We start from the raw sequence: 51632 nt of genomic DNA on the forward strand, positions 1-51632 counted from the left end.
ATTCTAACAAATTTTAAAAAGACTGTCGATAGTCAATTTGTCAACAGTCTGAAGGAACAATCAATTATAGATTGTTCCTTTTGTTCTTTTGCATTTCGCACCCTAAAAACGACATTTCGCGCCAATCATTAAAAATGATTATGGTAGATAGTAAAATAAGAGTGTAATCAGTTTTATGTTTACCAAATAACTTGAAATATAGAGAAAAGAAGAGGGAAAGGAACATGAAAATATATAAAAAACTAATAGCAAGCATACTTACAATGATGATGATTTTTGCTCAAGTGTCTGTAAATGTATTTGCGGATAATGAAGAAGCTAAAATACCATTAGATATTGTACTTGTTTTAGATGTATCCGGGAGCATGGATGATCCTATAGGTAATAGTGGTGTTAAAAGAATTAAGATATTGCAAGATTCAATTAATCAGTTTATTGAAGCCTTTGCAACTAGTAATTCAAACAAAAGTGATAAAAATAAACAAAGTAGAATTTCGATTATTAAATTTGCAGGTAAGAAATGTGATCCAGAAACTAAAGAAGGAAATGATACATACCTTGATGGGGCACATAGATACAATTATACTCAAATTGTAAGTCATTATTTTACAGTAACAAACGAAAATAAAAATCAATTAAAAGATAAAGTAAATGCGATTAGTCCAGCTGGAGCAACACGTAGTGATTATGGTATGGAATTAGCGCAATCATTAATCAATGGTAGTGTTAATGACAATGCAAGAAACAACGCAAAAAGAGTTGTTCTCTTTTTAACAGATGGTAATCCAACAGATTTTAATAGTTTTAATGGCGAGGTTGCCAATGGAGCTATTAAAGCTTCAAAAGAAATAAAAAAATATGCAGAAGTTTATTCAATTGGTATGTTTACTGAAACAAATCCATCAATTACAGGACCTAAAGGTAATGGTAATTGGACAGAAGAAGTGGCATTCAATGCTTATATGCATGGTGTCTCTAGCAATTATCCAGATGCTGTAGACTATAAAACATTAGGAGATAGAGCAAATGATAGCGGTTACTATATGGGTGTTAAAAATTCTAATGATGCGAATGTAGTATTCAGTAATATTATAAAGGGTTTATTTAGCATGAGCTATCCTAAAGCAGATTATTCTAAGGTAGATAATGCGATAGCCAATGTACCAAGTGATTTAAATAATTATACAGAAGAATCAGTAAATGTATTACAAATTGCAGTTGATGCTGTTATTAGAGAGAAAGATATTACTGAACAAGATATTGTTGATAGTTATGCCGAAGCCATTAACAAGGCCATTACTGGTCTGGTGTTAAAAGGAGCGGATTATACAAAAGTAGATGAAGCAATCACAAAAGCCAATGCTCTTAATAAGGATAATTATGTAGACTTTACAAAAGTAACAGAAGCTATCAATGCAGTAAATCGTGATAAAAAGATTACTCAACAATCTGAAGTTGATGCAATGGCAAATGCTATCAATGCTGCTGTTGGAAATTTAGTCTTAAAAGGGGCTGATTATACAGAAGTAAATAATGCGATAGCTAAAGTACCAAGTGATTTAGAAAACTATACAGAGGAAACTGTAAGAGTACTACAAGATGCACTTAAAGCAGTAAAAAAAGGAAAGAACATAACAGAACAAGAAACAGTAAATAATTATGCTGATGCCATCAATGCAGCTATCAATGGATTGAAATTAAAACCAGCGGATTATAGCAAGGTGCAAGAAGCAAAAGAGAAAGTACCAAGTGATTTAAGTATCTATACAGATGAAACAGTAAATGTATTACAAAACGCACTTAAAGCAGTAAAAGAAGGAAAGAACATAACAGAACAAGAAACAGTAAATAATTATGCTGAAGCGATTAACAATGCTATCGCTGGTTTGGTATTAAAAGGAGCAGATTATACAAAGGTAAATGAAGCAATCACAAAAGCCAATGCTCTTAATAAGGATAATTATGTAGACTTTACAAAAGTAACAGAAGCTATCAATGCAGTAAATCGTGATAAAAAGATTACTCAACAATCTGAAGTTGATGCAATGGCAAATGCTATCAATGCAGCTATCGCTGGTTTGGTGTTAAAAGGAGCAGATTATACAAAAGTTGATGAAGCAATTACAAAAGCAAAAATGCTTAACCAAGATGACTATGTTGATTTTACAAAAGTAACTGAAGCTATCAATGCAGTAGATCGTGATAAAAAGATTACTCAACAATCTGAAGTTGATGATATGGCAAAGGTTATCAATGCTGCTATTGATAATTTGATCTTAAAAGGAGCAGATTATACAAAGGTAGATGAAGCAATCGCAAAAGCAAATATGCTTAACAAAGATGATTATGTTGATTTTACAAAAGTAATAGAAGCTATCAATGCAGTAGATCGTAATAAAAACATAACAGAACAGGCAATAGTAGATGATTATGCAAAATCAATTAATAATGCCATTGATGAGCTTGTTAAGAAAAAGAATGATTACAAAATTATAGATGGAGCAAATTCTGTATTTATTAAAAAGAGTGAAAAAATAATAGCACTTAGAATTAATCATGAATTTACAAATAATATAAAAGTGGCTGTAGATGAACAAGAAATAGATAAAGCAAATTATCAAATAACAGAAGGATCAACTATTGTTACTTTTAATGATGAATATTTAAATACATTAACTGTAGGAACGCATGTTGTTAAGATAATATTTATAGATGGAACAGTAACAACTTATTTGACTATAAAAGATAAAGAAACAATAAGTGATGAACAAAAGGATAATAAAACACCAACTGATTCATCAAATAAACAAGAAACAGTTGAAAAGAAAAAAGAAACGAAGAAAGTACAAACTGGTGATAATACTAATAGTATGATGTTTATAAGTTTATTTAGTATAAGCTTGTTAGGAATTTACTGTTTTGTAATGAAAAAATATATTTGTTAAGATAAGGTAAAAAGCAGATTTCATCAATTTGTGAAAATCTGCTTTTGATTTTAAGAATAATTAAGTTAAGATATTATATTTTTATTGATATTTGATTAAAAGAGGTATATATTTTTGATGGTTTTGATGAAAATTGTCAAAATAAAGGTTTAGGTAAATCAAAAGTGTTAAAATAAAGATGTAATGGGGTGGAAGTTATGAAAAGACAAATCGTTTATAGAACTTCATTTAAATCTTATTTAAAAGTAATGATTGTTTTTGTTGCTTTTATTCTTGTTTGTTCTTTTTCGTTTTTCTTTTATGTTCAAAATGATATTAAAGAAAAATCTGTTGACAAAGTGGTAACGAGTACTGAAAAACAAACAGAAAGTTTTAAGTCTTATATTAACGTGCAATATCGTTATTTAGAGGGCATTGGTAATTATATGAGTAGTCAAGATTTATTTTGTGATAATAATCTTAAGTTGCTAAAATCTGTTAAGGAATATACAAAGTTAGAAAATATAGCGATTATTGATCTTAATGGTGAAAGTCATTATGACAATGGTGCAACAAAGAACGTGGCTCATCGTCAATATTTTCAAGAAGCAATTAAAGGAAACAGAGTATTAAGTGATCCTCTTTCTAGTTCTGTTTCTTCTAAGACGCGTGTTATTTTAGCTGTACCTATTTATGATCAACAAAAACAAATTGTTGGTGTTTTAGGTGGTAGCTATGATATAGGAGATCTTAATAAAATCATATTTAAAGAAGTATATGATGGTCAAGGAACAGCTTGTATTATTTCTAAAGATGGTGAATTAATATCTTATGAAGCTATCAATAGCAAAAAATTTATTAACTCATCAAATGTATATGATTATTTTAAACAATATCAAGTTTTATCTTCAAAACAGTTGAGCCGACTTAAGAATAATTTTACTAGTCAAAAAGGTGGCTATGTTGTTATTGAAGGAAATAATAAGAAGAGTTATATGGCTTATTATCCGTTAAAAATAAATGATTGGATGATGTGTTATAGCGTGGATGTGAATAAAGCGAAAGAGCCTTATACATTTATTATTCAAGCAGAATATCAATTGCTAGCAATTGTTATTGTTGCAGTACTGGTATTATTATTTACAATATTTAAACTAAATAATAAGCACCAAAAGAAATTGATTCATATTGCTAAGATGGATGCTTTAACAGGAATAAAAAATAAAGAGACTTTAAAAAGTGAGATATCTACATATTTAATGAGTAATAAAGAAAAAACCAAAGGTGCTTTATTTATGATTGATGTAGATAATTTTAAAACAGTAAACGATTTAAATGGTCATGTTGTTGGTGATGAGGTATTAAAACATTTTGGAACAATTTTAAAAAATTCATTTGATGAACATGATATTGTTGGAAGAGCTGGTGGCGATGAGTTTATTGTCTTTATGAAAAATATAGAAGATGACTCAGTGGTCAAATTAAAGGCAGAAGAACTATGTAATAATATTAGAAGTATTAAAATTCCAAAATTTAAAGGAAATATTTCTTGTAGTATTGGAATTTCACTTTATCCATTGCATGGTTATGATTTTAAAACCCTTTATAGTTTAGCAGATCAAGCATTATATCAAACAAAAGATCATGGCAAAAATGGTTATACATGTTATCAAGAGTAGGGGACATTACGTCCCTTTTATTAATGTGATTTTGAAATTATCATAATTTATGTTAAAATAGACAAATGTAAAAGGAGAAAGATTATGGAACGTGTGTTTTTTATCGGTCAAATTCGTGACGAAGATGAACTGAATAAGTTATCTTTAGCACTTACTGACTTAGAAGAAGTTTCTCATATTAAGGTAGCTAAAAACAGTATTACATTTAATTGTGCACGTCCAGAAAGTGTACAATTACTATTAGATAATTTAAATTATGATTATGTTTTAAAAGAAGAAATTAACTCTAAAAAAAGAAAATATGTTGCACCAGAAAAAAAAGTTGAACAAATCTATATGTTTACTCATCTGGAGACAGAAGAAGAAGCCCAAGAAATTAAAAATGTTTTATCAAAGTATAGTGTTTATGAAAATGTAGAGGTTGATTTTACTAATAAGTTATTAAAATTAACAACAAGCCACAAAAATGCAATTGTTAGAATTAATCGTTTGGTAGAAAAAGTTAATCCTCAAATTAAAGTAGAACAATGGAAAAAACCTTTTAAATCACAAGATTTATTTAATGAAAAATACTTACATAAATATATTCGTATTGCTTTATTAGTAGTAGGAATTGCTTTAGGCGTTGTTGGTAAAACAGATCATGGATTTTTAAGAGGGTTAGGATGGTTAGTTGCTTTAATTGTCATTGGTGAAACAACAATTAAAAGAGCTTTAAAAGATATTAAGAGAAAACGTTATTTAACAGAAAATGTTATTTTAGTCATTGCCTGTTTTGCTGGATGGTTATATCAAGCATATGAAGAAGCTTTATTTGTTGGCGTTTTATACTACGTAGGTAATCAAATTTGTATTCGTGTAATGAATTGGACTATGGATAAGATTGATGATTTGGTTAATACACCGGTGATGGTAAGACGTCGTGACAATAATGAAGATACAATGGTTGATGTAGAAGATATTGATATAGGAGATACGATTGTTGTACGCGTTGGCGAAACTATTCCTCTTGGAGGAACAATTGTTTCAGGTAAAGGAAAGTTAGATGTTTATGCTCTTAATGGAAGTGAGATTCTTCAAGATGTAGAAATAGGACAAGAAGTATTTAGTGGTTCCGTTGTTGAAAAAGGTGAAATCATGGTTAAGGTAGAATATTCATATGAAAGTTCTGCAATGAGCAAAGTTGTTGAAATTGCAACCATGGCTCCACTTACAAAATCACGTACGCACCAGTTAATTGAAAAGGCGTCAGTATTATATACACGTATTTTAGTTGTTCTTGCTCTTATATGCTGTACAATTATTCCATTAATGAATTTACATGATAATATTCATTATTTATATTTAGGAGCGATTATGCTTACTGTCTCAGGAAGTTTTGCATATAAACAAGGAGCTTCATTTAGTGTCCTTGCAGGAATAGGAAAAGCCTTTTCTAAAAAGATCATTATTGAAGAAAATAGTGGGCTTGATGATTTGAATTTATGTCAAACTATTATTTATGATCGATTTGATGGTGTGGAAGTGACACAAGAAGAATTGGATTTATTTGAAAAAATTCAAAATGTGCATAAAAACCTTATTGTTTTTAATGATGGTCCTGTTGACTTGGAAAATAGTCAATATAATATTTACAATAATTTATCTGTAGAAGATAAATTAAAAGTGATGGATGAAGCAAAAGTAATGGGCGAAGTTGCTTATATTGGTGATTGTGATAAAGATATTGCTTTATTACAAAAAGCTTTTGTTGGTATTTCTAGAGGAGGAGTGCATGATAAAAAGGTCATTAAAAATAGTGATATTTTATTAGTTGATTCTACTTTAGAAACAATTATTGATTTATTGAATATTTCTAGAAAACAAAAACATATTATTGTTGAAAATATGATTTTAGGTGTGGTTGTAAGTTTGTTGATTGTAATATGTGGTGTTGTTCAATTTATGCCATGGTGGTTAGCTACAGTCGCTTATGAATTAGAAATCATTCTTATTTTATTGAATACACATCGTCTTATTGAATATTAGAAATCTCTAATGAGATTTCTTTTTTATAAAAAAGGAAATGGAGAAAAGATGAAATATAGAGTAAAAAAAGAAATGGTTTTAATGGATTTTTTGTTAATTCATTATAATCGTAAAAATGTCAAAAACTATTTAAAGTATAAAAATGTATATGTAAATAATCAAAATATAACACAGTTTGATTATTTATTAAAAGTTGATGATACGGTGGAGATAAAAAAAGAGGAATCTTCAGATTTGAAAATATTGTACGAAGATCAAGAATTTGTTGTGATTAATAAACCATCAGGTTTATTAAGTATGTCCGATGGTAAAGAAAAAGAGAAAACAGCGTATCATTTAGTAAGTGAATATGTAAAAAAAGAAAATAAAAAGAATAAGATTTTTATTGTTCATCGTTTGGACCGAGACACTTCAGGTGTATTAATGTTTTGCAAAAATGAAAAGATACGAAATCAATTACAAGAACAATGGAATAAGATTGTTAAAAAAAGAGGATATATAGCTTTAGTTGAGGGTAAATTAAAACAAAAACAAGGTACTATTAAGAATTATTTATCCGAAAGTAAGACCCAGCAAGTTTATATAAGCAGACAAGGTAAACTGGCAATTACTCATTATCGTCAAGTAAAGACAAATGGGAAATATTCATTATTAGAAGTCTTTTTAGATACGGGAAGAAAAAATCAAATTAGAGTGCATCTTTCCTCACTAGGGCATCCTATCGCTGGTGACAAAAAATACGGGGCAACAAGTAATCCAATTAAACGAATGGGACTTCATGCGCATATCTTTTCTTTTCAACATCCAATCAATCACAAGACTTATCAGTTTGAAGCACAAATGCCTGAACAATTCAATCATATTTTTCGTTGATTTTATCATAAAAAACATTGACTTTCATACTATATAGTGATATTATTCATGAGTAAATGAAAAGTAGTGGAAAGAAGAAGTGCCTACTTCTCGCCCGATTGATGATGTCGATGGGCAAATGTCGCTAAGATAACTTATCTTAATGTCAATGTGTGGGTACTTAATGTGCTCACTTTTTATTTAAACTACAAAAAATGGAGGTGGCTATCATTAGCAGATTTGATAACAGAAAACCTAAACAACCTGATGAGTTGGTTAACGAAAAGATTCGTTTCAAAGAGGTTTTAGTCATTGATCAAAACGGAGATCAAGTAGGAGTGAAGTCAAGAAATCAAGCATTAGATATTGCTTATAATGCAAATTTAGATTTAGTATGTGTTGCTCCAGGTGCCAAACCACCGGTTTGTCGTGTTATGGACTTTGGTAAATATCGTTTTGAACAACAAAAGAAAGCAAAAGAAATGAAAAAGAATTCTAAAGTTGTCGCTTTAAAAGAAACACAATTATCAGTAACAATTGATGTTCATGATAAAAATGTTAAATTAAAGAGAACTTTAAAATGGCTAAGTGATGGTAACAAAGTTAAAGTTGCTATTAGATTTAGAGGAAGACAACTTGCACATGTTGATTTAGGTAAAAAGGTTATTGATGACTTTGTTGAAGAATGTGCAGAAGTTGGTCAAATTGAAAAACCAGCTAAATTAGAAGGTCGTACTTTAACAGCTATATTAGCGCCAAAGAAGAAAAAGTAATAGTGGAGGAAATATATTATGCCAAAAATGAAATCACACAGTGGTCTTAAAAAACGTGTAAAAAGAACAGGTAGTGGAAAATTAAAACGTAGCCATGCTTACGTATCTCACTTATCACATAACAAAACTCATAAACAAAAGAAACATTTAGCTAAATCAGGATTAGTAAGTGCTTCAGATTATAAGAGAATTAAATCAAGATTATGTAAATAATCTATCATATAGGAGGAAAATAGAATGGCAAGAGTAAAAGGTGGATATACTACAAGACGTAGAAGAAAAAAAGTATTAAAATTAGCCAAAGGATATTTTGGAGCTAAACATAAATTATACAAAACTGCTCATGAACAAGTAATGCACTCAATGGCATATGCTTACAGAGACAGAAGACAAACTAAAAGAGATATGAGAAAATTATGGATTGCTCGTATCAATGCAGCAGCAAGATTAAATGATATCTCATATTCTAAATTAATGCATGGTTTAAAACTTGCAAATGTTGAAATCAACAGAAAAATGTTATCTGAAATCGCTATTTGTGATCCAAAAGGATTTACACAAATCGTTGAGACAGCAAAAAAAGCTTTAGAAGCTTAAGATAATAAATATATAAATAGGCAATGTATTCAAGGTTAATACATTGCTTTTTTTATTTCATAAATGATTGATAATGTGTAAAATAAAGATAAAGAGGTGAATAAATTGAAATATAAAAGAGTAGATCACACTATTGTTGCTAGAATTGATAAAGGTGAAGAAATTACACAGCAGGTAAAAAATATTGCTTTAAAAGAAAATATTAAGTTTGCTCATGTTTCTGCTTTAGGAGCTGTTAATCAATTTACAGTAGGTGTCTTTAAGACAAATGAAAAACAATATCATGCAAATGAATTTGAAGGTAATTATGAAATTGTTTCACTTACGGGAACAATTAATACTTTTAACGGTGAATACTATAGTCACCTTCATATGGCAGCGGGGGATGAACAAGGAAAAGTATATGGTGGTCATCTTAATCGAGCTGTTGTTTCAGCAACTTGTGAGATGATTATACAAATAGTAGACTGTCAAATTGATCGTTTTTATGATGAAGAAACAGGATTAAATTTATTTGATTTGTAGGAGGGTTTATGAAATATTTTACAATACCAAAAACAGATATAAAGGCTTCACGAATTGCTTTAGGATGCATGCGTATTGCTGATAAATCTGTTGAAGAAGTTGAAAAATTAGTACAATGTGCCTTAAACGAAGGTATTAACTTTTTTGATCATGCTGATATTTATGGTGGTGGTAAGTCAGAAGCAATATTTGGTGAAGTTTTGAAAAAACATCCAGAATATCGTAATAAAATGATTATTCAAACTAAATGTGGAATTGTTCCGGGAAAAAGATATGATTTTTCTAAAGAACATATTTTACAGTGTGTCCATGATTCGCTAGAAAGATTACATACGGATTATATTGATATTTTATTACTTCATCGTCCTGATGCTTTATGTGATCCACGAGTTGTTGCTGAAGTATTTGATCAACTGTATCAAGAGGGGAAAGTACGTTGTTTTGGTGTTTCTAACCACACACCATTACAAATTGAACTATTACAGAAATATTCAAAATATCCAATCATAATTAATCAATTACAATTATCTATTGTTCATTCTGTGATGATTGATTCAGGTTTAAATATGAATATGAAAGAGGCTTTTGCTCAAGATAAAGATGGTGGGGTATTAGATTATTGTCGTTTAAATGAAATTACTATTCAACCATGGAGTTCTTTACAAGCCTCTTGGAGCGAAGGAACGTTTATTGATCACCCGAATTATCAAAAATTAAACGATGTTTTATTTAATCTTGCTGATAAGTATCAAACAACAAAATCGGCTATTGCTATTGCTTGGTTATTAAGGCATCCAGCGGGGATGCAGCCTATTGTTGGAACGACTTCAGTTGATCATCTAAGAGAAATTGTAAAAGCAAGTGATATTCAACTTACAAGACAAGAATGGTATGATTTATATTTAGCAAGCGAAAAACCTCTACCTTAAGTAAACGAATATTTCGTTTACTTTCTTTTTTTTTAAGGCAATGTATGATATAGTTAATTTAATACAGGAGGGGAGAAAAATGATGAAATATCTAGAAAAACTAGCGACAAAGAAGAAAATAGTACTCATTTCTACTATTTATAGTGGATTTGTTACGCTTTGCATTTTAATTGGGAACATAAAGACTTCGGGATCAACTTCAAATTTTAATTTATCTGATACTTCTTCTTTAGTTTCGCTAATTGGTTCAGTAGTGACTGTGATTCAAATTATTTTTTATTTATATTTAGTTTTGGTTATCATTATCACAGTGCTATCTGGTTATTATTTCTTTAAAAAGAATAAAAAGGAATATGTAATTTTAACTGAATTTATTTTGAATGCAATTAATACTTTGTTATTATTATTGTCATTAGAGGGATTTAATGCGGCTATTAAAGTGATTAAAATGGCTATAAATGGGAATTACTCGGGATTATTTTCAGCTTATTCATCACTAGGAGCAATGCAAAGCGCAGGACAATATATTCAATATTTTGGTTATATTTCTATTTTAGTATTTATTATTAATGTTTTTGCTATTTTAATGGCAAAAAAAGTGATTAAGGTTAATTTTGTTGATTTTGATTTTAATGAAACAAAGCTTATCGAAACAACTGATGAACCAACTATTTCTGTAGACAGTGAAAAAGCAAAAGAATTAGCTCAAGCTGGTGCCGATCAGGCTAAAGCTGGATTAGAAAAAGTAAAAGAATTTCTTAAGACAAAAAACGGTAAGATTGTTTTAGGAATTGTTGTTGCTGTTGTTGTTTTGTTTGGTGGTTATAAGGTTTATGATAACTATTTTAATAAGACAGCAATTAATATTATGCCTAAAGTTTCATTAGAATATGGGGGAGAAGATGGAACAGGTTATATTAGTGATGTTAATCCAGGAACGATAGATTATGACCACAATGATTATAATGTTCGTTCTTTCGTTAATTCAATCACTTATGATTATAATACATCACATAAGTTAAAAAATGGTGATAAAGTAAAAGTTCACGCTGTATACGATAAAGAAAAAGCGAAAGATTTAAAACTTGATGTAAAAAATGATACGGTCACAGTAAAAGTTAAAGGATTAACTGAAAATTATGCTAAAGCTAAAGATGTACCAGAAAAGATTTTAAAACAAGCTAAAAAAGATATTGAAGCAGAGATGAAAGATAGTTATGAAAATGATTCGTATAGTCAATATCAATATAGTTTAGAATCAGTTTATTTTGCTGGAAGCAAACTAAGAAGTGATCATATTATTGGTATTTATAAAGTAGATGAAACATCAACATTCTTGGATGAAACAGAAACAGAAACTTATTATGTTGCTTGTTATGTAAGTGGTGTTAATTCTGATTATTTAAAAGATGATGATCCATTTGTTTTTGCTGATACTTTATATGATGATTCATTTGAAAAAATAACTGATCCTGTAAAGGTAGAAGATGCCTTAAAGAATAAATTTAAAAATTATGATTTAACAAAATTTAATTAGAATGATGGAAACATCATTCTTTTTCTTTACAAAGATAAAAATATTTGGTAGGATAATGTTCGTAACCGAACAATAAGGAGTGGAAATCATGTATCGTGATCCCGTAGGACATCGTATAAAAACATTAAATAATCTTATTAAGCGCTCTATTGATAAAGTGCTAGGTGGAAGACCAGATCATGCCACAATGATGCATATGTGGATTATTGGTTTTGTACAGGAAAGGCAGGAACAAGGAATAGATACTTTTCAAAAAGATATAGAAAATGAATTTTCTATTAATCGTTCTACTACATCAGAGATGTTGAAACTGATGTGTAAAAAAGGAATGATTAAAAGAGTTCCTGTTGATTATGATGCAAGATTAAAGAAAATTATACTAACAAAACAAAGTTGTGATTTTAATAAACAGTTAGATCAAACAATGCAAGATATTCATCAAAAACTTGTTATTGGTTTAACAGAAGAGGAAATACAAACATTTATTGAAATTACAGATAAAATTATAGAAAATGTAAAACAATAATCAGGATTATCCTGATTATTGTTTACAACAAATAGTTCGTTAACAAACAGTTTGGTTATTTAGGAGAAAAGAGAGGAGAATAATATGGTTCGAACATTAATAAGACAAATAAAAGAATATAAAAAAGATTCGCTACTTACAATGTTATATGCTGCTTTAGAAGTTGTTTTAGAAATTATTATTCCTTTATTAATGGCAAGTTTAATTGACAAAGGAATTGAAGCACAAAATATAAATCAAGTTATAAAATATGGAATAATGATGTTTGTTATTGCGATTGGAACATTATCTTTAGGATTCCTTGCTGGAAATCATGCAGCCAAAGCTTCAACTGGTTTTGCTGCTAATTTAAGAGATGCAATGTATACCAATATTCAAACATTCTCTTTTTCAAATATTGATAAATACAGTACAGCCGGTTTAGTGACAAGACTAACAACAGATGTAACAAATGTACAAAATGCATACCAAATGATTATTCGTATGTGTATTCGTGCTCCAATGAGTTTAATATGTGCATTAGCGATGGCTATGATGATTAATTTAAAATTAAGTATGATTTTTGTGGTAGCCATTATTTTTCTTGTAACAGTACTTGTTATTATTATGTATCATGCAACAAAATACTTTAATGATGTTTTTCCTAAGTATGATACTTTAAATGAAAGTGTTCAAGAAAATGTTGTAGGTATTCGCGTTGTTAAATCTTTTGTTAGAGAAAAATATGAAAATGAAAAATTTAAAAAAGCTGCTCAAAATATTTATAAGTTATTTGTAAAAGCTGAATCAGTATTATCTTATAACAATCCAGCTATGTTAGTCGCTGTATATGGATCAATACTTATGCTTTCATGGTTAGGTGCTAAAGCTATTGTAGCTGGTAATTTAACAACAGGTGAATTAACAAGTTTATTTAGTTATATTATGAATATCATGATGTCATTAATGATGTTATCAATGGCTTTTGTTATGATTACGATGTCATTGGCTTCAGGAAGACGTATTGTTGAAGTGATTAATGAACAGTCTGACTTAGTCTCACCAAATCATGCTTTAACTGATGTTAAAGATGGTTCTATTGACTTTAATCATGTTGTTTTTTCTTATAAACATGGTAGTGGAGAACCTGTATTGAAAGATGTTGATTTGCATATTAAAAGTGGTGAAACAATAGGTATCATTGGTGGTACAGGTAGTGCTAAAAGTAGTTTAGTTAATCTTATTTCTCGTTTATATGATGTAGATGAGGGAAGTGTAGAAGTCGGTGGACAAGATGTAAGAAATTATGATCTTGAACTCTTAAGAGATGAAGTTGCTGTTGTTTTACAAAAGAATGTTTTATTTAGTGGTACAATCTTACAAAACTTAAGATGGGGTAATGAATCAGCAAGTGAAGAAGAATGTAAAGAGGCATGTCGACTTGCTTGTGCAGATGAATTTATTGAACGATTTGAAGATGGTTATCAGACTTATCTTGAGCAAGGCGGATCAAATGTATCTGGTGGTCAAAAACAAAGATTATGTATTGCCAGAGCGTTATTGAAAAAACCTAAGATTTTAATTTTAGATGATTCAACAAGTGCAGTAGATACCGCTACTGATGCAAGTATTCAAGAATCATTTAATCAACGTATTCCAGATACAACAAAAATTATCATTTCACAACGTATTTCTTCAGTTCAAAATGCAAGTCGTATTATTGTTTTGAATGATGGTGTTGTAGATGGTTTTGATAGTCATGAACAATTATTAAAGACAAACGAAATTTATCGTACGATTTATGAAACACAAATGAAAGGAAAGGAGGAAGAATAATGAAAGAAGGAACAATGAAACGTTTATTAAAAATGTTATGGAGTCAATATAAAATACATTTAATTATTGTCTTTTTATGTATTGTTGGAAATGCTGTATTTAATGTACAAGGAACAATGTTTATGCAAACTTTAATTGATGATTACATTGTCCCATTATTAAAGAGTTCTTCTCCTGATTTTAGTGGATTACTTCATGCTTTAATAAGAGTAGGATGTTTTTATGGATGTGGAGTTATCTGTGCCTTTTCATTTAACCGTATTATGGTTTATGTAACACAAGGTTTTTTAAGAGATTTAAGAATAAATATGTTTGAACATATGGAATCTTTACCTATTCGTTATTTTGACCGTACACCTCATGGTGATACCATGTCAGTTTATACAAATGATATTGATACTTTAAGACAATTAATCTCTCAATCTATCCCTCAACTTGTATCAAGTTGTATGACAATTTTGACAACATTTATTTCAATGATTATCTTAAATATACCTTTAACAGTATTAAGTGTTGTCATGTTGGGTGTTATGCTTGTTGTTTCTCGTAGACTAGGTTCATTATCTGGAAAATTCTTTGTTAAACAACAAAGTGATTTAGGAAAAGTGAATGGTTATATTGAAGAAATGATTTCTGGACAAAAAGTAGTAAAAGTCTTCAATCATGAAGAAAAAGCAATTGAAGATTTTAGACAACTCAATGATGAATTGAGACAAAGTGCTTATAAAGCTAACAAGTATGCTAATATTTTAATGCCAGTAACAGTACAGTTAGGTAATATTTCTTATATTATTTGTGCAATTGTAGGTGCGATTCTTGCCTTAAATGGTCATTTTGCATTAACGATTGGTACTTTGGTTGCCTTTTTAACTTTAAATAAGAGTTTCAATCAACCAATAGGACAAATTTCTCAACAAATTAATGCAGTTGCCATGGCACAAGCTGGAGCAAAACGTATCTTTGATTTATTAGATCAAGAAAGTGAAGATGATCAAGGAATTGTTACTTTATGTCGTGTAGAAATAGTAGATGGTCAAATGGTTGAAACAAATAAAAGAACTGGACATTGGGCATGGCGTCATCCTCGTAACAACGGTGAAGTACAATTAGTAGAAATGAAAGGTGATATTCGTTTAGAAGGTGTAGACTTTGGTTATTTTGATGATCGTATGGTTTTACACAATGTAGATGTTTATGCTAATCCTGGTGAAAAGATTGCCTTTGTTGGGGCAACAGGTGCAGGAAAAACAACAATTACGAATTTAATTAATCGTTTTTATGATATTCAAAATGGTTCGATTACTTATGATGGTATTGATATTAAATTAATCAAAAAAGATGATTTAAGAAGATCTTTAGGTGTTGTTTTACAAGATACGCATTTGTTTACGGGTACTGTCATGGATAATATTCGTTATGGTCGCTTAGATGCTACTGATGAAGAATGTATAGAAGCAGCTAAGTTAGCCAATGCAGATAGTTTTATTAAACACCTACCTGATGGTTATCAAACTTTATTACGTGGCGATGGTGCTAATTTATCACAAGGGCAAAGACAGTTATTGGCGATTGCTCGTGCTGCAGTTGCTAATCCACCAGCATTAATCTTAGATGAAGCAACATCATCAATTGATTCACGTACTGAAAAATTAGTACAAGATGGTATGGATAAATTAATGGAAGGCAGAACAACATTAGTTATTGCCCATCGTTTATCAACAATTAAAAATAGTGACTGTATTATGGTTTTAGAACAAGGACATATTATTGAAAGAGGAAACCATCAATCACTTATTAAAGAAAAAGGAAAATACTACCAATTATATACTGGTAAAATAGAAATGGATTAACATAATGAGACTATAATTTAACATATTATAGTCTTTTTTATTTAGTGTTGATTGCGCTTACAAATGATTATATAATGAAAATATGTGTCAGGAGGAAGATATGGGTACTTTTAAGTTTTCGATGACGATATTGAAAAAAGAATTTAAGAAAAGTATTATATTTGGTTTGACTATGCTTTTTTCAATATCGATGTCATTAGTGTTTTTTGATATTATTAATAATCCTCATCTACAAGATACAGTAAAGGCAAATGGGGGAACAACCTTTGCAACAATGCAACTACCTTTTGCTTCTTCATTATCTTTTGTTATTATTTTGTTTTGTGGATTTATGATTTTCTTTGCAAATAATTTTTATTTATCAAAGAAAACAGGAGAGATTGCTATTTTATCAATGTCAGGATTAAGTAGTTTTCAATCAACTTTATATTTAATTTATCAAACCTTTGCTTTAATTTTAATAGCTTTACCTTTAGGTATACTTTTAGGACAAGGTTTAACGATTATTATGCATTATTGGATATATGATTATTTAAATATTCATGCTTCTCTTTTTTATACACCGGTGATGACTTACATTCAAACAGTTATTTTTGTATTGGTGATGATGTTTTTATTGTGTGTACTAGAAAGTGGTTTTATTTATCGACATGATATACAATCTTTATTAATGGAAAATAAGGAAATGGAGTTTAAAGATCGTCGTATTATTAAATTTCCTTATGTTGTTTATGGGATTTGTTATATAGGTGGAATTGTTATGATGTTTACAGAACCTCACCAATCTACCTCTTATATTGTACCGACATTTTTAGGTATTTATGGTGCGATAGGTTTACTTAGATATGTTTTAGCTAAATTTATTAGAAAGTTGAAAGAAGGTCCATTACTTACTAAAAAATATGCTTTGATTTATACATCTAATTTATGTCAGTCAATTCAACAAGCCTATTTACTTGTTGCTTTATTAGTGGGTTCTATTACGTCTATGATGACTATTATTATGTCATGTAGAAATTCATATCGTGAGTTTGTTGTTGCTATTATGGGATATGTAGTTGTGATTGTACTACTTACGGTAAGCGTCATTTATAAGTTTTTGATGGAAGCACAAATGAGAAAAGGTTTATTTTATAATTTATGGAAAGTAGGTTATACAAAGTGTGAATTAAAAAAGATTGCTAGAAATGAAGTTGTTTATTTTTACTTATCTTTATTTTTAATACCATTTGTTTATATTGTAATTATATTAGGACGTTTTGTTTATTTTGATCATATTTCATTATGGTTTGTTTTGATGATGACGTTATTTTACATGATACCTTTAATCTTATCGACAATATTTACTTATATTCAATATAAAAAATCTGTAATTGATACAATTCAAGGGAGATAAAAAATGAAAAAAGAAATTATACATGCGACACAGGTTACGAAAATATATGGTATAGGGACAAGTCATCCTTATACGGCACTTCATGATGTTTCATTATTAATGTATGAAGGTGAATTTGTTTGTGTCATGGGACCTTCGGGTGCGGGGAAATCAACATTTATTAATAATTTATCAACAATTGATATACCTACTAAAGGAACAGTTTATATTCAAGGAGAAGAAGTAAGACAAATGTCTCCTAAACAAATGGGTGAATTTCGTTATAAGAATTTAGGCTTTATTTTCCAAGAGTTTAACTTATTAGATTCTCTTACAATCTTTGAAAATATTGCTGTACCACTTACTTTAGCTAATATGAATCATGAAGAAATTACTCAAAGAGTTCATGATGTAAGTCGTAAATTAGATATTGAAGCAACTTTACATAAATACCCAAGTGAATGTTCTGGTGGACAACGCCAAAGGGTGGCGATTGCAAGAGCTTTAGTGACACATCCTAAAGTCATTGTAGCTGATGAACCTACAGGTAATCTTGATAGTAAAAATTCTCATGAGATTTTATCTTTGTTCAAGCAATTAAATGAAACAGAAGGTGTTTCTATTTTGATGGTTACTCATGATCCTAAAATTGCTTCTTATTCTTCTAAATTGTTATATATTAAAGATGGGATGATTGATAGTGAAATTAAAAGAGAAGGATTATCACAAAAAGAATACTTTTATAAGATTGTTGATTTAAATTCTAATGAATCACAAGAATTATTTGAATAATAAAAAACCAATTCTACATAAAGAATTGGTTTTTTAATCGAACTTTGATAAAACAATTAAATAAAAGGGATTGTCATCTTGTGGAATGACTTTTAGCCATTTGGTACTTAAATATTGATTGATAAGAGTAATAATATCATCTAACGGATAGTCATTACCCAATTGTTTTAATTCTAAACCACATGAGGCACAACCCCCAATTGTATGAACATTATAATCAATATTGTGTTCTTTTAATAATTCATTAATTTCTACAATCATATTAAAATCAACTACATTCATATTATTACCTGCTTTCATTATAGTATTATATAATTTGTATTATTTTTTAAACAAAGAATGGAACAATGATTTTTTTTCTGGCTTTTTAAAAGGATTACAAACTTCTCTGGTTTTGTAATTATAATAAGTGACTTGTTTACTTTGACTATCGAAGATGCAGTAAGTAGGATAACGATACAAGCCACGAGGAAAAGCTAGACTACCAGGATTAATATAGGTTGTATGTTCATCTTGGTAAAGATAAGGAATATGTGTGTGACCAAAACATACAACATCTATTTGGTGAATAGCTGCATAGTCTTGTAGAAGGTGAATAGATTGGTCAACTTGGTAATGGTGACCATGAGTAATAAAAAAGCGAAGTTGATCAATTTCAATGATTTGTTCTAATGGGGAATAACGGTCGTTATTACCACGGACATGAATGATTTGAGGTAAATCATTTTCTTGATAAGTCATATAAATATCACCGCAATGAATAATATAGTCAACATTTAATTGTTGAAAAAAAGATTCTAACTGTGATTTTGGAATCATGTGACTGTCTGATAAGATACATACTTGCATAGGTCATTTCCTTTCGTGAATTTGCTTTCTATGATATAATATTATCATCTTTTATATATGAAAGCGAGTGATGAGATGGCTCATTTTATATCATTTGAAAATGTAAGAAAAACTTATAAAGTAGGAGATGTTGAGATTCATGCAAGCGATGGTGTTGACTTTTTTCTAGAAAAAGGTGAATTTGTCGTTGTCGTTGGTCCTTCTGGCGCTGGTAAAACAACGATTCTTAATCTTCTTGGAGGAATGGATAAGCCTACCAGTGGGAAAATGATGGTTGATGGTGAAAATGTAGCTTTGTATGATGAAAAGAAATTGACGCAATATCGGCGAGATGATATTGGTTTTGTGTTTCAGTTCTATAATCTGGTTCAAAATTTAACGGCATTAGAAAATGTTGAATTGGCTTCCCAAATATCTAAAGAGCCTTTAGATCCAAAGATGGTTTTAGAGCGCGTTGAACTTGCTCAAAGAATGAATAATTTTCCTTCACAGTTATCCGGTGGAGAACAACAAAGAGTCGCGATAGCGAGAGCAATTGCTAAAAATCCTAAATTATTACTTTGTGATGAACCGACAGGAGCATTAGATTATTTGACAGGTAAAGCTATTTTAAAATTACTGAGAGAAATGTGTGATTCTTATGGTATGACTGTTATTGTTATTACGCACAATAGTGCATTAGCACCGATGGCTGATCGTGTTATTCATTTAAAAAATGGTCGAGTAGATAAAATGTTAGAAAATGATCATCCAGTACCAATTCAGGAAATTGAGTGGTAGATATGAAGAAAAGAGCTTATGTTAAAAATCAAATAAGAATCATTTCTAAGACAAAAGCTAGATTTTTATCTATTTTCTGTATTGTATTTTTAGGTGCTGCATTTTTTGCCGGATTGAGGCAAACGCCTCTTATTATGCAAGAAACCATGAACCATTATTATCGCCAGTATAACTGGAGTGATCTCAATTATATTGGTACATTAGGATTTGACCAAGAAACGATTTCAAAAGTAAAGAATATTAAAGAAGTAAAACAAATTGATTATGGTATGCGGTTTGATGCTTTAATGAAATATCAAGATCAAACTAAAGGAGTTACTGTTTATACAAGTGATCATTTTGATAAAGGTGTTTCTCTTCCTGAATTAACAAAAGGAAGATTGCCAAAAAAAGATAATGAAATATTATTAGATGCTTATCTAGCTAAACAAAAAAATATTTCTTTAAATCAAAAAATGACTTTAGAAAGTCAATATGGTAAAAAGGAATATCGAGTTGTAGGGCTATGTAATGATACGCGTTATACTTGTAACTTTGAAAGAGGAACAAATAGCTTAGGTGATGGTAATAATAGTGGCTTTGTTTTAATGAAAACAGTTGGTAATGAAATGATGGCATTACCACAGTCTTTATATGATTTATATGATGGACAAGTTGTTTATAATGATTTACGAATACAGATCAAAGGGAGCGAACGTTATCGTATATTTACTGATCAGTATGATGATTTTATTAAACAAGTTAATAAAAAGATAAAAAAAGTACTGAATCAGCAATATCGCTCGTTCTATAGTCAACTTGTAAGTGACGCTAATGATCAATTGACAGATGGTAAAAATGCATATGAAAATGTATTAAACCAATATTTACAAGGTGTGAGTCAGTACCAACAAGGAAAAGAACAATATGAACAAGGATTAAAACAATATCAAGATGGTTATCGTCAATATCAAACAGGATATAATCAATATTTAAGTGGTTTGAAACAGTATCAGGATGGTTTTAATTTATTTCAAGAAAAGAAAAAGGAATATCAGAAGGGATATCAAGATTATCAAACGTATAGTAAACAATTAAGTCAGTATGATCAGGCTTTACAAGCCTTAAATAATCAATGTGGAAGTTATCAAAATGTTGTCAATCAAGTTAATCAATTAAAAGAAGCTATCGCTAATCCTAATTTGGATCAACAAACATTACAAATCTATCAAGCACAGTTAAAACAATTAGAAATAGCAATGGCATCATACGAACAATTAGCAAGTCAAAGTCAAAATATAGAAACTTTAAGAGCTAAGTTGCCTACTATAAAGAAAACATTAGATCAAAGTTTACAGACAATTAATCAAACGGAAAAGACTTTTGTAGAAAAAAAACAACAGTTAGAACAAGCCAAAATAAAATTGGACACGAGCAAAAAAACATTAGATGCCTCAAAACAACAATTAGATCAAGCTAAAAAACAATTAGATGAATCTAAAATTGTTCTTGATCAAACAAATGAACAATTAAATAATGCTGAAAAGCAGTTAGATCAAAGCGGTGAGCAAATAAAAGACATCCCTCAAGGAAAAGTTGTAACATTAACTAAAAATGAAAATGCTGCTATATTAAGTTATAAAGCAAATTGTCAATCTATAGAATCTTTATCAATATTATTTCCGATGATTTTCTTTTTAGTAGCTGCTTTAGTTTCACTTACGACCATGACAAGAATGGTAGAAGAACAACGTGTACAAAGTGGAACTCTCAGAGCTTTAGGGTATGATAAAAAAGATGTGATTAATCAATATTTAATTTATGCTTTTCTAGCAACGTTTTTTGCATGTGGTTTAGGGATTGTTTTTGGTACATATTTCTTCCCAGGTATTATTGTTTATTTATATCGTATTATGATGTTTGATGTAGGAGCTTCAACACGTATTATATTTGATGCTTTAACATGTGTTGAAACATTTGCTATTTCTGTTTTGATTACGTTAGTAGCGACGTTTATGGTTTGTATGCAAGAACTTTATGAAGTTCCAGCTCAATTGCTTAGACCTAAAGCACCAAAGAATGGAAAGCGTATTTTATTAGAAAGAATTGGTTTTATTTGGAAAAGATTATCATTTAATCAAAAAGTGACTATGCGTAACATTTTCCGATATAAAAAACGTTTCTTTATGTCAGTAGTAGGGATTGCTGGTTGTAGTGCTTTGATGGTAGTTGGATTTGGTTTAAAACAATCTATTTCTCCACTAGCAAGCGAACAATATCAAAAGATGTGGGTCTATGATGGGGTTGTTAATTATGATAGTCATTTAAATAATGAACAATTACAACAGGCTCAAAGTGATTTTAAACATTTTAAGCATATTAAAGAAACAATGAATATTTTTGATAAAACGGTTTCTGTTGGACAACAATATGCAACCATTGAAATACCACAAAATCCTAAGAGATTTAAAGATTTCATTAAAATGACTAGTTTTGAAACAGGCAAAACTTTAACCTTAAATAATCAAGGTGTGATGATTAACGCTAAATTAGCAGAGTTATTAGATGTAAAAACAGGTGATCAAATGACACTTACTCTTAACAATAAAGAGTATAGCGTTAAAATAGCAGGGGTATATAAACTTTATTTTAGACATTATGTTTATATGACGCCTGAGTATTACAAACAAATAACAGGTGAAGAGGTGACATATAACAGTCAATACTTTACTTTAGATAAAGATACGCATCAAAGTGAAAAGAACTTAACTTATCAAGTTGATCATCATCAAGGCATGACTTCAATTCAATTTGTGAAAGGAATATCAGAATCATTTATTACACAAATGGAAAGTATTAACAGTGTTGTCTTCATTCTTATCGTTTGTGCTGGTGCCCTTGCCTTTATTGTTCTTTATAACTTGACAAATATTAATATTCAAGAAAGGAAAAGTGAAATAGCGACGATTAAGGTTTTAGGATTTTATCCAAAAGAAGTTTATGATTATGTATTTAGAGAAAATACAATCTTATCCTTAATAGGTTCGCTTTTGGGGTTATATTTAGGAAAACTCATTCATAATTATTTAATTAAAACAGTCGAAGTCGATATGGCTATGTTTATCCGTAGTGTTCATTTTACAAGTTATATTTACGCTATGATTTTAACCTTTATTTTTACTTTCTTTATTGATTTTGTCATGAGAAAAGTATTAAAGAATATTGATATGGTTGAATCATTAAAGAGTATTGAATAGTGATGCTGATGCGAGTTGATCTCGTGTCAGCTTTTTTTAAATAATGAAATATAATGATGTTTTGAATATAAAATGATGTAAATAAACAAACATTTTTTATTATTGGTTATATGTAAAATAATTCAAATTTTTAAAGTTTACAGATGCTAAAATTCCACTTTTTTCATGAAAAGTAAGCATAAACTAACAAGAAAATAATATTTAGGGTTTAGTAAAATATAGTTTTGGATATACTAAAATTAAGAAAAAATTACTAAAAATTTCAAAAAATTTTAATTTTCTAAAGAGCTTGCTATGACTGGGTTTTGGCGGATTTACTAGGGCTTGAGGCGGTTGCAAGGGTGGATTTATGGCTTGAAGTGTGGTATATTAGTAAATGGATATATTATTGAAAGGAGGCAACGAATGGATAGAAATATTAAGATGAGACTGAATAAAATTATTCAAGAGAGAGTCATCAAGAGAAAAGCAATGTTTATTCCAATCGCTGGCGTAGCAACATTTATGTTAGTTGGGTATGCTGCAGTTGATAAAGAAAAGCCGGTCATTACATCTGATCAAATCGAAGTACCTTATGGTGAAGTATTTGACGTTGATGCAGTTGACGTAACAGATAATCATGATAGCCGTGATCAAATCACAGTTAAGGCTAACACAGACTCATTAGATGTTAATCAGTTAGGGACATATAATGTAGATGTCACTGCAACTGACCAATATTCTAATGAAACAACAAAAACAGTAAAGGTAAAAGTAGTGGATCAAGTTGGTCCTAAGATTGAAACTCTTGGTTCTAATCAAGGGTATGTCGTATCAGTTCCAGTTAATGGAAGCAAAGATTTAGCAAGTTATGTAAAAGCTACAGATAATGTGGATGGTGATGTTACACCATTTATTGAAGCTGATAAAGAGTTAAATACTTCTGCTTTAGGTACGCAAACAATTACATTAAAAGCAACAGATACTTCTGGTAATGAAACTGAAAAAACTGTAGAGTTTGCAGTTGCAGATACAGAAGCTCCAGTTATTAATTTAACTAATGGAGAAAATGTTACTATTAATTACGGTAGTACATTTGATTTAAATCAATATGTACAAGTTACTGATAACTTTGATACAGTATCTCCTGTAGTTGAAGGATCAGTAGATACAAAAAAATATGATGGTGTGCAAACATTAACAATTACTGCTAAAGATAATTCAGGTAATGAATCTAAAGCACAATTAAATGTCACTGTAAAAGATACAGAAGCACCACAAATTTCATTATCTAAATCATCAGTGACTGTGAATGCTGGAGATTCATTAGATTTAGCTAGTTATTTAGCATCAGCTACTGATAATAAAGATGGTGATTTAAAATCTAAAGTTAATATTCCAACTGTTAAAACTTCAAAAGCAGGAAGTTATACAGCTACTTATACAGTAAGTGATGCAGCAGGAAATCAAGGAAGTGCTTCATTAACGGTTAAAGTTAATGCTGTAAGCAAAGGAATTGCTTTCTCTGGTAATGTATCAAGTAGTAACCGTTATGGTTCAACTGTTGTTGCAGCAGCCTATTCTAGACTTGGATGTCCATATGTTTATGGTGCATCAGGGTCAAATTCATTTGACTGTTCAGGTTTAGTTATGTGGTGCTATGGAAAAGCGGGTAAATCATTACCACACTCTTCAGGTGCACAAAAAGGTTCAGGAAGTGTTATTCCTGTATCACAAGCACAACCGGGAGATATTTTATGGCGACCAGGGCATGTAGCTATCTACATTGGTGGGGGTAAATATATCCATGCTCCTACTACTGGAGATGTTGTAAAAATTGCTTCAGGTGCCAGTGGTTTCAGTTGTGCAATTAGACCAAACTAATATAATAAAAATACTCAGTCATTTATGATTGAGTATTTTTTTGTTTAATTCAAGCAAATTTGCTTTTTTATTTTATTTATGTTACTATGGCCAATGGATATATTATTGAAAGGAGGAAACGAATGGATAGAAATATTAAGAAGAACATAAAAAATTATGTTGAAGAAAAGATTATGAAACGTAAAATGATGTTCTTGCCTATCGTTGCTGTAGCAACTTTTATGTTAGTAGGATATGCTGCAGTGGATCGAAAAAAGCCTGTTATTGTGTCTGATCGAATAAGTATTGCTTATGGTGAAAAGTTTGATACAGATGTCATAGATGTTACTGATAATCATGATTCAAGAGATATGATTCAAGTTACTGCTGATACAAGTTCATTAAATGTTAAGCAGTTAGGAACTTATCAAGTTGAAGTGAATGCAGTAGACCAATTTAATAATCAAGCAACAAAAACTATTGAAGTAGATGTTGTTGATGAAGTCGCTCCAGAATTTGAAGTATTAGGATCTGGAGAGGGATATGTTGTAGAAGTACCAATTAACGGAAGTAATGATGTTACAAGTTATATTCATGCGAGTGATAATGTAGATGGTGATGTTACACCATTTATCGAAACAAATAAAGAATTAGATGCTTCTGTTGCTGGTATGCAAACAATTGATTTAAAAGTAAGTGATACCAGTGAAAATGAAATAACAAAAACATTTACATTTGCGGTATCTGATTTAGAAGCCCCAGTTATTTCATTAAAATCTGGGCATGATGTAGTATGTGATTATGGTAGTCAATTTAATCTAAACGACTATATGACAATTACTGATAACATAGATGAAACAGTCAATCCAGTGGTAGAAGGTACAGTTGATACATCAAAAGAAAATGAAGTACAAAAAGTAAAAGTCACTGTTCAAGATCAAGCTGGAAATAAAGCTGAATCATATTTAAATGTTACAGTAAAAGATATTTCAGCTCCTGTTATTTCTTTGAGTCAAAGTCAAATCAAAGTAGACAAAGGGGCAACTGTTGATTTAAACAGTTATTTAACATCAGCTATTGATAATAAAGATGGTGATGTTAAATCTCAAGTGAAGATTGATAGTTTAGATACATCTTCAACAGGTTCTAAAACTGTCAATTATACGGTAAGTGATAAAGCTGGAAATAAAGCAGTCGTACCATTAACAGTTGAAGTGACTTTTTCCGGTGAACAACTTGTTAAAACAGCTACATCTAAACTAGGAACACCTTATGTGTGGGGAGCAACAGGTCCTACATCATTTGACTGTTCTGGGTTTACACAATGGGTATACCGCCAACATGGTATTTCCATTCCAAGAACATCTGGTGCTCAAAAGAGTGCTGGTAAAACAATTAGCTTATCTGAATTACAGGTAGGAGATATTGTTTGGCGTTCTGGTCACGTAGGTATTTATATAGGTGGAGGTCAATATATCCATGCTCCAACTTCTGGTGATGTTGTTAAAATTTCTAATATGTCATCAGGTAAATTTACTTGTGGTGTAAGATATACAAATTAAGATAAAGAATTGCGAGTTCGCAATTCTTTTTTTTATGTTAAAATAAGGAAAAGAGGTGTTAAGGATGAATGTAGCAACAGCAAAGCAATTAAAACAATATGATCAGGCATTATTGGATTATGGTTATACCATTGAAGAATTAGTTGATAAAGCAAGTGATGCTTTATTACCTTATTTTTTAGAATATCAAGTTCCTATTATTATGTGTGGACCAGGAAATAATGGTGCTGATGGTATTTCTTTAGGAATAAAATTATACAATAGAGGTAAAAAGGTAAAATTGGTTTTAACTGGAAAACCTGAAAAATTATCAAAAGCAAATGCTTATTATTTAAAAGAAGCCAATGAGATAGAAATGATACAATTAGATGAAAATAATTTAGATAAGCTAAATCATTATCTCAATGAAGGAGATGTCATTGTTGATGCTTTATTTGGATTTGGATTAAATAGTGATTTAAGAGGTATTGCAAAGACATTAGTAGATCAAATTAATCAGGAATTCGATGGCGATGTGATCGCTATTGATATTCCTACAGGATTAAATCCGGATACTGGAAAATCATATAATACTTGTATTTGGGCAACGAAAACAATATCATTAACAGCATTAAAACAAGGTTTTTTAAATGAAGATAGTAAAATGTTTACAGGTGATGTTTATGTTGAAACTTTGGATGTTGTAAGTAAGGAAGATGAAGTAGGTTTAGCTAAAATTATAGATGAAAAGTGGGCTCGCTATCATTTAAAACCACGTTTATTTAATGGACATAAGGGAACTTATGGTAGAGTTTTACACATGACAGGGTGCAGTCATTATCGAGGAGCAGCCATGCTTGCAGGTCGAGCTTCACTGATGTGTGGCAGTGGCATTGTTACTGTTTATTCGGATTTATCAGTTATAGATTCTTTAGCTTCATTTGCTCCTGAATGTACATCAGTTGTACGTCAAGATTATTTTGACAGACATGTTCTTGATGATAAAAATGCAGTATTGGTAGGAAGTGGACTTGGATTAAATGAAGTAAGTGAGCAGTTGTTTTTAAGTTTAATGGATGCCAGTTCATTACCTATGGTTATTGATGGCGATGCTTTGACTTTATTAGGAAAACATCCGGAATTTTTAAAGGGAGAGCATGCATCTTATATTTTGACTCCTCATTTAGGAGAATTTGCCCGTTTAACAACAATTTATGATGATGTAGCATTAGTAGAACAAGCTAAACAATATGCTCAAGAAAAGCAAGTTATTCTTGTTTTAAAAGGACCCAACACCATTGTTACTGATGGTAAAGTGGTCTATCGTAATGCTAGTGGTAATAAAGCAATGGCTTCTCCTGGAATGGGAGATGCTTTAGCAGGAATTATTGTAAGTTTATTAGGACAAGGATATAGCCCACTTGTAAGTGCTGCGTTGGGTGTTTATATTCATGGTTTATGTGGTGATGAGGTAGCTAAAAACCAATATACAGTTTTATCTAGTCAAGTCATTGAACAAATTCCTTATATAATGAAAAGAATACTTCAAGATTAAAAAGAACATAAAATGTTCTTTTTTTTTTGAAATCACTTTCATGAATAAGTCAAAGAAATATTGAAAAAAGGTAAAAAGATTGAAAGTAAAATCAAGAAAAGGCTATTTTATTGAGGATATAATTTTATCCGTTTATGATGAAATTACAGGAAAGGAGAGGAAAGATGATTAATCAAATTAATAAGCATTTAATTGTTTCATGCCAAGCACTTGAAGATGAACCACTACATTCATCAATGATTATGGCAAGAATGGCATTAGCAGCTTATCAAGGTGGAGCTAAAGGAATTCGCAGTAATTCTGTAAGTGATATATTAGAAATCAAGAAAATCGTTGATTTACCAGTCATCGGTATAATTAAAAGAGATTATGATGATAGCGATGTTTATATAACACCAACATATCAAGATGTTGATGATTTAGTTAAAACTGGTTGTGAAATTATAGCGATGGATGCTACAAGTAGTACACGACCTGGTCAAATAAGTTTAGATGAGTTCTTCAAAACAGTAAAAGAAAAATATCCTCATCAATTATTTATGGCTGATTGTAGTACAATTGATGAAGCAATCCATGCTGATCAATTAGGTTTTGATTTTATTGGGACAACACTTGTTGGTTATACAAAACAAAGTACAGGTGATCATATCGAAAAAGATGATTTTAAGATTATTAGAGAGATTTTAAAACAAGTTAAGCATCCTGTTATTGCTGAGGGGAATATTGATACCCCACAAAAAGCAAGAAGAGTTTTAGAATTAGGATGTTATAGCGTAGTTGTAGGTTCAATTATTACAAGACCACAAATTATTACAAAAAGATTTACAGATGAAATAGAAGGAGGAAAATATTAATGAATGAATTAATGGATAAATTATCACAAAAGATGTTACCATTTGCTGAAGCTTTATCAAAAAATAGATATTTAGGAGCAATTCGTGATGCTTTTGTAACAATTATGCCAATTATTATTGGATGTTCTTTATGTACATTACTTAATTGTGTATTTTTAGGAAAAGGAAATTATTTCGATCAATGGTTTGGTTTTCAAGGAAATGAAATTGTATCAATGTTAGGTTCTATTGGAAGCGCAGGTATGAATATCATGACATTACTTGTTGTCTTCTTAATTGCTAGAAATTTATCTAGATCTTATGAATTAGATGCAGATACAATTTCAGTTACCGCAGTTGTTGCTTTTTTAACAATTACAGTATTTGGAAGTGATGCCAAAGCTGGTGAATATATTAGAACTTATTATTTAGGAGCAGCCGGATTGTTTACAGGATTCATAGCTTCTATTTTAACAGTTGAAATCATGAGAAAATTGATGTCAATTAAGGCATTAGTTATTAAAATGCCAGATTCAGTACCTACTGGTATTGCTAGAAGTTTCAATGGAATGATTCCAGTTATTCTTACAATGTTTATTTTTGGATTAGTAAGATTACTTACAAATGCCTTAGGTTATCCATTAAATGATTTGATTTTCAATTTCTTACAACAACCACTTGCAGCTATCGTTACATCACCTATTGGATTAGTTGTTATTTATATTTTCTATATGTTATTATGGGGGTTTGGTATCCATTCAGCTTATATTATTGGTCAACCAATTTTAGAACCAATCTATTTAGCTAACTTAACTGCTAACGTAGCTTTAATTTCTAAACATGCAGCAGCAACAAATGTACTAACAAAACCATTTACTGATTCATTTATGTTTATGGGTGGAGCAGGAAATATGATTGCTTTAGTGCTTGCTATTTTAATTGTTTCAAAACGTAAAGATTATCGTCAAATTGCAAAATTAGGATTTGTTCCTTCATTATTTAATATTTCTGAACCTATCATGTTTGGATTACCAGTTGTTATGAATCCAATTTTAATTATTCCTATGGTTCTTGTTACTTTAGTTGGCTTAGGTATTGGTTATATTGCTACTATTACTGGATTTATGGGATATACATACGTTATGACTCCATGGACTACACCACCTTTAATTGGAGCGTTCTTATCAACAGGTGGTAGTATTGGAGCGTTAATTACTGCAGCAGTTGTATTAGTCTTATCTGTACTTATTTATATGCCTTTTGTAAAAGCAATGGATAAAGCAGAAGAAAAATTGGAAGAAGAAGCATAAATGAAAGTTGTCGTTTTTGATTTAGATGGAACTCTAATCAATGCTTCTAATGAAGTGATTCAAGGAGAGAAAACAATTTCTCTCCTTAGAAAGATCCAATCACTTCATTATCATTTTGCCATTTGTACAGGAAGATTAGATCATGATATTGTTTTTATTAATGAAAAATATAACTTAGGGATTAATGAAAGAATATCACAAAATGGTGCAGTATTTTATCAAGGGAATCATCAAGAAGCCCATTTATTAGATAAATCAGCAGCACTAGAAATTAATGAATTATTAAAATCATATGATGTAAGAGTTGAAATGAATACCATTTCTAATCGTTATTGGAATAGTCCTCGTGATCCAGATTTTCCTAAAGAATTTTATGATTCATCAATTATTAAAGATGATTATTCAAAGATTATTCCTTATCAACCTGTTGTTTTATTTTTAGTTGTAGGAACAACTCCACAACTTAAAGAAATTCAAACAATTATTAAAAGTAAATTTAAAAATGTAGATGCTATTTTGACAAGTCAAACTTCTTTAGAAATCGTACCGCAAAATATTTCTAAAGGAAATGCTATTGCTAAAATGTATCCAGATGCTACGGTCTATGCTATTGGTGATAGTGAAAGTGATTTATCAATGAAAGATCATAGTAAAGAATTTTACTATATTGGTGAAACAACATCAGATGTCAATCAAGTAAAAGATATTGCTGAAGCATTAGAAAAGATATTGGAGGATTAAAATGAAAGTTTTATATTTGCCTTTAGATGAAAGACCATGTAATTATATTTATCCACAAATGATTGCTTTGTCTAATAAAGAAATTCAATTAAATATTCCTAATTTAGATATTCTTCCAAAAAAGAAAACACCAGCAATATTTGAAAACATTGAACAATTTTTATTAGAAAATGTTTTAGATCAAGATGCTTTAGTCATTTCTTTAGATATGTTACTTTATGGAGGACTTATTCCTTCAAGATTGCATCAGTTAGATGTTGATCATCTAAAAACAAGATTAGAAATATTAAAAAAATTAAAACAGCTTAAACCTGATTTAAAAATTTACGCTTTTGAATGTATCATGCGTTGTCCTCAATATAATTCAAGTGAAGAAGAACCAGATTATTATGAAGAATACGGATATGCTTTATTTAAGAAAAAATATTTACAAAACAAACAGGAAAGAATGTCACTGGATGGAAAAGAGGAACAAGAATTTAACACATTAGAGATTCCTCAGGATATTTTAGATGATTATGAATTAAGAAGACAAACTAACTGTCAAATGAATCAATTGACATTAGAATACTTAAAAGATGGAATTTTAGATTTTCTCGTCATTCCTCAAGATGATTCTTCACCTTTTGGTTATACAGCTATTGATCAAAAGAAAATATTAGAAAAAATTAAAGAAGACCATTTAGAATTTAAAACGATGGTCTATCCCGGTGCAGATGAAGTGGGATTATCTTTAATGACAAGAGCCTATAATGAATATTGTCAAAGAACACCTAAAATCTATCCGTTTTACGCATCAGTATTAGGTCCTTCTATTGTACCTTTATATGAAGATAGACCAATGTTAGAAAGTTTAAAATCTCATATTTTAGTTACGGGAGCAAGACTTACACATGATGCTAACCAAGCAGATATGATTTTAGCAGTTAATTGTCCTGGTAAAGTCATGCAAGAGTCATTTGATAAGAATAAAGATGTTTCTTATTCTTCATATCGTAATTTAATGAATTTTGTTTTACAAATTCAATCATTTATTCAAGAAGATAAAGATGTAGCGTTAGTTGATAGTGCTTATGCTAATGGAGGAGATCTTGAATTAATTCATTATTTAGATGAACTTGATCTATTAGATTCTTTAAAAGGATATGCAGGGTGGAATACAAACTGTAATTCTACAGGTACTGTTTTAGCACAAGGACAATTAGGACATGATGCTACAGCTAATACAATCTACCATTTAATAGAAGATGTTTTTTATCAAGCTAAGGTACGACTTCAAGTGATTGAAAATGATTTAGTGGAATTAGGTTTATCATATTATGATTTTAAAGATCAACAAGATGAGGTTGAAAAAAGAATTGGTGAGGCTTTACTTAAAGAATATTGTAAATTAAATGTTTCTCATAAATATCCAATTAAACATATTGAAGTATCTATGCCTTGGAAACGTATGTTTGAAATAGGAGTTAAATTTAAATGAGAGAAGAAATGAAATACAATCCTTGTATTTATCAATTAAGAGAACCAGCATTAAAGAGAATGCTAGATATTATTCATTTACAAAAACAATCACAAAATAATGGTATTGTCTTTTTTGGGGATTCGATATTTGAATTTTATGATTTAAAAAAGTATTTTCCTGATAAAGATTATTATAATTGTGGTATTGCTGGAGCAACAACTGATGAATTAATGTGGATTGTAGATGAAGCTGTGATTAAATTTCAGCCTTCAATGGTCTTTTTACATGTTGGTACAAATGATATGGGTAATACAGTAATGCGTTCGTATCGAGAAATTGCTTTGAATATTTCAATGATTGTCAATTTAATCAAGAAGAATTTACCAACTTGTAAGATTTATGTTCTTTCACCATTACCATGTCTTGAATCTCTACAAGATTTTAATCATGCAAATGGTGTGAGATCAAACTTATTTATTGAAAAATTATACCAAACATTACCTGAATATGTTGAATGTGCAGGGTTTATTGATATATATCATGATTTTTTTACTGAGGGTAAGGTAAATAAATCTTTATTTAAAGATGGTCTTCATCCTAATGATGATGGTTATCATATTCTAACAAAAAGATTAAGTAATACTCTTTGTGTATGATAGAATATAAACAATAAGGGGTGTTATATAATGAATCAGTATTTAAAAAGTACAAAAACAGTAATAAAAGAAAAATATGAATTTTTTACACAAGTTGAAAAGGTGATAGCTGATTATTTTTTGGCTGGTGATATAACGGATTTTTCAATTAAAGGTGTCGCTAACAAATTATTTGTTTCTGAAGCTTCGTTATCTAGATTCGCTAAAAAAATGGGATTTAAAGGCTATCGTGAATTTGTGTTTTCCTATAATGCTAATTTAAATGAAAGTAATCGGTTAGGACAACTAACAGAATTTACTATTCATAAATATCAAGAGGTACTAGAGAGAACATATCAAATTGTCGATAATAATCAAATGATTCGAGTTGCTAAACTATTAGATTCAAGTCGAAGAGTATTTGTTTATGGAGTGGGCTCAAATTTGTTAGTAGCTAGAGAGTTTTGTTCACGTTTTATTCGCTTAGGTTTGGACGTAGAGGCTTTAAATGGTGGTGGAGATATTGTTTTAAACTTGCCAAGAGTAACCAGTGATTGTTTGGTTTTAGGTATCTCTATTTCTGGAAGTACCGCAGAGGTAATGGATGGATTACGTGCGGCTCATAAAAAAAGAGCGACAACAGTATTATTAACTTCTGTTGTTAATGCTACTAATGATGAATTTACGGATGAAACAATTAAATTAGCACATATGAAAAATATAACTGTTTCTCATATTATTTCACCACAATTACCAGCTTTAATTATGATGGATATTATTTATACTCATTATTTAAATCATAATAAATCTGATAAATTGGAATCATTAAAGGAAATATTAGATCAAATAGATTATAAATTTGAAAAGTAGGTGTTGTTATGAAAATAGATTATCCTTTTTCTAATCATATGGTTTTGCAAAGAAATAAACGCATAATAATTTCTGGACAATCTGATGATAGAAAAGTGGATATGATGATATGTGGTAAAAAATACACAAGTCAAGTGGACCATCATCGTTGGCAAATAGAAGTTCAATTTGACTTTTACGGGGGACCCTATGAAATGATTTTTAATAGTGGTGATGAAACAATTGTCTATGATGACATTTTAATTGGTGATGTCTTTTTGGCAGCAGGACAATCTAATATGGAAATGACATTATCACAAACAGATGAAAAACAATTACCAGTTTATAAAGATCATGTTCGTTTTTTAAATGTGCCACAATATAGTTATCCTTTTAATCAAAAAGAACAAACGTGGCAAAAGTTAACTAAAGATAATAGCGGTGAGTTGAGCGCTATTGCTGCTTTTTTTAGTTATTATCTTCAAGTTGATGTTCCTCTTGGTATTATTTCCAATAATAAAGGGGGAACGAGTGCATCTTGTTGGATGAGTGAAACTTACTTAAAAAAAGATGAAGAAATAAAAAAAGTATATTGGGATGATTATTATGATGGACTTCCTTCTATTGAACAACAAAAGAAAAATGCAATAGAGTATTATCAGTTATTTGATAATTACCAAGAAAAGTTTAAACATTATCAAAGTGAACATAAAGAAATGAGTCTATCACAAATAAAAAATAAGATTGGTCATACCCCATGGCCACCTCCTAAAGGGATCTATGATTTTGGACAGCCTTCAGGATTGTATGAACATATGTTTAAAAAGACATTGAATTATCCCATTAAAGCTATTTTGTATTATCAAGGAGAAGAAGATAGTTCAAGATATATGTATTATCAAAAGCTATTAAATCTACTTATTGAAAATTGGAGAGAAGATTATAAAGAATGCGTCCCTTTCATCATTGTCCAATTACCTGAATATCAAAATAGTCATTTTAGTGAAATACGTCTTGCACAATGGCAAGTATCCAAAGAAAAAGAAAATACTTATCTTGTTGTTTCGTTATTAACAGGGAATCCAACGTATATTCATCCAACAAGAAAACAAGAACTTGCTAAACGTATTGCAATGAGTGTTGAAAAAAATATTTATCATCACGTTGCTTCAGTTTCACCAAAAATAAAAAATATTGAACAACAAGATGAAGTTATGATTTACTTTGATCAATTATTAAAACCTGGGCAAGTTCATATAGTTGTGGATCAGCATATCGTTACTGGCATTATTGATAATAGCTATATAAAAATACCGGTATCATCTTATTATGAAATAGACTATGCTTTAGATGATTGTCCCCAAGTTGAAATTATGAATCTTGATGGTTTACCATGTTCACCATTTGTATTAAAAAAGTAAGAAACTTTTAAGTTTCTTACTTTCTTTTTATTAATGTTATATTTCTTTGACCGTCTTTATTTTTACGATGTGAAAAGAATAAGTCATTATTTTCAACAGTACAATAATCACTGACTTGAATATTTTGTTCTAATACTCCAAGATTAAGTAATTGTTGTTTATTTAAGCCTTTATTATCAAGTAAGTAATGAATATCGTCAGTTTGATTATAAAAAGGCGTTGTATCGAAGTTCATCTGTTTGACCTGATTGATAACATCATCTTGAACTTCTAAATGCTTTTTAGAAATACATGGTCCAATTAAACAATACATATGTTGAGGTTGACAGTTTTCGTGTTCGATTAAGTAGCGAACAGACTTATCTACAATTTGTCGAACTGTTCCTAACCAGCCAGAATGAATAGCACAAACGATTTTTTGGTCTTGGCAATATATAAGAACAGGGGTGCAATCTGCGTGAAATGATAAAAGAAAGAGATTTGGATCACGACTATAAGTTGCATCTACTTCATATAATTTGTCTGTTTGTGTCAACATATTGGTTCCACCATCTTTTAAAAATACTTGTTGAAGATGAGTGGAATGTGTTTGACGGGGAGCCACCATATGTTCTAAGTCACTATGAATAATTGCTGCTAGTTCTTGACGATTTTGTAAGACTTGTTTTTTATTAGGATTATTTAAAGAGATATCACCTAATTCTCTTGTTGTTGTGTATGCTTCTACATCAGGATGTAGATTCCATTTAATTACTTTCATATATCCTCCGTTTCTCTATTCTATTTTAACGTATTTATATTTTAAAAACCTATAGATTTTATCTATAGGTTTTGTCAAAAAAGTGTATTAGATTATTCTGATATCCCTTTATATAATTACATTGTGAAATTTTTTACAAGGAGTAGGGATTTATGAAACAAAGAAAAATTGTATTTACTGCAGCGTTTATTATGATCTTTTGCTGTAGTGCTTCAGCAGCTTTTAGTGTTTTTTCAAAACCATTACAAGTTGCGACTGGTGGAGATGCATCGCAAGTTGCATTAACACTTACGATCTACCAAACATTTATGGCTATCTTTGGTATTTTATCAGGTAAAATTGTTGATAAAAGTGGTCCAAAAAAATTAATGTTTATTGGTGGTATTGTTTTTGGATTAGGTTGGGCATTAACTGCATTTGCTTCTTCTATTCCAATGTTGTATTTAACAACAGGTTTTATTGCTGGTGCAGGAAATGGATTATTGTATAATCCTTCACTTAACATGGCATTAAAATGGTTCCCAGAAAAGAAAGGAACAATTTCTGGATTACTATTAGCTTCTGCTAGTGTAGGTCCATTAGCGTTGTCTAAAGTTGGTGCGATTTTATGCCAATCAATGGGAACAACAGGATTTATTTACATTGGTGTTGCTTATGCAGTGCTTGTCTGTATTTCTTCATTATTTGCAGCTGTTCCTGATGCCGGATGGACACCTGATGGTTATACACCAGCTGCCATGGCAGCTAACAATTCTGCAAAGGACTATACACCTAGTGAAATGCTTAAAACAAGCAAATTCTATGTCATGTTGATTTTATTTGCTTTATCTTGTACAGCAGGAATCATGATGATTGGTTCTTTATCAACTATTGCACAAACTCAACTTGGAGTAGATCCTATTGTAGCAAGTAACTTTGTAGCGATTAACTGTATTGCTAATTTATGTGGTCGTTTGATTATTGGTAAATTCTGTGATCAAGTTGGTGAAGCTAAAACTCTTGTTGGTATTTTAATCATTACAGCGTTATCTTTATTTGGATTAAAATTAGCTGGATCTAATATGGCATTCTTTATTGTTTGCTTAGTATTATTAGGTGGTACTTTTGGTGGGGTATTAGTTGTTTATCCACCATTAACTGCTAAAAACTTTGGTATGAAAAATCAAGGGATGAACTATGGAATTATGTTCTTTGCTTATGCTATTGGATCTTTATTAGGACCACAAATTGCTGCTAAATTTGTTGATGTATCAGCAGGATTCATGGCATATGGAAATGTTTATATGGTAGCTATTGGGGTTGCGATTGTGGCTATTATTTTAGATGTCGTATTAATTAAAAATATGGAGGCTTAAAAATGGAATATACACGTATAAAAGGATTAGATAAACCAGTTTCTAAATTAATTATGGGAACTGCTTGGTTTAATAAAGAATATAAAGAAGAAATTTTTCAAATGTTAGATTTATATATTGAAAAAGGGGGAACAGTGATTGATACTGGGCGTTTCTACGGGGCTCATTATCAAGGTAAACATGCTTGTGAATCTGAAAGAATCTTAAAAGAATATTTTGATTCACGTGGTAATAGAGACCAATTAGTTATTATGGATAAAGCATGTCATCCTATTATTACTCCAGATGGAGCACATCATCCAGAATACTGGCGTGTAAAACCAGATATCATTACTGATGATTTACATTACAGTTTATTACATACAGGATGTGATCATTTTGATATTTATTTACTACATCGTGATGATCCTAGTGTACCTGTTGGAGATATCATGGACCGTTTAGAACAACATCGTAAAGAAGGGTTGATTACAACTTATGGTGTATCTAACTGGGAACAAGATCGTGTAGAAGCAGCCATTGCTTATTGTAAAGAAAAAGGATATCAAGGATTATCAGTAAATAACCCATCTTATTCTTTAGGACATGTTGCTAAAACAAGATGGCCAGGATGTGTTTATGCTGATGATCAATATGCACGTTGGCATAAAGATAAAGATATTACTTTATTCTCTTGGGCAGCACAAGGTCATGGATTCTTTGCTGATATTTATGATGAAAATGCACCTCAAGATATTAAAGATGCTTTCTTTACAGAAGAAAACTTTGAAAGATTAAATAGAGCTAAAATTTTAGGTAAAGAAAAAGGTGTTCCTTCAATTAATATTGCATTAGCTTATGTATTAAATCAAGGATTTGATATTTGTGCGATTATTGGTTCACGTGATCGTAAAGAATTTGATTCTTGTTTAGAAGCTTCACAAATTAAATTAACTGAAAAAGAAGTGGCTTATCTTTGCTTAGAAGCTGATGATTACAAATAAGATCTCATAATGAGATCTTTTTTTCCTAAACGCCTAGTTTCATTCATTATTTATCATAAGATACATTAGGAGGTGTTTTGATGAACTGTAATCAAAATTGTTTTAAAAGTGGTTGTAATCAAACATGTCAAAGCTGTCAATCTTGTTCAAACTTTAATAACTGGAATAATGGACAAGGTTGTAACAATGATTGGAACACAAACTGGAATTCTAATTGGAACGGTAATTGTCCAAGACCACTTGTAGCACCAACAAGAGTTTGTACGACTTGCCAAAATCAATATGTTGAACAACCGGTCATTTGTCCTATTGAATGTCGTCGTGTCAACAATGTTGTTTTAGTACCAAGATATTATCCCCGTTATTTCCAAACTTCCTTTGTTCAAAGTAATAATAATTCTGTATTCTAAAAAAATAGATGCTTTGCATCTATTTTTGTTTTAATTCATTTAAAATATTTGGATCTGGATCAATATATATTGTTTTATAGTGATCTAAGATGACTTTACCAGGTTTACTGGCAGCTGGTTTTTTTAATGTTTTAATAAGTGTGTAATTGACAGGAACACTGCTTGAATTCTTTCCTTTTGAAAATAAGGCAGCAATATTAGCAGCAAGACGAATTGTATATTCATCTAAATCTTGTTTTCTTACGATAACATGACTTCCGGGCATATCTTTAACATGAAACCACGTATCATAGCGATGAGCATATTTAAAAGTTAAATAATCATTTTGGAGATTATTTTTTCCAATACAGATTTCGATATTATCTTTAGTAAGATAACTTTCAAAATGAGGGATGCCCTTTTTACGAATCGTATTTTTCTTCTTTTTCTTTTTTAAATACCCCTCGTTTTCTAATTCTTCTTTTATTTCTAAGGCATCATAATAAGAAGCGTGATCCATGGCTGTAAGTAATGAATCAAAGTAATCAATTTCTTTTTTAGTTAAATCAATTTGTTCATGAAGGACTTGAATAGAATTTTTTGCTTTTTGATAACGATTATAATACTTTTGTGCATTGGCTTTAGGATCTAGTTTAGGATCTAAATCAATCAGTATTTTGGTATTATCGTAATAGTTATCTACTTCTATTTGTGACATTCCCTTTTTTATAAGATGTAATGAACTATAAAGCAAGTCTCCTTTTATACGATATTCATCACTATTACAAGAGTCTTCTAAAGTACTTTCTAGTTTTTTTAGTTTTGTGACATTTTTTTGATATTCATTCGAGATAATTTTATATAAATTACTTGTTTGTTGTTTGATCCTTTCTTTTTGATCAATGAGATTAAAATGTTGATCTAAACCTTTAAATAAAGGATATGCTGTTGTTTTACCATTTAAATGAGTTAATTCAATTAAATGAAAATATTCTTTATCGTTGACGTTGCTTAGATATATTGTTTGTGAATTTTTGATTTCATTCATAATATCTTTAAAATCAGCACCTTGATCGTGACGATAGAGTATTTCTCTAGAAAGAATAGGTGACATCCCTTGGTACACACGTGTTAAATTATTGTCTTCTATAAAATCACTTGAAAAAGGATTTAATTTATGTTGAATAACAGGAGGTAATTGATATGTGGCTCCTGGTTGTAAAAAACGTTCACTATTCATGCTTGGTGTAATACGTTTGATACAATCAACAATCTTTCCGTTTTGTCGACATAAAATAATGTTGGAATGTTTTCCCATAACTTCAATGTAGAGATAGTATTCATCAAGATCTCCTAACTCGTTATGACAATGCAAGGTTATTTTCATGATTCGGTCTAATTCGATTTGTTCAATCGCTTTAACATAACCACCTTCTAAATATTTTCTAAAGAGCATAGTTAAGGTATTAGGTGATTCAGGAGTTGGGTATTCTAATTCAGTTAATTGAACACGAGCATACATCGGATGACATGAAATCAGTAATTTATAGTTTTGTCTATTAGCACGAATTGTAAAAAGTAATTCGTATTTAGATATTTGATATATTTTATTAATTCTTCCGGTTATAATGGTTGTATTTAAATCATCGATAATGCGATGCATCATAATTCCGTCATAAGCCATATTTTCTCACCCCATGTAACTATAACATATTATGAATTTAATTGACATTATCTCTTTGATATTGTAGGATAAGTTTTATAAAAAGAGGGAGTGAACATAGTGAAAAGAGGCATGCTAATTATCTTAAGTGGTCCTAGCGGGGTAGGAAAAGGGACTGTAAGAGAAGAGTTATTTAAAGATGAAAGTTTAAATCTAGCTTATTCAATTTCGATGACAACAAGAAAACCACGTCCTGCAGAAAAAGAAGGGGTTGATTATTTCTTTGTTGATGAAAAGACATTTACTCAAAAGATTGCTGATGGGGGCTTAATTGAATGGGCTAAGTTTGTAGGAAATTATTATGGAACTCCTAAAGACTATGTTGAAGAATTATTAGATGAAGGAAAAAATGTAGTATTAGAAATAGAAGTACAGGGTGCTTTACAAGTGATGAAAAAATGTCCTGATGCGCTTACTATTTTCTTAGTACCACCTTCAATGGAAGAATTAGAAAGAAGAATTCGTGGACGTCGTACTGAAAGTGAAGATATTGTCATGGAGCGTTTAAATAAAGCACGTAAAGAGATTGCGACTAAAGATCAATATAAATATGTAGTAGAAAATGATGATATTATGGCGGCTAAAGAAAAGATTGCTAAAATAATTAAAGAGCACAAAGCATAAGCATTAACTTGTGCTTTTTTTATGTTAAAATAGAGAAAAAGAAGGTGATGAAATGTATATTTTGAAAGTATTAGTTGAATATGCTAATCAAAGTTTAGATACAACTTTTGATTATTTATCCAACCAATATGTAGAAACAGGATGTCGTGTGGAAATATCTTTTCGTCATCGTTCAATTGTTGGTTATGTAGAAATGTGTAGTGAAACTTCTCTTACACAAGATGAGTTAGAAAAAAGTCAGGGCTTTAAATATCAGTATATTAAAAGTGTTATTGACCAAAAACCATTATTAAATAAAGAATTATTACAGTTAGCTGATTACCTTGCTAAATTAACACTTTCACCTAAAATTGCTGTATTACAAGCAATGTTACCAATTCAATTAAAACCTAATAGTACGCAAGGTAGTGGGATTCGATATGAAAAATATGCTGTTTTTAAACAAGATAAATTAGTTAAAACTGTAAAACAGCAAGAAGCTTTAGCGTATATGAAAGAACATAAAAAAGTGAAAGTTAAAGATAGTCCATATAGTAAGGCTATTTTAGATAAGTTGGTTGAACAAACTGTAATTGAATATATTCAAGAAGAAGTTAAACGTGATCCTTTTCAAGATGATATTGAAATGAGTCAGGCATTAAAATTAAGTGATGATCAACAAAAGGTATTATTTCATATAAGTCAAAAACTAGGAACTTATTTTACTTGTTTAATTCATGGGGTAACGGGTTCTGGTAAAACTGAAGTTTATCTTCAACTTGCAAGTCAAGTGATAGAAAGACAACAATCAGTTTTAATGATGGTTCCTGAAATTGCTTTAACACCGATGATGGTTACTGCTTTTAAACAAAGATTTGGTAAAAAAGTAGCTATTATTCATTCTAAATTAAGTTCGGGTGAACGTTATGATGAATACCGAAGAATTGAAGAAGGTCAAGTGATGGTTGTAGTAGGTGCAAGAAGCGCCGTGTTTGCACCACTAAAAAATATCGGTTTGATTATTATGGATGAAGAACATGATGCCAGTTATAAACAAGAAAGTACTCCACGTTATTTGACTAGCCAAGTAGCAAGAAAAAGAGCATTATATCATCACTGCCCCCTTGTTTTAGGAAGTGCAACACCGTCTTTAGAAACCTATAGTCGCGCTTTAAAAGGGGTCTATGATTTATGTGAACTACCACACCGTATTAATCAAAATCCTTTACCAGAAGTAGAATTGATAGATATGGCTCAAGAAATAAGAAAACATAATTATTCTTTGTTTTCATCAAAAATGAAAACAGCGATTCAATCATGTTTGGAAAAAGGGGAACAAGTTGTTCTTTTATTAAATAAAAGAGGCTATGCCAGTTATATGCGTTGTTTAGATTGTGGCGAAGTTGTTAAATGTCCTCATTGTGATGTAACTTTAACATATCATAAAGCTACTCAAAGGTTGACATGTCATTATTGTGATTATTCTATGCCTGTTAGTCATACTTGCCCTCATTGTCACAGTAAGCAAGTGAAGATGGTGGGTTATGGTACTGAAAAGATTGAAGAACAGATAAGTCAATTATTTCCACTTGCAAGAGTGTTAAGATATGATGTAGATACAACGCGTAAGAAAAATGGACATCATCGTTTATTGAAAGAATTTGAAGAAAATAAAGCGAATGTGTTAGTAGGAACACAAATGATTGCTAAGGGATTAGATTTTCCTAATGTGACTTTTGTAGGTGTATTAAATGCTGATATTTCTCTTAATATTCCTGATTTTAGAGCGAATGAAAGAACGTATCAATTATTAGAACAAGTATCGGGTAGAAGTGGTAGAGGAAGTAAGCAAGGAACAGTGATGATCCAAACTTATAATCCTGAACATTTTGTTTTACAGTGCGTTAAAGAACATGATTATCAAAAATTTTATCAAAAGGAAATGAAAATAAGAAAATTAAGTCATTATCCTCCATTTGCTCATTTAGTTACTTTAACGATAGAAGGTAAAGATGAAAATGAGGTCAAACAAAGTAGTCAAAGAATTAAAACTTATTTAGAAAAAGAATTAACAGAAACGGTGTTAGGACCTGCTCCTTGTATGATTTATCGTATGAGTGATGAATATCGTATGCGATTAATGATTAAGACGACAAAGAGTCAGATGCTTTATCCGGTATTATCAAGGGTTAATGATTTTTATAATAAAAATAAAAGAAAGGTTAGAGTTATATGTGATTTTAATCCATATACAATGTTATAGTTATGGCAAGAATTCATGCATTTGAAATTTTAAATCAATATTATATTGATCAAAGTTATTTGAACATCACTTTAAATCATGTGTTAAGTGATAGTAAACTATCAAGAAAAGATAAAGATTTATGTACTCATATTGTTTATGGGACAATTCAAAATCAATTATATATAGAGTATTTATTAAAACCTTTTATTAAGGGAAAAAGAGTAAAAAGGAAAATCAAGACAATACTTTATATGTCTATATATCAACTAGAATTTTTAACAAAGATACCTCATTACGCTATTATTGATGAAGCGGTCATAATAGCAAAAAAAGAAAATTATCATGCCGGAGATTTTGTTAATGCAGTATTAAGAAATTATCTTCGTCAACCTAAACCAACACTAGAGGGATTAGAACCTTTACAGCGACTTTCAATTGAGACAAGCCATCCTCTTTGGTTAGTTAAGATGCTAGTAAGTCAATATGACTACAAAACAGCAAAAAAAATATGTATTGAAGATAATGGAACACCTCAACGTATGGCAAGAGCCAATACATTGAAAACTTCGGTTGATCAGATTTTAGAAAATGAAGATTACCAAAAAGGTAACTTATCAAATGTAGGTGTACTTTATCGTCATGGTAATATCGCTAATACTAAAGAGTATCAAGATGGTTTGATTACTGTACAAGACGAATCAAGTCAGTTGGTAGGAACTTTATTGAATCCTGAAAAAGGAAGTCGAGTATTAGATATGTGCTGTGCTCCAGGAAGCAAAACGACACATTTAAGCGCAATTATGGAAAATACGGGTGATATTGAAGCTTATGATTTGTTTGAACATAAAATTGAACTTGTAAAAAAGAATTGTCAAAGATTAGGGGTAAACAATGTGCATTTACATGTACAAGATGCTTTAGAAATTGATGAGCCAGAAGCTTCATTTGATGCTGTTTTGTTGGATGCCCCTTGTTCAGGACTAGGTGTTTTAAAAAGAAAGCCAGAGATTAAATATCATCCTAGTGATGCTATGGATGAGATTATTGTATTGCAAAGAAAATTATTAGAAAAGGCATATTATTTGTTGAAAAATAATGGTAAAATGGTTTACAGTACCTGTACAATCAATAAAAAAGAAAATGAAAAGATGATTGCACAGTTCGTAAAAAAACATCCCAATATGAAAGTAATTGAGGAAAAATTAATTCTCAATTATCAATATCATAGTGATGGATTTTATATGTGTAAGATGATAAAGGAATAGAAAAAATGAAACATTTATATAATCATTCATTAGAAGAGTTAACAGAATATTTTCAAACAATTAATCAAAAACCATTTCGTGCTAAACAAGTTTTCAAATGGTTATACACGAAAATGGCATTTGATTTTGATGATATGAGTGATCTTTCTAAAGATTTAAGAGAACAATTAAAACAAGAATGTGTTATTGATACATGTTTAATTAGTGAAAAACAAGTATCGAAAGATGGAACGATTAAATATTTATTTAAATTAGCTGATGGGAGTTTAATTGAATCGGTACTTATGATTCATGATTATGGTCGTTCATTGTGTGTGACTAGTCAAGTTGGATGTAACATGCAATGTCGCTTTTGTGCAAGTGGTTTGTTAAAGAAACAAAGAAATCTAACTGCTGGAGAGATGGTTAACCAGATTATGGCGGTCATGAAAGATACAAATCAAAGAGTATCGCATGTTGTTGTTATGGGAACAGGGGAACCGTTTGATAATTATGATGAAGTGATGAAGTTTGTAAGAATTATTAATCATCCTCAAGGATTAGCTATTGGAGCACGTCATATTACCATTTCAACATGTGGTTTAGTTCCTAAAATTGAACAATACAGTCATGAGGGAATTCAAACTAATTTAGCGATATCTTTACATGCACCTAATGATGAAATTCGTGATCAACTTATGCCAATTAATAAAGTTTATCCAATGGATCAATTAAGACAAGCAGTTAAAGATTATATTAAAGAAACGAATCGACGGGTCACTTTTGAGTATATTATGTTAAAAGATGTCAATGATACATTAGTTTATGCACGTCAATTGGCTCATTATATGAAGGGGCTTAATGCTTATGTTAATTTAATTCCATATAATAGTGTAGATGAAAATGGTTATCAGCCAAGTCTTCATGATACAGTTGAAGAATTTAAAAGTGAATTATTGAGATTAGGAATTAATGTAACTGTAAGGAAAGAACACGGACAAGATATTGATGGAGCGTGCGGTCAACTTAGAGCTAAACGAAGTGGGGTGAAATAATGGAATTTTATGCTAATACCGATATTGGAAAAATGAGAGTAAAAAATCAAGATCAAGCAGTAGTTATTCACAATTATAAAGATCAGATTTTAGCCTTAGTGTGTGATGGTATGGGAGGTCATAAAGCAGGAGAGATTGCAAGTTATGTAGTGAAAGAACATGTTCTTTCATGCTTTCGTTGTAATCCGCCATTTATTTCAAGAGAAGAAGTGTTAGAATGGATGCAAGACACGGTTTATGAAGCACATCAAATTGTTAAACGTATGGCTGATATGGATGAAGATACCAAAGGAATGGGAACAACTATTGCGATGGCGGTCATTGATGAAAATCAAGCTTATCTTTGTCATGTAGGAGATAGTCGTATTTATATTAATAATCAAGAAGAAATTAAACAGGTAACAAAGGACCATACTTTTGTTAATGAACTCGTTGATCGAGGAGCTATTAGTTTAGAAGAAGCAAAACATCATAGTCAAAAAAATGTTTTAACTCAGGCTATTGGTGTTGATATGGAAATTAAACCAACAATTTCTACTATTGATATTAGTCACTATGATTTAATGATTTGTAGTGATGGATTGTATAATGCTATTGATGATAGTGTTATTCATGAAATCTTAAATCAAAAAATTTCGGTACAAGCCAAAGTGAATGAATTAATTGACCGTGCTAATCAAAATGGTGGACATGATAATATTGCTGTTGTTATTGTGGAACATAGAGGAGGAAAGGTAAATGAATAAAATCATTGCAGACCGATATGAGATTATTGATTTAATAGGTCAAGGGGGCATGGCTGATGTTTATTTAGCTAAAGATACGATTTTAAATCGTGCTATTGCTATTAAAATATTAAGAACATCACTAGCTAAAGATCCTGTATATATTACTCGTTTTCAAAGAGAAGCAAGTGCAGCTGCTGCATTATCAGATAAGAATATTGTTGAAATCTACGATGTAGGTGAAGAAGGTAATCAATATTATATTGTGATGGAATATGTTCCGGGAACAACTTTAAAAGAATTGATTTTAAAACGTGGTGCTTTACATATGGTAGAAGCAGTAGATATTATGAAGCAAGTTGTAAGTGGTGTAGCTAAGGCTCATCAACTGGGTATTATTCATCGTGATTTAAAACCTCAAAATATTTTAGTAACGGATACGGGTACGGCAAAAATTGCTGATTTTGGTATTGCATCAATTCAATCGTTGACACATGTAACTCAAACTGATGTGATTATGGGTTCTTTACATTACTTAGCACCAGAATTGGCTCGTGGTGAAAAAGCAACAGCGCAAAGTGATATTTATGCTTTAGGAATAGTCTTTTATGAATTGTTAAGGGGTGAGGTCCCATTTAATGGTGAATCACCAGTAAATATTGCACTTAAACATATGCAAGAAGATTTACCTTCATTAAGAGAATTTAATCCAAGTATTTTACAATCTGTTGAAAATATTATTATTAAAGCGACAGCTAAGAATTTAAACGATCGATATCATAGTGCAAAAGAAATGCTGGCTGATTTACAAACTTGTTTATCAAGAAAAAATGAAGAAAAGCTAGAATTTTATCATGATATCAATGATGAACCAACAATTGTAGTTGGTCAAAATGAAATATTTGATCAAGAAGAACCAGAACATCTTCAAAGAGAAAAGTCAGAAGATAAAAAAAATAAAAAGAAAAAATCTTTACTTCAAAGAATTAAAGAGAAAGATTTAAAAGTGATCATTCCTTTAGCAGCAGGAATAATTGCAGTATTATGTTTGCTTATGTATTTTATTTTATTTGCCGGAGGCAATGATAATACAGTTATGCCTGATTTGACAGGATATACGAAAGAAAAAGCACAAAAGATATTAAGTGAATATGATGTTAAAATTAGTGATACTGTTTATAAAGAATTATCAGATAAATATACAAAAGGAAAGATTATTGCGACAAATCCAAAGTCAGGAACAACAATTAATAAGGGGGATACTGTTACTTTAACAGTATCTAAAGGAAAGTATATTGTTGTTGGTAATTATATAGGAATGACTTATGATGAAGCAAAGATAAAACTAAAAAAACATTTTAATGTAGAAAAAGAAGAAGCTGTTTCTAGTCAAAAAGCAGGAACAGTTATTGGCCAAAGTTTAAAAAGCGGTTATAAACAAGATCCAACCGAAAAAGATCGCACTATTGTTTTAACAGTATCAAAGGGACAATATACTGTTTTGGATGACTATACAGGTATGACTTATGATGGTGCAAAGGCAAAATTAGAAGCACTAGGTTTTGTTGTTTCAAGAAGAGATGAAGTTTCTGATGAAACAGCAGGAACAGTTATTGATCAAAATCTTGCTGTTGGTTATCGTGTAGATCCATCAGATAAAAATCGTCATATTACGTTAACTGTATCAAGTGGTTATAGTCAAACGGTTCCTTCGGTTAATGGGCTTTCTTATAGTGATGCAAAAAGTAATCTTGAAAATTTAGGTTTTGTGGTTACATTATCACCAACACAGTTCCCGGATGATGGCAGTGTTGATGAAACAATGAAAGGAAAGGTATATAAACAAAGCGTATCAGCAGGTACGAAAGTAGATAAGAAAGGAACAACAATTACTATCTACTATTATCAAGAATAAATATGAAAAAAGGACGAATAGTTAAAGCATTAGCGGGGTTTTATTATATAGATGATGGAAAAGAAGTGATTCAATGCCGTGCCCGTGGAAAATTTCGTAAGGATGATATAAAGCCAGTGGTTGGAGATTATGTTGATTTTGAAGATCAACATGACGGAGATGGTTACATTATGAAAATAGGTGAACGTTATAATTTTTTAGTACGTCCACCTGTTGCTAATGTAGATCAGGCATTATTGGTTTTTTCTAGACAAGAGCCAGAATTTTCAACAATGTTATTAGATAAATTTTTGTTGCTGATTGAATATCATCATATTAAACCTATTATTGTTGTATCTAAAATGGATTTAGAATGTGACGATCATATAGAAGAAACTATTGATGCTTATCAAAAAGCAGGATACCAAGTTATTAAAACGAGTTCAAAAAATAATGTTGGACTTGAAGAAATAAAAGCAGTGTTTAAGGATAAAGTAACTGTTATTACAGGTCAAAGCGGAGTGGGGAAGTCCAGTTTGCTTAATGCTTTAGATATACATTTGAATCTAGAAACAAATCAAATCTCAAAGGCTCTAGGTAGAGGAAAACATACAACTAGACATGTTGAATTGTTGAAAATGTATGATGGTTATGTTGCTGATACTCCTGGATTTTCATCATTGGAATTATATATGGAACCAACAGATGCAGCTAGAGCTTATCACGATTTTGATGAATATAGTCAAAATTGTAAATTTAGAGGGTGTCTTCATGATAGTGAACCACAATGTGGGGTTAAGCAAGCTGTTGAAGAAGGTCTTATATCTAAAGAAAGATACGAACACTATTTAATTTATTTACAAGAATTAAAGAAAAAGAAGGAGAAACGATATGGTTAAAATTGCACCATCTGTTTTATCAGCAGATTTTACGAAATTAAAGGAAGAACTTGATTCAATTAAAGAGGCAGGAGCATCATGGGTTCATTATGATGTGATGGACGGACATTTTGTTCCAAATATTTCTTTTGGATATAGTATTTTAAATGATATTTCTAAAGTAACGGACTTGTTTTTAGATGTTCATTTAATGATTAGTCAGCCTCGTCTTTATGTTGACCAATTTATTAAAAGTGGTGCATCACTTATTGTTTTTCATTTAGAAGCAATGAATAATGAAAATGATGTTAAAGAATTAATTGATTATGTTCATAAACAAAATGTACAGGTTGGAGTAAGTATTAAACCATTTACACCTGTTGAAGCGCTTCTTCCTTATTTACAAGATTTAGATTTAGTTTTAGTCATGTCTGTAGAACCGGGATTTGGTGGTCAAAAATTTAATCCAAGTGCATTAGATAAAATTGAAAAATTAAAAAATATGAAAGAAAATCAAAACTATCATTATTTAATTGAAGTAGATGGTGGAATTAATGAAGAAACCGGATTAATGTGTAAAGAAAAAGGCGTAGATGTACTTGTTGCCGGAAGCTATATCTTTAATAGTGATAATTATAAAGAAAAAATAGATTCATTAAAATGAAAATAGGTATTTGTGGTTCAGTATATGATGGTGTTCCTTTTGATCTAACAATAAGTTATATTGGCGTTGATCAAGGAACATTACATTTAGTTCATCAGGGAATAATGCCAATCATGGCTATTGGTGATTTTGATTCTCTTGAAGATAAAAAAATATTAGAAACGTTAAAGATTAAGACACTTCCTCAAAGAAAAGATGTAACAGATACACATGCGGCGGTTGAATATGCATTAGAAAAGAATTATGATGAGATACAATTATATGGTGTAACTGGAAAAAGAATCGATCACTTTATGGCAATTATTGCTTTATTAAAACAATATCAGGATAAAGAAATTGTTGTTTATGATCGCTATAACAGTATTAAAATTCTTATGCCCGGAAGGTATTGTATTAATAATAGACAATATAAATATTTTTCGCTTTTTGCATTTGAAGATACATACATAGATATTGAAAATGCTCAATATCCATTGAAACATTATCTTTTAAAAAATAATGATCCACTCTGTGTATCTAATCAAATATTAGAGGGCGGAGCCTATATTCAAAATAATTGTCCAATATTACTCATTGAATCGAGGGATAAATAATGAGCTATTTGTATGTTGCATTAGGTGGTGCTTTAGGAAGTGTTTTACGTTACGCCTTTGGTAAAATTAAATTTGATGGTGTATTTCCAATACAAACAATGTGTATCAATATAGTAGGTTCTTTATTGATAGGTGTGATAACTGGTTTTATTTTGAAAGATCATCAAGATTCAACTTTTTTGATTTCTTTTTTTAAAGTGGGATTTTGTGGAGGATTTACAACTTTTTCCTCATTTTCTTTAGATTGCATTACGTTAATGCAAAAAGGATATTGGTTTCAATCTTGCCTATATATTATTTTGTCTTTAAGCATATCTTTTATTGTATTATATGGTGCAATGGAGTTTGTGACATCATTTTAGATAAATCATCATGATTTATCTTTTTTTATACCTTCTTTATTGACAAATTAATTAATAGGAGCTATACTTAAGTAGTAATGATTCCTATTAAGGAAATGAAAAGGAGAAATGAAATATGGCAAAATTTGTATGTACAGTATGTGGATTTGTTTATGAGGGAGATGTGTTACCAGAAGGATATACTTGTCCAGTATGTAAAGCACCAGCAGATAAATTTATTAAACAAGAAGAAGGAGAAATGGCTTGGGCTGCTGAACATGTAGTTGGGGTAGCTAAAGATGTAGATGAAGATATTAAGGCAGATTTAAGAGCTAATTTTGAAGGAGAATGTTCTGAAGTAGGAATGTATCTTGCAATGGCTAGAGTTGCTCATCGTGAAGGATATCCTGAAATTGGATTGTATTGGGAAAAAGCTGCTTATGAAGAAGCAGAACATGCAGCTAAATTTGCAGAATTATTAGGTGAAGTTGTAACTGATTCAACTAAGAAGAACTTACAAATGAGAGTTGAAGCTGAAAACGGAGCAACAGCCGGAAAAACAGAATTAGCAAAAAAAGCAAAAGCATTAAACTTAGATGCAATTCATGATACAGTTCATGAAATGGCTAGAGATGAAGCAAGACATGGAAAAGCATTTGCTGGATTACTAGCTAGATATTTTGGTGAAAAATAAGAAAGTAAATAAAATGATCAGGAAATAATGAAGTGAACCGAAAAAGTTGGACAACTTAGGAGGTTCACTTCAATAATCCCTGATTTTTTTATTTGTTGAAAAATAAAAAACAATGATAAAAAGGGGATTTTTTAAAACAAAAGGAAAAAAGGTAAAAGAAAAGGATAAAAAAAGGGGAAAAAGAGTAGACAAACAAGAGAAAAGATGGTAGTATAAACGAGCACTCGAAA

The 51632-nt window shown here is 30.3% G+C and carries 45 protein-coding genes; 41 read left to right on the forward strand and 4 right to left on the reverse strand.

What is annotated here, in order from left to right; translation table 11 throughout:
- The first annotated feature begins 224 nt into the window (after positions 1–224).
- The 15 genes from DW911_RS07540 (at position 225) to DW911_RS07610 (ending at position 18202) form a co-directional block, all read left to right on the forward strand.
- Complete coding sequence (locus DW911_RS07540; RefSeq protein WP_118607666.1) at positions 225–2945, forward strand: vWA domain-containing protein; 2721 nt, start codon at positions 225–227, stop codon at positions 2943–2945.
- Positions 2946–3142: 197 nt separating this feature from the next.
- Positions 3143–4603, forward strand: coding sequence for a sensor domain-containing diguanylate cyclase (locus DW911_RS07545; protein ID WP_118607667.1), 1461 nt, complete (start codon positions 3143–3145; stop codon positions 4601–4603).
- A gap of 84 nt (positions 4604–4687) precedes the next feature.
- Positions 4688–6631 carry a P-type ATPase gene (locus DW911_RS07550; protein ID WP_118433068.1) on the forward strand — a complete coding sequence of 648 codons (1944 nt, stop codon included), beginning with the start codon at positions 4688–4690 and terminating at the stop codon, positions 6629–6631.
- Positions 6632–6679: 48 nt separating this feature from the next.
- On the forward strand, positions 6680–7504 hold the full coding sequence (locus DW911_RS07555) for an RluA family pseudouridine synthase (RefSeq protein ID WP_118433066.1): 825 nt from the start codon (positions 6680–6682) through the stop codon (positions 7502–7504).
- Between the two features lie 194 nt (positions 7505–7698).
- Positions 7699–8256: a translation initiation factor IF-3 gene (infC, locus tag DW911_RS07560; protein ID WP_118433064.1), complete on the forward strand. Its 558-nt coding sequence runs from the start codon at positions 7699–7701 to the stop codon at positions 8254–8256.
- Positions 8257–8274: 18 nt separating this feature from the next.
- Complete coding sequence (gene rpmI / locus DW911_RS07565; protein ID WP_118433062.1) at positions 8275–8469, forward strand: 50S ribosomal protein L35; 195 nt, start codon at positions 8275–8277, stop codon at positions 8467–8469.
- Positions 8470–8493: 24 nt separating this feature from the next.
- Positions 8494–8853 (forward strand): 50S ribosomal protein L20, encoded by a 360-nt coding sequence (gene rplT / locus DW911_RS07570; RefSeq protein WP_118433060.1) that lies wholly within the window; start codon positions 8494–8496, stop codon positions 8851–8853.
- A gap of 105 nt (positions 8854–8958) precedes the next feature.
- Positions 8959–9378, forward strand: coding sequence for a PPC domain-containing DNA-binding protein (locus DW911_RS07575; RefSeq protein ID WP_118433058.1), 420 nt, complete (start codon positions 8959–8961; stop codon positions 9376–9378).
- A gap of 8 nt (positions 9379–9386) precedes the next feature.
- Positions 9387–10307 (forward strand): aldo/keto reductase, encoded by a 921-nt coding sequence (locus DW911_RS07580; protein ID WP_118433056.1) that lies wholly within the window; start codon positions 9387–9389, stop codon positions 10305–10307.
- A gap of 79 nt (positions 10308–10386) precedes the next feature.
- Positions 10387–11844, forward strand: coding sequence for a hypothetical protein (locus DW911_RS07585; RefSeq protein WP_118607668.1), 1458 nt, complete (start codon positions 10387–10389; stop codon positions 11842–11844).
- 88 nt (positions 11845–11932) lie between these two features.
- Complete coding sequence (locus DW911_RS07590) at positions 11933–12370, forward strand: MarR family winged helix-turn-helix transcriptional regulator (protein ID WP_118433052.1); 438 nt, start codon at positions 11933–11935, stop codon at positions 12368–12370.
- An 84-nt stretch (positions 12371–12454) separates the two neighbouring features.
- Positions 12455–14185 (forward strand): ABC transporter ATP-binding protein, encoded by a 1731-nt coding sequence (locus DW911_RS07595; protein WP_118433050.1) that lies wholly within the window; start codon positions 12455–12457, stop codon positions 14183–14185.
- The gene (locus tag DW911_RS07600) at positions 14185–16035 is read left to right on the forward strand and encodes an ABC transporter ATP-binding protein (protein WP_118607669.1); all 1851 of its coding nucleotides are present in this window, start codon (positions 14185–14187) and stop codon (positions 16033–16035) included. The genes DW911_RS07595 and DW911_RS07600 overlap by 1 nt, the downstream gene beginning before the upstream one ends.
- A 100-nt stretch (positions 16036–16135) precedes the next feature.
- Positions 16136–17431: an FtsX-like permease family protein gene (locus tag DW911_RS07605; protein WP_118433046.1), complete on the forward strand. Its 1296-nt coding sequence runs from the start codon at positions 16136–16138 to the stop codon at positions 17429–17431.
- 3 nt (positions 17432–17434) lie between these two features.
- On the forward strand, positions 17435–18202 hold the full coding sequence (locus DW911_RS07610; protein WP_118433044.1) for an ABC transporter ATP-binding protein: 768 nt from the start codon (positions 17435–17437) through the stop codon (positions 18200–18202).
- Between the two features lie 33 nt (positions 18203–18235).
- Here the strand turns inward: DW911_RS07610 and DW911_RS07615 are convergent, their stop codons facing one another.
- Both DW911_RS07615 and DW911_RS07620 read right to left on the reverse strand, forming a co-directional pair.
- A complete protein-coding gene (locus DW911_RS07615) occupies positions 18236–18484 on the reverse strand; it encodes an RDAC family protein (RefSeq protein ID WP_118433042.1) in 249 nt (82 codons plus the stop codon).
- A 39-nt stretch (positions 18485–18523) separates the two neighbouring features.
- Positions 18524–19051 carry a metallophosphoesterase family protein gene (locus DW911_RS07620; RefSeq protein WP_118433040.1) on the reverse strand — a complete coding sequence of 176 codons (528 nt, stop codon included), beginning with the start codon at positions 19049–19051 and terminating at the stop codon, positions 18524–18526.
- A 75-nt stretch (positions 19052–19126) separates the two neighbouring features.
- On the opposite strand from DW911_RS07620, the gene DW911_RS07625 reads away from it, so the two are divergent.
- The 12 genes from DW911_RS07625 to DW911_RS07680 all read left to right on the forward strand — a co-directional run bounded on the left by DW911_RS07625 (position 19127) and on the right by DW911_RS07680 (position 35256).
- Complete coding sequence (locus tag DW911_RS07625; protein WP_118433038.1) at positions 19127–19831, forward strand: ABC transporter ATP-binding protein; 705 nt, start codon at positions 19127–19129, stop codon at positions 19829–19831.
- A 2-nt stretch (positions 19832–19833) separates the two neighbouring features.
- Positions 19834–23067, forward strand: a complete 3234-nt coding sequence (locus DW911_RS07630; RefSeq protein WP_118607670.1) for an FtsX-like permease family protein — start codon at positions 19834–19836, stop codon at positions 23065–23067.
- 405 nt (positions 23068–23472) lie between these two features.
- Positions 23473–24930 (forward strand): C40 family peptidase, encoded by a 1458-nt coding sequence (locus DW911_RS07635; protein WP_118607671.1) that lies wholly within the window; start codon positions 23473–23475, stop codon positions 24928–24930.
- Between the two features lie 122 nt (positions 24931–25052).
- Positions 25053–26471 (forward strand): C40 family peptidase, encoded by a 1419-nt coding sequence (locus DW911_RS07640; protein WP_118433033.1) that lies wholly within the window; start codon positions 25053–25055, stop codon positions 26469–26471.
- Between the two features lie 64 nt (positions 26472–26535).
- Positions 26536–28005, forward strand: coding sequence for an NAD(P)H-hydrate dehydratase (locus DW911_RS07645; protein ID WP_118433032.1), 1470 nt, complete (start codon positions 26536–26538; stop codon positions 28003–28005).
- Between the two features lie 164 nt (positions 28006–28169).
- Positions 28170–28859 (forward strand): N-acetylmannosamine-6-phosphate 2-epimerase, encoded by a 690-nt coding sequence (locus DW911_RS07650; RefSeq protein ID WP_118433031.1) that lies wholly within the window; start codon positions 28170–28172, stop codon positions 28857–28859.
- Positions 28859–30148 carry a PTS sugar transporter subunit IIC gene (locus tag DW911_RS07655; RefSeq protein WP_118433030.1) on the forward strand — a complete coding sequence of 430 codons (1290 nt, stop codon included), beginning with the start codon at positions 28859–28861 and terminating at the stop codon, positions 30146–30148. The genes DW911_RS07650 and DW911_RS07655 overlap by 1 nt, the downstream gene beginning before the upstream one ends.
- Positions 30149–30889 (forward strand): HAD-IIB family hydrolase, encoded by a 741-nt coding sequence (locus DW911_RS07660; RefSeq protein WP_118607672.1) that lies wholly within the window; start codon positions 30149–30151, stop codon positions 30887–30889.
- Position 30890: 1 nt separating this feature from the next.
- Complete coding sequence (locus DW911_RS07665) at positions 30891–32369, forward strand: DUF4127 family protein (protein ID WP_118433028.1); 1479 nt, start codon at positions 30891–30893, stop codon at positions 32367–32369.
- A complete protein-coding gene (locus DW911_RS07670) occupies positions 32366–33007 on the forward strand; it encodes an SGNH/GDSL hydrolase family protein (protein WP_118433027.1) in 642 nt (213 codons plus the stop codon). Before DW911_RS07665 ends, DW911_RS07670 begins: the two co-directional genes overlap by 4 nt.
- Positions 33008–33037: 30 nt before the next feature.
- Positions 33038–33856 (forward strand): MurR/RpiR family transcriptional regulator, encoded by an 819-nt coding sequence (locus DW911_RS07675; protein ID WP_118433026.1) that lies wholly within the window; start codon positions 33038–33040, stop codon positions 33854–33856.
- 8 nt (positions 33857–33864) lie between these two features.
- The gene (locus tag DW911_RS07680; RefSeq protein ID WP_118433025.1) at positions 33865–35256 is read left to right on the forward strand and encodes a sialate O-acetylesterase; all 1392 of its coding nucleotides are present in this window, start codon (positions 33865–33867) and stop codon (positions 35254–35256) included.
- Positions 35257–35272: 16 nt separating this feature from the next.
- Here DW911_RS07680 and pgeF read toward each other — a convergent pair whose 3' ends face one another.
- Positions 35273–36016, reverse strand: coding sequence for a peptidoglycan editing factor PgeF (gene pgeF, locus DW911_RS07685; protein WP_118607673.1), 744 nt, complete (start codon positions 36014–36016; stop codon positions 35273–35275).
- A 152-nt stretch (positions 36017–36168) separates the two neighbouring features.
- On the opposite strand from pgeF, the gene DW911_RS07690 reads away from it, so the two are divergent.
- From DW911_RS07690 to DW911_RS07700, 3 genes are all read left to right on the forward strand, one after another.
- Positions 36169–37371, forward strand: a complete 1203-nt coding sequence (locus tag DW911_RS07690; RefSeq protein WP_118433023.1) for an L-lactate MFS transporter — start codon at positions 36169–36171, stop codon at positions 37369–37371.
- Positions 37372–37373: 2 nt separating this feature from the next.
- On the forward strand, positions 37374–38354 hold the full coding sequence (locus DW911_RS07695; protein WP_118433022.1) for an aldo/keto reductase: 981 nt from the start codon (positions 37374–37376) through the stop codon (positions 38352–38354).
- An 80-nt stretch (positions 38355–38434) separates the two neighbouring features.
- Positions 38435–38764: a hypothetical protein gene (locus DW911_RS07700; RefSeq protein WP_118433021.1), complete on the forward strand. Its 330-nt coding sequence runs from the start codon at positions 38435–38437 to the stop codon at positions 38762–38764.
- Positions 38765–38783: 19 nt separating this feature from the next.
- Here DW911_RS07700 and DW911_RS07705 read toward each other — a convergent pair whose 3' ends face one another.
- Positions 38784–40427, reverse strand: coding sequence for an Rqc2 family fibronectin-binding protein (locus DW911_RS07705; protein WP_199589131.1), 1644 nt, complete (start codon positions 40425–40427; stop codon positions 38784–38786).
- A 99-nt stretch (positions 40428–40526) separates the two neighbouring features.
- On the opposite strand from DW911_RS07705, the gene gmk reads away from it, so the two are divergent.
- From gmk to DW911_RS07760, 11 genes are all read left to right on the forward strand, one after another.
- Positions 40527–41090 (forward strand): guanylate kinase, encoded by a 564-nt coding sequence (gene gmk / locus DW911_RS07710; protein ID WP_118433020.1) that lies wholly within the window; start codon positions 40527–40529, stop codon positions 41088–41090.
- 52 nt (positions 41091–41142) lie between these two features.
- Positions 41143–43332 carry a replication restart helicase PriA gene (gene priA / locus DW911_RS07715; RefSeq protein WP_118607674.1) on the forward strand — a complete coding sequence of 730 codons (2190 nt, stop codon included), beginning with the start codon at positions 41143–41145 and terminating at the stop codon, positions 43330–43332.
- A gap of 2 nt (positions 43333–43334) precedes the next feature.
- Entirely contained in the window at positions 43335–44579 is a 1245-nt protein-coding gene (gene rsmB / locus DW911_RS07720; RefSeq protein ID WP_118607675.1) for a 16S rRNA (cytosine(967)-C(5))-methyltransferase RsmB, read from the forward strand.
- A 5-nt stretch (positions 44580–44584) separates the two neighbouring features.
- On the forward strand, positions 44585–45613 hold the full coding sequence (gene rlmN / locus DW911_RS07725; protein WP_118607676.1) for a 23S rRNA (adenine(2503)-C(2))-methyltransferase RlmN: 1029 nt from the start codon (positions 44585–44587) through the stop codon (positions 45611–45613).
- A complete protein-coding gene (locus DW911_RS07730; RefSeq protein WP_118433016.1) occupies positions 45613–46359 on the forward strand; it encodes a Stp1/IreP family PP2C-type Ser/Thr phosphatase in 747 nt (248 codons plus the stop codon). The genes rlmN and DW911_RS07730 overlap by 1 nt, the downstream gene beginning before the upstream one ends.
- Complete coding sequence (pknB, locus tag DW911_RS07735; protein ID WP_118607677.1) at positions 46352–48253, forward strand: Stk1 family PASTA domain-containing Ser/Thr kinase; 1902 nt, start codon at positions 46352–46354, stop codon at positions 48251–48253. Before DW911_RS07730 ends, pknB begins: the two co-directional genes overlap by 8 nt.
- A gap of 2 nt (positions 48254–48255) precedes the next feature.
- Positions 48256–49131 carry a ribosome small subunit-dependent GTPase A gene (gene rsgA, locus DW911_RS07740; protein ID WP_118433014.1) on the forward strand — a complete coding sequence of 292 codons (876 nt, stop codon included), beginning with the start codon at positions 48256–48258 and terminating at the stop codon, positions 49129–49131.
- Positions 49124–49774, forward strand: coding sequence for a ribulose-phosphate 3-epimerase (gene rpe, locus DW911_RS07745; protein ID WP_118433013.1), 651 nt, complete (start codon positions 49124–49126; stop codon positions 49772–49774). Before rsgA ends, rpe begins: the two co-directional genes overlap by 8 nt.
- On the forward strand, positions 49771–50367 hold the full coding sequence (locus tag DW911_RS07750) for a thiamine diphosphokinase (RefSeq protein ID WP_118607678.1): 597 nt from the start codon (positions 49771–49773) through the stop codon (positions 50365–50367). Before rpe ends, DW911_RS07750 begins: the two co-directional genes overlap by 4 nt.
- A complete protein-coding gene (gene crcB / locus DW911_RS07755) occupies positions 50367–50729 on the forward strand; it encodes a fluoride efflux transporter CrcB (RefSeq protein WP_118433011.1) in 363 nt (120 codons plus the stop codon). The genes DW911_RS07750 and crcB overlap by 1 nt, the downstream gene beginning before the upstream one ends.
- A gap of 115 nt (positions 50730–50844) precedes the next feature.
- Positions 50845–51402 (forward strand): ferritin family protein, encoded by a 558-nt coding sequence (locus DW911_RS07760; RefSeq protein ID WP_118433010.1) that lies wholly within the window; start codon positions 50845–50847, stop codon positions 51400–51402.
- The last annotated feature ends 230 nt before the right edge of the window (positions 51403–51632 follow it).

It is taken from the genome of Erysipelatoclostridium sp. AM42-17, from assembly GCF_003480255.1.
GTDB lineage: Bacteria > Bacillota_I > Bacilli_A > Erysipelotrichales > Coprobacillaceae > Faecalibacillus.

Excerpts from the sequence above, each read along its gene's own strand:
- rplT (WP_118433060.1), top strand. The coding sequence starts at position 8,494 with ATGGCAAGAGTAAAAGGTGGATATACTACAAGACGTAGAAGAAAAAAA.
- DW911_RS07650 (WP_118433031.1), top strand. The coding sequence starts at position 28,170 with ATGATTAATCAAATTAATAAGCATTTAATTGTTTCATGCCAAGCACTT.
- rlmN (WP_118607676.1), top strand. The coding sequence starts at position 44,585 with ATGAAACATTTATATAATCATTCATTAGAAGAGTTAACAGAATATTTT.
- DW911_RS07640 (WP_118433033.1), top strand. The coding sequence starts at position 25,053 with ATGGATAGAAATATTAAGAAGAACATAAAAAATTATGTTGAAGAAAAG.
- DW911_RS07760 (WP_118433010.1), top strand. The coding sequence starts at position 50,845 with ATGGCAAAATTTGTATGTACAGTATGTGGATTTGTTTATGAGGGAGAT.
- pgeF (WP_118607673.1), bottom strand. The coding sequence starts at position 36,016 with ATGAAAGTAATTAAATGGAATCTACATCCTGATGTAGAAGCATACACA.
- DW911_RS07690 (WP_118433023.1), top strand. The coding sequence starts at position 36,169 with ATGAAACAAAGAAAAATTGTATTTACTGCAGCGTTTATTATGATCTTT.
- DW911_RS07645 (WP_118433032.1), top strand. The coding sequence starts at position 26,536 with ATGAATGTAGCAACAGCAAAGCAATTAAAACAATATGATCAGGCATTA.
- DW911_RS07680 (WP_118433025.1), top strand. The coding sequence starts at position 33,865 with ATGAAAATAGATTATCCTTTTTCTAATCATATGGTTTTGCAAAGAAAT.
- DW911_RS07625 (WP_118433038.1), top strand. The coding sequence starts at position 19,127 with ATGGCTCATTTTATATCATTTGAAAATGTAAGAAAAACTTATAAAGTA.
- DW911_RS07695 (WP_118433022.1), top strand. The coding sequence starts at position 37,374 with ATGGAATATACACGTATAAAAGGATTAGATAAACCAGTTTCTAAATTA.
- DW911_RS07750 (WP_118607678.1), top strand. The coding sequence starts at position 49,771 with ATGAAAATAGGTATTTGTGGTTCAGTATATGATGGTGTTCCTTTTGAT.
- pknB (WP_118607677.1), top strand. The coding sequence starts at position 46,352 with ATGAATAAAATCATTGCAGACCGATATGAGATTATTGATTTAATAGGT.
- DW911_RS07600 (WP_118607669.1), top strand. The coding sequence starts at position 14,185 with ATGAAAGAAGGAACAATGAAACGTTTATTAAAAATGTTATGGAGTCAA.
- DW911_RS07705 (WP_199589131.1), bottom strand. The coding sequence starts at position 40,427 with ATGGCTTATGACGGAATTATGATGCATCGCATTATCGATGATTTAAAT.
- DW911_RS07545 (WP_118607667.1), top strand. The coding sequence starts at position 3,143 with ATGAAAAGACAAATCGTTTATAGAACTTCATTTAAATCTTATTTAAAA.
- DW911_RS07590 (WP_118433052.1), top strand. The coding sequence starts at position 11,933 with ATGTATCGTGATCCCGTAGGACATCGTATAAAAACATTAAATAATCTT.
- DW911_RS07615 (WP_118433042.1), bottom strand. The coding sequence starts at position 18,484 with ATGAATGTAGTTGATTTTAATATGATTGTAGAAATTAATGAATTATTA.
- DW911_RS07605 (WP_118433046.1), top strand. The coding sequence starts at position 16,136 with ATGGGTACTTTTAAGTTTTCGATGACGATATTGAAAAAAGAATTTAAG.
- DW911_RS07585 (WP_118607668.1), top strand. The coding sequence starts at position 10,387 with ATGATGAAATATCTAGAAAAACTAGCGACAAAGAAGAAAATAGTACTC.
- DW911_RS07595 (WP_118433050.1), top strand. The coding sequence starts at position 12,455 with ATGGTTCGAACATTAATAAGACAAATAAAAGAATATAAAAAAGATTCG.
- DW911_RS07635 (WP_118607671.1), top strand. The coding sequence starts at position 23,473 with ATGGATAGAAATATTAAGATGAGACTGAATAAAATTATTCAAGAGAGA.
- rsmB (WP_118607675.1), top strand. The coding sequence starts at position 43,335 with ATGGCAAGAATTCATGCATTTGAAATTTTAAATCAATATTATATTGAT.
- priA (WP_118607674.1), top strand. The coding sequence starts at position 41,143 with ATGTATATTTTGAAAGTATTAGTTGAATATGCTAATCAAAGTTTAGAT.
- DW911_RS07665 (WP_118433028.1), top strand. The coding sequence starts at position 30,891 with ATGAAAGTTTTATATTTGCCTTTAGATGAAAGACCATGTAATTATATT.
- DW911_RS07660 (WP_118607672.1), top strand. The coding sequence starts at position 30,149 with ATGAAAGTTGTCGTTTTTGATTTAGATGGAACTCTAATCAATGCTTCT.
- DW911_RS07730 (WP_118433016.1), top strand. The coding sequence starts at position 45,613 with ATGGAATTTTATGCTAATACCGATATTGGAAAAATGAGAGTAAAAAAT.
- rpmI (WP_118433062.1), top strand. The coding sequence starts at position 8,275 with ATGCCAAAAATGAAATCACACAGTGGTCTTAAAAAACGTGTAAAAAGA.
- DW911_RS07580 (WP_118433056.1), top strand. The coding sequence starts at position 9,387 with ATGAAATATTTTACAATACCAAAAACAGATATAAAGGCTTCACGAATT.
- rpe (WP_118433013.1), top strand. The coding sequence starts at position 49,124 with ATGGTTAAAATTGCACCATCTGTTTTATCAGCAGATTTTACGAAATTA.
- DW911_RS07655 (WP_118433030.1), top strand. The coding sequence starts at position 28,859 with ATGAATGAATTAATGGATAAATTATCACAAAAGATGTTACCATTTGCT.
- DW911_RS07540 (WP_118607666.1), top strand. The coding sequence starts at position 225 with ATGAAAATATATAAAAAACTAATAGCAAGCATACTTACAATGATGATG.
- DW911_RS07610 (WP_118433044.1), top strand. The coding sequence starts at position 17,435 with ATGAAAAAAGAAATTATACATGCGACACAGGTTACGAAAATATATGGT.
- rsgA (WP_118433014.1), top strand. The coding sequence starts at position 48,256 with ATGAAAAAAGGACGAATAGTTAAAGCATTAGCGGGGTTTTATTATATA.
- infC (WP_118433064.1), top strand. The coding sequence starts at position 7,699 with ATGGAGGTGGCTATCATTAGCAGATTTGATAACAGAAAACCTAAACAA.
- DW911_RS07670 (WP_118433027.1), top strand. The coding sequence starts at position 32,366 with ATGAGAGAAGAAATGAAATACAATCCTTGTATTTATCAATTAAGAGAA.
- DW911_RS07550 (WP_118433068.1), top strand. The coding sequence starts at position 4,688 with ATGGAACGTGTGTTTTTTATCGGTCAAATTCGTGACGAAGATGAACTG.
- DW911_RS07620 (WP_118433040.1), bottom strand. The coding sequence starts at position 19,051 with ATGCAAGTATGTATCTTATCAGACAGTCACATGATTCCAAAATCACAG.
- DW911_RS07630 (WP_118607670.1), top strand. The coding sequence starts at position 19,834 with ATGAAGAAAAGAGCTTATGTTAAAAATCAAATAAGAATCATTTCTAAG.
- DW911_RS07675 (WP_118433026.1), top strand. The coding sequence starts at position 33,038 with ATGAATCAGTATTTAAAAAGTACAAAAACAGTAATAAAAGAAAAATAT.
- DW911_RS07700 (WP_118433021.1), top strand. The coding sequence starts at position 38,435 with ATGAACTGTAATCAAAATTGTTTTAAAAGTGGTTGTAATCAAACATGT.
- DW911_RS07555 (WP_118433066.1), top strand. The coding sequence starts at position 6,680 with ATGAAATATAGAGTAAAAAAAGAAATGGTTTTAATGGATTTTTTGTTA.
- crcB (WP_118433011.1), top strand. The coding sequence starts at position 50,367 with ATGAGCTATTTGTATGTTGCATTAGGTGGTGCTTTAGGAAGTGTTTTA.